Source organism: Blastococcus tunisiensis (assembly GCF_900112815.1).
Taxonomy (GTDB): Bacteria; Actinomycetota; Actinomycetes; order Mycobacteriales; family Geodermatophilaceae; genus Blastococcus_B; species Blastococcus_B tunisiensis.
This window is the reverse complement of sequence record NZ_FOND01000007.1, coordinates 1-54,620: the sequence shown is the minus strand read 5'-3', so window position 1 is coordinate 54,620 and position 54,620 is coordinate 1. Positions and strand designations below refer to the sequence as shown.

Sequence of the window (54,620 nt, the reverse complement as noted above, 5' to 3'; positions counted from 1 at the left end):
CGGGCTCACGCTCACCGCCCGGCTGGCGCCGCCGGCCACCCGGGGCGCGATGAACAGCGCCTTCTACGCCTTCGCCTACATCGGCTTCGGCACGCCGCTGCTGCTGGCCTGGCTGGGGTCCACGTTCGGCTCCGTGCCCGCGCTCGCCGCCTTCGTCGCGGTCCCGGCGGCCCTGGCCGGCTGGCTGTGGCTGGAGCTGCGCCGCGTCGTCCGGCCCCGGGAAGCCGCGGCGCGGCCCCGGCGTTCACGCCACCGTGAGGGCTGACCGGGACGTCGACGTCGTCGTCATCGGCGGCGGGCAGGCCGGGTTGTCGACGGCGTGGGCGCTGGCGCGGCAGGGATTCGACCCGGGCAGCGGCTTCGTCGTCCTCGACGCCGACGACGCCCCGGGCGGCGCGTGGCAGCACCGCTGGCCGTCGCTCACCCTGGCGACGACGCACCGCGTCCACGACCTCCCCGGCCTCCCGTTCGAGCAGCCGGAGGCGACGACCCCCGCCGTGGCGTCGGTCCCCGCCTACTTCGCCGAGTACGAGCGGCACTTCGACCTGCCCGTCCACCGCCCCGTCCGGGTGCGCGCCGTCCACCGCGCCGCCGGGGACCGCTTCCGCGTGGAGACCGATGCCGGCGACTGGACGGCGCGCGCGATCGTCAACGCCACCGGCACCTGGACCCGTCCCTTCGTGCCCCGCTACCCCGGGCAGGAGCTCTTCCGCGGCCGCCAGCTGCACACCGTGGACTACCGCGACCCCGCCGAGTTCGCCGGCCGGCACGTCGTCGTCGTCGGCGGTGGCGCCTCGGCCACCCAGCTGCTCGGCGAGATCTCCACGGTCGCGTCGACGACCTGGGTGACCCGCCGGCCGCCGGTCTGGCGGGAGGGCCCCTTCGACGAGGACGTCGGCCGCGAGGTGGTCGCGAAGGTCGAGGCGGCGGTGCGCGAGGGACGCAGCCCCGGCAGCGTCGTCGGCCTCACCGGGCTGCTGGTGTCCACCCCCTACATCCGGGAGGGGCGCGCCCGCGGGGTCTTCGCGCGGCTGCCGATGTTCGACCGCCTGACCGAGGACGGGGTGGCCTGGGACTCCGGGGACGGCGACGAGGGCCGGTTCCAGCCCGCCGACGCGATCCTCTGGGCCACCGGCTTCCGGGCCGCCGTGCAGCACCTGGCCCCGTTGCGGCTGCGCGCACCCGGCGGCGGCATCCGCATGGACGGCACGCAGGTGGCCGGCGAGCCGCGCGTCCACCTGGTCGGCTACGGCCCGTCGGCGAGCACGATCGGCGCCAACCGGGCGGGGCAGGCCGCGGCCCGGGCGCTGCGGCGGCTGCTGCGCGACCAGGGGGAACGCCCCCGCACCGCCTGAACGCCGGTCGGGGTCCGTTCAGGGTTCGTTCAGGGCGCTCCCCGATGTACCGGGACGGGCCCGGCCGACAGGGTTCCTGTCATGACTCCTCCAGCGCACGCCGACGGGCCGATCCGATGATCGTCGCCCGCGGACTGACCAAGATCTACGGCGCCAAGCCCGCCGTCGACGGGATCACGTTCACCGTCGAGCCCGGCCGGGTCACCGGCTTCCTCGGCCCCAACGGCGCCGGCAAGTCGACGACGATGCGGATGCTCCTCGGCCTCGACCGGCCCACCTCCGGCAGCGCCACCGTCAACGGCCGCCGCTACGCCGACTACCCCGCGCCGCTGCGCGAGGTCGGTGCGCTGCTCGAGGCGCGGGCCCTGCACCCGGGCCGCTCGGCCCGCGACCACCTGCGCTGGATGGCCGCCAGCAACGGCATCCCCCGGGCGCGGGTCGACGAGGTGCTCGACCTGGTGGGCCTGACCGCCGTGGCGGACAAGCGGGTCGGCAAGTTCTCCCTCGGCATGGGCCAGCGGCTCGGCATCGCCGTCGCGCTGCTGGGCGACCCGCCGGTCGTCGTCCTCGACGAGCCGGTCAACGGCCTGGACCCCGAGGGCATCCGCTGGGTCCGGAACCTGGCCCGCGAGCTGGCTGCCCAGGGGCGGACGGTGTTCATCTCGAGCCACCTGATGTCGGAGATGGCGCTGACCGCCGACCACCTCGTCGTCGTCGGCCGGGGCCGGATCCTGGCCGACTGCTCGATGACGCAGTTCATCGCCGAGCACGCCACCTCCTACGTGCGGGTGGCCAGCCCGCAGCGCGGCGAGGTCGCCGGTCTGCTGCTCCGTCAGGGGCTGGAGGTCGCCGTCCACGACGAGGAGCTCCGGGTCCAGGGGCTGGACGCCGCCGCCATCGGTGAGCTGGTGGGGAAGAGCGGCCTGCTCCTCCACGAGCTCACCCTCGTCCGGTCCTCCCTCGAGGACGCCTTCATGACCTTGACCGCCGACAGCGTGGAGTACTCCGCCCACTCCTCCGCTGCCACCACGACCGCCGGGATCCCCGCATGACCGTCACCGAGCTCTCGCAGACCGTCGACCTCGACCCGAGGCGCAACGTGCCCGGCACCCGCCGGCCCGGCTTCGGCCAGACGCTGCAGGCCGAGTGGATCAAGTTCTGGACCGTCCGCTCCACCATGTGGGCGACCGTGATGCTGTTCGTCCTCGGCGCGGGCCTGACCGTGCTGCTCTGCGCGACCAACGCCGAGTGGCTGGCCAGCAGCGGGGCCGACGAGAACCCCGGCTCGTTCATCACCTTCGGCATGACCTTCGCCCAGATCACCGCGGTCGTGCTCGGCACGCTGGCCGTCACGAGCGAGTACGGCACCGGCATGATCCGGGCGACGCTGGCCGCGACGCCGCGCCGCGGTGCGGTCCTCGCCGCCAAGGGGCTCGTGCTCGCCGGGACGCTGTTCGTCGCCGGCACCGTCACCGCGTTCGCCGGGTACTTCGGGGGCAACTGGTTCTTCGAGAACGAGGGCATCGGCATCGCCCTGAGCGACGACGGGGTGCTCCGCTCGATGATCGGCAGCGGCCTCTACATGGCGGGGCTGGGCCTGCTCGCGGCCGGCGTGGGGCTCCTCGTCCGGCACACCGCGGCAGCGCTGTCGGCCGTCCTCGCGCTGGTCTTCGTCGTCGGCAACATGGTGTTCCTGCTGCCCGACGCCTGGGGCGAGTGGGCCGGCAAGCTCATGCCGGGCAACGCCGGGTCCGCCGTCGCCGCGCCGGTGTCGTTCAACCCTAACCTGCTCGACCCGTGGGTCGGTTTCGCGGTGTTCGCCGGCGAGGTCGCGGCGGTCCTGCTGGTCGGGTACCTCACCTTCCGGCGCCGCGACGCCTGACCGGCGACCCCGCCCTTTGCCCCGGCCGCGCGGCCGGGGCACTGTGGCGCGGTCAGGGGCCAGCGACGGTCTCGCGGAAAGCCACATGCGCGAAGGTGTGGGCGGGACCGACCTGCCTGAGGATTCCGCGCGTGTGGGCGGTCCGGAGGAAGCGGAAGGTCGCAGTCGGCCAAGGCCACCGGCCCACCAGGGCCAGGACCGACCCCGCGACAAGGAACCGGCCAGCGCTGCAGACCGTCAAACCGACCACGGAGCAGAGCGCTCCCAGCCCGATGAAGATCACCAGGGCAATGACAATGCCGACCAACCATGGCGGCAAGCCGACCCCCATCTCCTCCGGCCACGCGAAGGAACGACCCGACGACCATGCTTGCGACATCGAAAAGAGGAGCGTCGGCGCGAGGAACGCGGTGCACCAAAGCAGACTGGCCACGAAGGCGAAAAGGAGATTCGACCTCACCGCTGTGGCGGGCCGATCCGACGGCGCGATCGAAACCGGCCTGCCAAAGCACGCTGCCGCCGACCCCAGGACGGTCACCAACGCGAACATTGCCAACCCCCAGCCCCAGGCGGAGGCCTCAGTCGTCAACGCGTCGAGCAACAGTCCCAGAACGGCGGGAACCACCACTTTCGGGAAGGTGAAATGCCAGCCGACACCACGAGGTGTCCCAGGCGCCCCTCTACCCGCCAGCCATCGAGCCGCGGGGCGCCAGTCATCGGAGGCGACGCTGGCAACCGAGGCGAGCAGCAGGAGCAGCAGTGCAGCCGCCAGTCCGATCCAGAAGCCCTGTACGAGCCGGTTCCAAACGGGCCCGCCACCTTCGAGGACCGACACGACGGGAACCGCGAAGGCCGTCGCCATCGCTACCCGCCACACCGGCCCCCGCCAGCGGCTGCCCCGAGGAGCACGAGAAGCGGCCGTGCTGGCCAGGATCAGCGTGGCGAGCAAGGCGAGCGTGGACGCCCCGGCATTCCAGCCGAGCCCACGTTCGAGGCAAATGTGCACGAACGCATACGTGAGCGAGCCGCCGACTGCCGCCTGAATCCCCCACGGGATCACCGCCTCGAGGTCCCACCAGACGAAGTCCTCCCGTCCCCGAGCGGCCATCGCCTTGCTGAGCGTCCGGAAGTAGCGCCGGGCCCGGAGCAGGTCACTCGCCGATCGACCGCGGAAGCCGTGGCCGTACGCCGCGATGACCATACCTTCGAGCAGGGCGCCTTCCACGGCCTCCGGCGCATAGCTGTTGTTCTCGAGGGCGAGTGGTGGAGGTAGTCCCTCCGAGCGCAAACGGACGGCCAACCAAAGGAAGAGTGGCCAGCGCAGCACGGTCCCGACCACCGACTCAGGTTCTGTCAGAACACGGTGCGCAACCGCGGGCCACAGCTCCGCACCATGAGGAGCGGTTCCCCGACTGAGTTCGTGACTCGCTGCCTGCCTGCTCAACGGGCCCAGCACGACCACGTCCGCGACTAGATCCAGTCCGGAGCCAGCGCGAAAATACGCGTCCGGCCGACTGAGAAGGATGAAGCTCTTGAGCCCCGCCGTCCTGATCCGTTCCAACGCGACGTGTCCATACGTCTCGGGGAACTCGTCGAATCCGTCGAGGACCAGGAGAATATCGCCGCGTTCGATGAGCGACCGGATCACCCGTGCACCGCCGCGCACCTCGACATCTGCCTGGCTGCAGGCGTACCGGATCTGGCGACCCGCCCAGGAGACGAGATCCTCCCGCGGATCCCAGGAGCTTATGTGGATCCGGAATGGCACCGGCTTCGGCGAAATCCCGCCCTCCGAGCGAGCGTCCGCGCGGATCAGCGCCAGATCCGCCACGGTGCTCTTACCGGCACCTCGGTCGCCCAGGATTACGAGCCCACGAGGAGGGTCGGTCGCCAACGCCTCCGCTAGGTCCTTCACGACACCCTGGGACGGCAGGTAGGCATCGTTCCCCTGTTCCTGATCCGGACTGCTAGCCAGGGACCACGGCACCGGCAGCGGTGAGCTCAGGTCGACGAGCCTTGACTGGAGCTGCACGCGCCGCGCGTGCACCACGCCAAGGACGTCGTCCCGGGCAGCGTCGCGGTCGACAGTCGTCACCGTGGCCGAACGGTGAGCGAACCAACGGCTAAGGAGCCCGAAGATTGCCACCATGACAGCGGCGGTGGCTCCGATGACGCTGGCCCAGCGGTCAGCAGCCTCGAGACCGACGGTTCGCGTCAGCAGGAACGCGACCACTCCAATGACCACTGCAGCCGCTGCCAGAGCAACATCTTTCCCCACGATCCCCCGCAGTCGAACGTCGGCGCCAGTCCGGCCCTCAGGCAGAACATCGTGCCCCGCCGGCACCTGGGGCGCCGGGTCGCCGCTCCGCCGTCGGGCACAGTGGGGCCGTGAACTCTCTCGATCCGCTGGCCGTCGGGGCCCGGCGCGCCGACCAGCTCCTAACGCTCCTCTCCGCCGACGAGCCGGCCGCCGACGCGTTGCTCGGGAGCCTTTCCGAGGTGCGCGACCTGGTGTTCCTGGGCGCCGGCCTGACCGCCGTCGCCCGTGCCGAGGCGCGGTCACTGCCCCCCGCGCAGCGCGCGCAGGCCAACACCCGCCAGCTCCGGCTGGGTGCGCTGCGCGACGCGCACCGCAGCGACCCCGAGGGCCTCCGGACCTGGCTGCGCCGGGCCGGTGAGGAGATCCTGCTGCTCCGTTCGCAGCAGGCGATCACCGAGCGCGTCTCGGCCGCGGACCAGGCCTGGACGGCCGCCCGCGCCGCGGCCGAGAACCGGGACACCGACCCGGCGGGGCACGTCCCCGGCTGACCGCCGGTCCGGCCGGCGCGGCGCGGCAGCGGAACGTCTTGTCCGCGGGCGACCCGGGTCCTAGCGTGCGCTCCGCGCGCCGACTCGCGGGGGCCGGGCCGAGGGGGACCCATGTCAGGTGCCGACGGCCGGAAGGCCGGGACAGGCGGGGCGTCGGTCCCCGGTCGCGCCGGTGCCGCCGCCGGGGCAGGACGCCACAGCCGGCTCCAGTCACGCCGGACGACGGCCTTCCTCGCCGGCCTGGCGCTCCTGCTCGTGACGGCCCGCGGAGGAGCGCCGCCCGCCCTGGTGGTCGTCGTGTTCGTGCTGTTCGCCGTCCTGGCCACGGTATGGGTGCGCGGCCAGTACGCGGACTCGCTGGACGGCGAGGCCTGGGTGCTCGGCGGCCGGTGGCTCGCCGGATTCGCCCTCCTGACGGTGGCGTGCGCGGCCACCGCCCTCATCGGCTGGGCGTGGCTGCCCGACCTGCCCTGGGGGACGTTCCTCCTCGTCGCCGTGCTGGCCTTCTACCTGTTCGTCGGGCTCATGATCGCCCGGCTGCGGGCGGAGGCCGTCACCCGCAGGTTCGTGGCTCCGCTGATGACGGCGGCGGGCCTGGTGGCCGGCATCGGGCTGTGCGTCGCTCTCGGCCGGGCGCCGCTGCCGGTCGTCGCCGTCCTCGCGCTCGTCGCCGTGGTCTACCTCCCGGCCGGCGTCGCCATCGCCTCGGAGACGGCCATCCGCCGGCTGCAGCGACCCGACCAGGCGTCGCGCCGGCGGGCCGCCGTGGTCGGGGGCGCGGCGGTCCTGGCGCTCACGGCCGGTGCCACGCTCCTCTTCGCTCGCTCGGCGTGGGCGCTGCTCGCGGTGGCCGCACTCGCCCTCCTCGTGGTCGCGCTCGCCTCCTCGACGCAGGCGGACATCGTCGTCGTGCTCGCCCTCGTCGCGCTCATGGGAGTCACGCCTCAGCAGTCCTCCGGTCCCCGGTCACCGGCCGGCGGCGACGAGGTCCTGGTCGCGCTCGGCGACTCCTACATGTCCGGGGAGGGCGCCGGGACCTTCTACGAGGGCACGGACGACGGGGGTGGCAACGCCTGCCGCCGCGCCCCCAGCGCGTGGGCGGCTCTCGCCGGACAGAGCCCGGAGTTCGACGGCGTGGCCCTGCTCGCCTGCTCGGGCGCCCGCACCTACAACGTCCGCGCTGCCGACGCCGCCCCACTGGCACCTGGGCGGGAGGAGCAGGAGGACGTCCCCGACCCCCTGGATGACGTCGGCGACGTGGACACCCAGCTCGCCCAGTACCGCGCCCACGAGGGCGACTACGAGCCCGCGCTGGTGGTCATCAGCATCGGCGGCAACGACGCGGGCTTCGGTGTCATCGGCCAGATGTGCGTGGCACCGGGCGACTGCAACGACGAGCGGGACGTCTGGATGGCGGGGCTCGACGAGGTCGAGCGGGAGCTGCGGCGGACCTATGCGGACGTGCGCGACGCCTTTCCCGGCGTCCCGGTCGTCGCGATCCCCCACCCGTCCCCCCTCGCGGCCGAGGACCGCTCCGGGCGCACGGTGCAGTGCGACGAGATCGCCCTGAGCAGCGACGAACGCACGTTCATCACCCAGTTCCTCAACGCGCTCAACGGCCGCGTCCGTGCGGCCGCGGCCGAGGCGGGCTTCTACTACCTGTCGGGGATGCGCGACTCGCTCCGGGACGCCCACCTGCAGCTGTGCGATCCACGCAACGACGGTCGCCCCGGGATCAACTTCATCGGCCTGCGATCGGTGAAGGGGACACCCGAGCAGCGGTTCAACCCGATGAACTGGTCGCACAACAGCCTGCACCCGAACGAGCGCGGGCATGCGGCGATGCTCCGCACCTTCGAGGTGTGGCTGGCCGGGAATCCCGACCTCGTGGTCCCGGCCCCCGAGGACCCCGACGCACCGTCGGTCGAGGAGGCGTCCGAGGACGTGCGCGACGCGAAGGACTGCAGCGTCTACGACGAGGGCCCGGACGGGTGCCGTGCACTCGGCAGCACGTGGGCACTGCAGCAGCTGGGTGCTTTCGGGCGCCTCTGGGGCCTGGTCGCCGCGCTCACCACGGCCGGCGCCTGGATGTTCGCGGTTGGGTTCTTCGGCTGGCGCCGGTACCGCAGCACCCGCTACCCCGATCCCGCCGACGACTGACGCGCCTGCGGGACGGACGACCCGACCCGGGCAGCGGCCGAGGCCAACGGCAGCGCCGCCGCCAGCAGCGCCGCGACCAGCACGTAGGTCCAGTCCAGCCCGATCCCGGCGGCGAGGAACCCCAGGGCCAGCGCCCCGGTGGCGGTGCCGGCGTCGAACGAGGCGTTCCACATGGCGCTGGCCGTCGTCGTCCCGCCCTCGCCGGCCCGGACGAACGCGGCCACGAGGGTGAGGTTCTGCGTCGCGCCGAAGCCCGCCCCGAACACCGCCGCCCCGACGAGCACCCAGGTGTCCCCGGTGCCGAGCCCGATCCCGGTCACCACCAGCCCGACGGCGGCCACGGCCAGCGCCAGGGGCAGCAGCAGGCGGGTGCCGAGCCGGTCGGACAGCGCGCCCGCCCGCCAGCGGGTGATCGCCCCGGTGATGCCGAAGACGAGCAGGGCCACGGTGGCGAGGACGCCGTCGGGCCGCTCGATGGGCAGGAACGTCACCACGCCGCCGCCGGCCATCGTGACCAGGAAGAGCACCGCCGACGGCGCGAGGGCGGCCAGCACGGCCGCGCGGTGGGTGCCGGCCGGCCCGGGCCCCGGCTGCGGGCCGACCGACCGCACCAGCAGCGGCACCAGCGGGATGCCGAGCACCGGCGACGCGGCCAGCCAGGACAGCCAGCCCACCTGGTCGCCGAGCACCAGGGCGACACCGGCCGGGACGGCGACCAGGTTCGGGACGGCGATCGCCAGGCCGTAGAGGCCGATCGACTCCCCGCGGCGCGCCACCGGGGCCACCTGTGCGGCCAGCGTGGCCCCGAGGACGGTGAGGACGGCGAACCCGGCTCCGCGGACCGCCGACAGCGCCGAGATCCACACGACGCCGTCGTCCAGGACGTAGAGGGGCGAGGGGACGCCCATGGCGAGCAGCCCCGCCACGAGGACCGGTCCGACGCCGAACCGGGTGGTCAGCGCCGGGATGGCGGCCTGGACGGCGATGGTCACCACCAGGAAGACGGCGGTGACGACGCCGGCGGTGCTCTCGGCCGCGCCGCCGGTGACCGCGTACACCGGGAGCGAGGCCAGCGTCAGGCAGTAGCTGGCGAAGCCCAGCACCGTGACCCCGATCAGCGCCTGCATGCCGCGTCCGCGCCACAGCGACGTCCGCGCGTCCACCGTTCCCCCGCTCACTCCGGAAGCATGTCAAAGGACCGTGCGCCGCCCGCGCCGCCGGGGCCGCTGGACGCGCCGTCCGGCGACCGGGTAGGCAGGGACGATGCCGCTGCTCACCGTCGGCCACGGCCCGCAGGACCGCGGGGCTCTCGGGGACCGGCTCACCGGGGCCGGGGTGCGCCGCCTCGTCGACGTCCGCCGCTTCCCTGCCAGCCGGAACAACCCGGACGTGGCACGCGAGTCCCTGGAGCGGTGGCTGCCCGACCGTGGGGTGGGCTACCGCTGGGAGGAACGGCTCGGCGGCCGGCGGCGGCTGCCTCGGGGCGAGCCGGTCGAGGACGGCTGGTGGACCGTCGCCCAGTTCGCCGCGTACGCCGCGCACACCCGCTCGCCGGAGTTCGCCGCCGCCCTCGACGAGGTGCTCGCCGAGGCCGCCGGGACGACCGTCGCCGTCATGTGCAGCGAGAGCGTGTGGTGGCGCTGTCACCGGCGGCTGATTGCCGACGTCGCCGTCCTGGGCCGGGGCGTGCCGGTCACGCACCTGATGCCCGACGGCCGGCTGACCCCGCACCGCCCCGCCGACGGCGCCGTGGTGGTGGACGGCGACGTCCGCTGGCCCGCGGGGACCTGACCGCCGTCCTCCCTCACCGCAGCGCGTCCTCCCCCACCGCCCACCGGGAGGGAGGACGCGCCACGATCAGGGCACCTGATCCCGGCGCGGGGTCAGGTGCCCTGGCCGGGGCGCGGGGTCAGGGCACCTGGTAGGGGCTCGGGTCAGTCCATGTGCGGGTAGCGGTGCCCGGTCGCGGGGGCGAACGTCTCCTTGATCGACCGGGTGCTCGTCCAGCGCTGCAGGTTCTGCGGGGCGCCGGCCTTGTCGTTGGTCCCCGAGGCCCGCCCGCCGCCGAAGGGCTGCTGGCCGACGACGGCGCCGGTGGGCTTGTCGTTGACGTAGAAGTTGCCGGCGGCGTGGCGGAGGAAGCGCTGCGCGTGGGCGATGGCAGCCCGGTCCTGGGCGATGACGGCGCCGGTGAGGGCGTACGGGGCCACCGACTCCATCTGGGTCAGCACCGCGTCGTACTCGGCGTCGTCGTAGACGTGCACCGCGAGCACCGGCCCGAAGTACTCGGTGCTGAACACCTCGTGCCCGGGGTCGGTGCCCTCGATGATCGTCGGCCGCACGAAGAAGCCCTCGCTGTCGTCGGCGGTGCCCCCGGCGACGACGGTGAGCGCGTCGTCGTCGGCCACCCGGTCCAGCACACCGGACAGCTTGGAGAACGACTTCCGGTCGATGACGGCGCCCATGAAGTTCGAGAAGTCGGTGACGTCGCCCTGCTCCAGCGACTCGGTGGTGGCGACCAGGTCGTCGCGCAGCCGTGACCACACGCTGCGCGGGACGTAGGCGCGGGAGGCCGCCGAGCACTTCTGCCCCTGGAACTCGAAGGCGCCGCGGACCATGGCGGTCCTCAGCACGTCGACGTCGGCGGAGGGGTGGGCGACGATGAAGTCCTTGCCGCCGGTCTCCCCCACGATGCGCGGGTAGCCGCGGTAGTTCGAGATGTTCTCCCCGACGGTCCGCCACAGGTGCTGGAACACCGGCGTGGACCCGGTGAAGTGGATGCCGGCGAGGTCGCGGTCGGCCAGGGCCACCTCCGACACCGGGATGCCGTCACCGGTCACCATGTTGATGACGCCGTCGGGCAGCCCGGCCGCCTCGAGCAGGCGCATGATCAGGTGCGCGGCGAACTGCTGGGTGGGCGAGGGCTTCCAGACGACGGTGTTGCCCATGAGCGCCGGTGCGGTGGGCAGGTTGCCGGCGATCGCGGTGAAGTTGAACGGCGTGATCGCGTAGACGAAGCCCTCGAGCGGGCGGTGGTCGGTGCGGTTCCAGACACCGGGCGAGGACTCCGGCTGCTCGGCCAGGATCTGCCGGGCGAAGTGCACGTTGAAGCGCCAGAAGTCGATCAGCTCGCAGGCCGCGTCGATCTCGGCCTGGAACGCGGTCTTGCTCTGCCCGAGCATCGTCGCGGCGTTGAGGGTCTGCCGCCACGGCCCGGACAGCAGGTCGGCGGCCTTGAGGAACACCGCGGCGCGGTCGTCGAAGGAGAGCTCCGCCCAGCCCGGCGCGGCCTCCTTCGCGCAGCGGACGGCGTCCTGCGCGTCGGCGTGGGTGGCGTGCGCCGAGGTGCCCAGGACGGCGGCGTGCCGGTGCGGCTGGACGACGTCGAACGGCTCGCCGGCGGCCATCCGCCGGCGGCCGCCGATGGTGCTGGTGAGCTCGATCGGCTCGGCGGCCAGCTCCTTCAGCCGGGCCTGCAGCTCGGCGCGCTCGGCCGAGCCGGGTGCGTAGCTGAGGACGGGCTCGTTGCGGGGGGCCGGGACTCGGGTGACGGCGTCCATGATCGGACCTCTCAGGATTGGGTGGATCAGGAGCGGGTGAGCAGGGAACGGAGGAAGAAGCCGACGTTGGCCGGGCGCTCCGCCAACCGGCGCACGAAGTACGCGTACCAGTCGACGCCGTAGGGGACGTAGGCACGCACGCGCGTGCCGGCGGCGGCCAGCCGGCGCTGCTCGTCGGGGCGGATGCCGTAGAGCATCTGCACCTCCCAGCTGTCGGCGGCCCGCGAGTGCTGGGCGGCCAGCTCGTGCGCGCGGGTCACCATCGACGGGTCGTGCGAGCCGACCATCGGGTAGCCCGGGCCGGCCATGAGGATCTCCAGGCAGCGCGCGTAGGCGGCGTCGACGTCCTTCCGCGCGCGGTGCGCGACCTCCGGCGGCTCGTTGTACGCCCCCTTGACCAGGCGCACCCGCGAGCCGGGCACGGCCAGCGCCTTGGCGTCGTCCTCGGTGCGGAAGAGCATCGCCTGCAGGACCGCCCCCGTGCCGGGGTGCTGGGTGCGCAGCTCGGCGAGGACGGCGAGCGTGGAGTCGACCGTGCGGTGGTCCTCCATGTCGAGGGTGACCGTGGTGCCGGCCGCGGTCGCCGCCTCCACCACCGGGCGGACGAGCTCCAGGGCGATGTCGTGGCCGCCGGGCAGCGCCTGGCCGAAGGCCGACAGCTTCACCGACACCTCGGCACGGTCGCCCAGGCCGAGCCGGGCCAGCCCCTCCAGGGCGGCGAGGTAGGCGTCGCGGGAGTGCTCGGCGCCGGTGCGGGTGGTGACGTCCTCACCGAGGTGGTCGAGCGTCACCCGGACGCCGTCGGCGGCCAGTGCCTCGACGGCGGAGAGCGCGTCGTCCAGCGTCTCCCCCGCGACGAACCGGTCGACCACGCGACGGGTCGCGGAGTTCCCGGTGACCATCCGGCGCAGACCGGGTCGGCGGGAGGCCGCCAGGAGAGTCTTCTGCAGGACCACGGGACCTCCTGGGGGCGGCACGTCGGACAGCCACGACGCTAGGCACCCCTGCCCCGGAGGGCCAGGGACAGATGTCCGGAACCTCGGCCCGTGCTCTCATACAGATGTACAGCGCGACGTGCGGCGTCGCCGGGGCCGGGAGGGGGGCGCATGCGGGACGACCTGCAGGAGCTCGTCGACGAGGTCTCGCGCGTCCTGGCCGCCCCGGTCACCCTCGAGGACGCCGACTTCACGCTGCTCGCGTTCTGCGCGCACGACGACACGGCCGCGGGGACGATGGACGCCGTCCGCACGCGGTCGATCCTGACCCGCGGGTCCCCGCCACCCACCCGGGCGTGGTTCGAGACGTTCGGCATCGCCGCCGCCGAGGGACCGCTGCGCACCCCGGCCGATCCGGCGGCCGGCATCCTCACCCGGCTGGTGATCCCGGTACGCCACGACGGCCGGACCCACGGCTACCTCTGGCTGCTCGACGGCGGCCGGATCGACCCGGCCGACGTCGGCGACCCGGCGCTCGCGGCGGCCGTCGGCCTCGCCGCGGAGGCCGGCCGGCTGCTCGCCGAGCGTCCCGGGTCCGAGGACGACCTCGGCCGGCCGCTGGCCGAGGCGCTCGATCCCGCCACCCGGGACCAGGGCCTGCGCACGCTCGCCGCGGCCCTCGGCGACGAGCTCCCGCTCGTGCTGGTGGCGCTGGTGCCCGGCCCCGAGGGCCTGCCCGCGCACTGGCGGCGACCGCGGGCCGGTGCCGTCACCGCGGTGCTCGACGACGCCGCAGGCCCGGTGGCCGCCGCGCTGGTCCCGCTGAACCGGGCGGGAGACCTCCGCCCCGCGGGTGCGCTCGCCGCAGGCGCGCTGGCCGGGCTCCCCCGCGGCAGCACCGCCGGGGTCTCCCAGGTGCGCGCCGGGGTCGCCGGCCTGCCCGGCCAGTGGACGCAGGCGCAGGCGGCGGCGCGGGTCGCGCGCGCGGTGCCCGCCCTCTCCCCGGTGGCCCACTGGGCGGAGCTGGGCGCCTGGCGGCCGGTCACCGAACTGGCCGGCCCCGATCCGGCCGTCGCTCCCCTGCTCGCCGACGCGGTGCTCTCCGGGACCGCCGAGGTGTTCCTCGACTGCGCCGGCAGCGCCTCCCGGGCCGCCACGGCGCTGCGGATCCACCGGCAGACGCTCTACTACCGGCTGTCCCGCATCGAGGCGCTCACCGGACTGGACCTCGCCGACGGTGGCGCCCGCCTGCTGCTGCACACCTCGCTGCGCGCCGCCCGGCTGGCCGCCGGGCGCTGATCGACCGGTCCGGACGGCCGCTCCCCCCTCACCTACGCTCGGCCGGATGGGGTCGGGGAGAAGCGCTGCGGGCGCCGGGGGCGACGTGCTGCGCAGGTTGCGGACCGGGACGGCCGAGCAGCACGAGGACGTGGAGCGGACGCTGGACCTGCTCGACCCGGACCTGCAGCGCGGTCGGCTGACCACGGTCCTGGCGCGGATGCACGGGTTCTGGGTCGCCGCCGAGGAGGGCCTGGACCGGTGGGCCGGGCGGTTCCCGGACGACGCCGCGGCCGCCGACTGGCCGCGCCGCCGGCGGGCCGGGCTCTTCGCCGCCGATCTGGTCGCCCTGGGCGGGACGCCGGCGGGCGCCGGGCCGCAGCTGCCCGACGTCGGCTCCACCGACACGGCCCTGGGCCGGCTCTACGTGCTGGAGGGCTCGACGCTCGGGGGTGTGGTCATCGACCGGCACCTGGCGTCCCTCCCCCGCCTGGCCGACGTGCGGATCCGCGCCTTCTCGCCCTACGGCGGCGACACCGGGGCCATGTGGGCGGCGTTCCGGCGGGTCACCCGTGCCCGCGTCGACGCCGGCGGGGACGAGGGGGCCGTGGTGGACTCCGCCCGCGCGACGTTCCGGGCCCTGGCCGACTGGTGCCGCCCGGCGAGCCCCTCCGCGACCACCGGGGAAGGCCCCCGACCGGTCAGTCGCCCAGCTCCGGGGCGCTGAACCGCGGCGTCAGCCCGTCGTCGGGCGGGCCGCCCCGGCCGGGCAGCGGGCCCTCGTCCTCGGCGGCCCGCAGCTGCAGCAGCGACTCCTCCACCGAGGGCTCGCGCAGCCCGCGGGCGTCGCGCTCCAGGGCGGCCAGCAGCCGCTCCTCGTCGGGTGCCAGGTCACCGGGCCCGAGGTGGCTCCCGGCGCTGCCGGCGTCCGAGCCGGAGGCCATGCCGGTGTCGGGGTCGCTCCCGTGCGGTCCGGCCATGCTCATGGCGGTCTCCTCCTCGCCCCGGCTCACCGGGGGAAGTTCGGCTCGAGCCGGGGCACGATCTGCATCTCCGGCACGAAGCTCGTCGGGTGCAGCGACACGAGGGTGCGGACCATCTCCGCGACCGCCGACGGCGGCATCATCAGGTGGGACGGGATCCCCCACTGCGCCATCATCGGGGTGTCCATCGCCGCCGGGATGACGGCCTGCACGCGGCACGGGAAGGGGCGCTCGGAACCGTCGGGCAGCCGGACCGCCTTCTCGCGCAGTTCCCGCTGGATGCAGCGGGTGGCGTTCAGGAACCCGGCCTTCGAGCCGTTGTAGGCGATCGCCCCGCTGCCCGACGTGATGGCCGACAGGGACACGACGTGCACCACGTCGGCGGTCCGGCCCTCGGGCAGGTGCTGCACCCGCTTGGTGAACTCGCTGGTGAGGAAGACGGGGCCCTCGCAGTTCACCGCCTGGACGCGGCGGTAGTCGTCGAGGTCGATGTCGGTGATGTAGCCCGGCCGGTCGATGCCGGCGACGTTCACCAGGACGTCGAACGCGTCGCCGTGCCGGTCGAAGAGGTCGCCGATCACCGCGCGCCGGTTCTCGTCGTCGGTCACGTCGAGGGGCACGACCTCGGCCGACCCACCGGCGTCGGTCACGCTCGTCCGCGTCTCGTCGCTGCCCCGGGCGTCGATGTCCGCGACGACGACGTGCGCCCCCGCCTCCGCCAGCGCCACCGCGGTCGCCCGGCCCAGCCCGCTGGCCGCGCCGGTCACCAGCGCCACCCGGCCCTTCAGGGCACCCTCGTCCGTCATCCCGCCTCCGCTCCCGGTCGCTCCCACGTCCCCCACTGCCCGTCCCCCACAGCCTGTCCGACATTGCGGCGGGCCGCAGGTCGGCGGCATCGGGTCAGGACGTGCGCGCGCGACCGGCCGCGACGCTGCCCCGCAGTCGCTGGGCGGGGGTCGCCCAGACGTCGGCGAGGGTGACGGTGCGCAGTCCGCGCTCGGCGATCAGGGCGAGCAGCTCGCCGTAGACCGTGGTGACGGTGGCGTGGTTGGCGTGGCCGACGACGATCCGCTGGGCGGTGCACCACTGCCGGGCGGCGGCCATCAGCTCCTCCGCCGTCAGGACCCGGGAATCGGCCAGCGTGCCGTCCCAGAGGACGACGGTCGGGTGCCCCTGGTCGGCGGCGATCCGGTCGATGCGCTCGTCCCGGAACCCGAACGGCGGCCGGAAGAACGGGCTGTCGCGGACGCCGAAGACCGTGCGCAGGAAGTCCCGGTTGCGGCCGATCTCGTCGGCGACCTCCCGGTCGTCCAGCGTCCGGAGGTCGGGGTGGGACCACGTGTGGTTGCCCAGTGCCACCTGACCGGACTCCACCAGGGGCCGCAGGAGTGCGGCGTTGTCCGACCAGGACCGGTAGCGGCCGTTGGGGAAGAACGTCAGCCGGGTCCCGCTCTCGGCGGCGAAGGTGGCGAACGCGGCCACGACCTCGGTGCTGGTGCCGTCGTCGATCGTGAGCGCCAGCGCGTTGCCGTGGCCGGGCAGGCCCTCCACCACCCCGGTGGGCGGCAGGGGACGCCGTGGCGCAGCCCTCGCCGGAGCGGGCGGTGGCGGCGCCGGCGCCGCCACCGGGGCGGGCGGCTCCGGAGCGGCCGGCCCCCGCGCCACCGCCGCGCCGGCCAGCCCCGCGGCGAGGGCGAGCAGGAACCGTCGTCGCTCCATGCAGCCGGACCGTAGGCGGGCCGCCCGGCGCTGTCCGGCTGCCACTCGGAGGACGCGCCGCCCCGCTGCCGAGCGCGCCCGGGACGCCGCCGCCCGTGCGGAAAGCCCTCACCGGACGTGTACGCCTCGCTGCAACACGTCACCCGAGTGAGTGGAACGGCTCCACCGACGTCCTCCGGTGGTTCAGCACCTCCGCCGTCCTGCCGAAGGGACGACGCACACACATGGAAGTGCGGAACAACCAAGGAGGTGTACGGAATGAGCAGCAGCAACCTGCATGGACACCCTCCAGAGGCGCCGAGTCACGGCGTCACCTGGGGCGGGGTACCCATGCACGCCAAGCGGGCGATGACCGTCGCCGTGGCATCGCTCGTGGCGGCAGGGCTCACCGGCCCCGCTACCGCGTCCGCGGCCACGCTGACGTCGTCGGCCGACCCGGTGTCGGTCATCGTGCGCGAGGCCGCCGGTTCGGGGGACGCCCCCGAGCGGGCGGTGTCGGCGTTCGGTGGCTCGGTCACGCGCCAGCTCGGGATCATCGGCGGGTTCACCGCCCAGGTCCCGGCTGACCGGATCGGCGCGCTCCGCGGCGTCGCCGGCGTCCGGTCGGTCAGCGAGAACGCGAGCCTCGCCCTGCAGAGCACCGACGTCCAGGGGCAGGCGGCGCAGCCCGGCTCGCTCCACACGATCGCCAACGAGGTCACCGGTGCCTCGGCGATGTGGGACGCGGGCTTCACCGGCGAGGGCGTCGACGTGGCGGTCATCGACTCGGGCGCCGTCCCGGTCGACGGCTTCACCGCGCCCGGCAAGCTGGTCTTCGGCCCGGACCTCTCCTTCGAGGTCGGGACCCCGCTGGAGAACCTGGACACGAACGGTCACGGCACCCACATGGCCGGCATCATCGCCGGCCGGGACGACGCCGCTGCCGCTCCGTACTCCGGCGACTCGAGCAACTACGTCGGCATGGCGCCGGACGCCCGCATCGTCAGCATCAAGGTCGCTGACGCGCTGGGGCACACCGACGTCTCGCAGGCCATCGCCGCCATCGACTGGGTCGTCGAGCACGGGGACGACAACGGGCTGAACGTGCGCGTGCTGAACATGTCGTTCGGCACCGACGGCGTGCAGAGCTACCAGCTCGACCCGCTGGCCTACGCGGCCGAGCAGGCGTGGCACGCGGGTGTCGTGGTCGTCGTCGCCGTCGGGAACGAGGGCCTCGGCAAGGTCAACAACCCGGCCACCGACCCCTACGTCATCGCCGTCGGCAGCAACAACGCCAACGGCACGGCCGACACCGCCGACGACGTCGTCTCCTCGTTCTCGAACAACGGCGACGGCACCCGCAACCCCGACGTGCTCGCCCCCGGCGAGCGCGTGGTCAGCCTCCGCAGCCCGAACTCGTACCTGGACCAGACGGCTCCGGGTGCGCGCCAGGGGGAGAAGCTGTTCCGGGGCAGCGGCACCTCGCAGGCGGCGGCTGTCGTCTCGGGCGCCGCGGCGCTGCTGATCGACCAGCGTCCGGAGATCACGCCGGACGAGGTCAAGGCCCTGCTCACGGGGACGGCCAAGTCCATCCCCGGCGCGACGGCTGCCCAGCAGGGTGCGGGTCTGATCGACCTGGCCACCGCGATGAACACCGCCACGCCGGAGAACGCCGTGCAGACGCACGCGCGTTCCACCGGTGCGGGCTCGCTGGACGAGGCCCGTGGGTCGGTGATCGTCGAGGTCGACGGCGAGGCCGTCACCGGTGAGGTCGACGTGACGGGCGAGTCCATCGAGGACTCCACCGCCGAGTCGATCGCCGAGGGCGTCACCGAGGTCGTCGAGGAGGGCGCCAAGGAGACCGTCGAGGTCATCGCCGAGATGCCCGTCGAGGAGCAGGTCGAGGTCATCGAGGAGCTGCCGGCCGCGCAGCAGGCCGCGGTGATCGCCGAGATGCCCGTCGAGGAGCAGGCCGCGGTCGTCGAGCAGGCCGAGCTGGCCGGCGTCACGTGGTCCGGGGTCACCTGGTCCGGCGTGACCTGGTCCGGCGTGACCTGGTCCGGCGTGACCTGGTCCGGCGTCACGTGGTCCGGCGTCACGTGGTCCGGGGTCACCTGGTCCGGCGTGACCTGGTCCGGGGTCACCTGGTCCGGCGTCACGTGGTCCGGGGTCACCTGGTCCGGCGTCACGTGGTCCGGCTCGGGCTGGGCGTGACCTGATGACGACGATGACGAACGGCGCCGACGCCGTGCAGACCAATGTCCTGGGCCGGCTCACCCCGTCCCAGCGGATCGTGCTGCTCACTGCGACCGTGGCAGTGGCCGCGGTGGCGCTGTTCGTCATCGTCGTCCGCCCGCTTCCCGGAGCCCCCACGGCCCTGAACCTGCCGTGGGTGCTCTGGGCGGCCGCCTTCGCCGTGGGCGAGGTGCTCGTCGTCCACTGGCAGTGGAAGCGGGACGCCCACAGCTTCTCGATGGGCGACCTCGTCCTCGCCGTCGGGCTCTTCCTGGCCACCCCCACCCAGCTCGTGACGGCGATGGCGCTCGGATCGGGCGCGGCCCTGGTCCTGCACCGGCGTCAGCGCGGGCTGAAGCTGGCCTTCAACGTCGCCGAGCTCGCCCTGGGCGCGGCCATGGCGCTGATCGTCTTCCACACCTTGTCCGGCGTGCTCGGCCAGCAGCTCGACTGGGTGGCCGCGCTGGCCGCGGTCCTGACCGCGACGCTCACCGCGGACCTCTGCATCTTCGGCATCATGACCATCCTCGAGAACCGCGTCGACACGCGGAAGCTCGTGGAGCTGCTCGGCCTCTCCGTCCCGTTCGCGCTGGGCTCGGCCGGCATGGGGCTGGTGGTCGCCCGCACGGTCGTCAACGACCCGGCGTCCCTGGCGCTGCTGTCCCTGCCGACCCTGCTCATCCTCGTCGCCTACCGCGCCTACACCGGCGCGAAGGAGCAGCAGGACAACCTGCGCCTGCTGCACGAGGTCACCTCGCTGCTGCACGCCGGCGACACCCAGGAGGCGCTCGGCGACTTCCTCGACTCCGTGCGGTCGGCCTTCCGGGCCGAGATGGCCGAACTGGTGCTCCTCGGCCCGACCGGCCGCGAGGGCGCCACCGTCAGCCGGAGCCGTGAAGGCACCGAGCCGGTCGTCATGGCCGCCCTCGACGACCCCGAGGACCACCACCGCCTGCTGCGTCTGGCCACGGCATCGGGTGCCCTGACCACCCGCACCGGCACCGGCCGCGGCGCGCCGCTGGACAGCTACGCCGCCGGCCACGGTCTCAAGGACGCCGTCGCCGCGGCGCTGCGCACGGAGGACCGGGTGCACGGGCTGCTGCTCGTCGGCGGCCGCATCGGCGACGTCACCACCTTCACCTCCCGCGACCTCGCCCTGCTGGAGACCTTCGCCCGGCACGTCGCCACCTCGCTCGAGCGCGGCCGGCTGGAGGAGAACCTCCGCCAGGTCACCGACCTCAAGGAGCAGCTGCGGCACCAGGCCCTGCACGACCCGCTGACCGGGCTGCCCAACCGCACCCTCTTCCTCGACCGGGCCCGGCAGGCCGTCGACGCGGCCGGTTGCAGCGACGTGTGGCCGGCCGTCCTCTACCTGGACCTCGACGGCTTCAAGCCGGTCAACGACACCTACGGCCACGAGGCCGGGGACGTCCTCCTGCGCACCGTCGCCGACCGCCTGCGCGGCTGCCTGCGCCCGGCCGACACCGCGGCCCGGCTCGGTGGCGACGAGTTCGTCGTCCTGCTCACCGGCCCGATCGACCGGTTCGGCGTGACCCGGGTGATCCAGCGGATCCGCGAGCAGCTCGAGGTCCCGGTGCTGCTGGGCGACGACGTCGTGACCACCGTGGGCGCCAGCATCGGCGTCGCCCTGGGCGAGGCCGGCCTCCCCGACGCCGACACCCTCGTCCGGCACGCCGACGTCGCGATGTACGCGGCCAAGCGCTCGGCCGGCAACGACTTCGTGCTCTACGAGCCCGGCCTGGACAGCACCACCTCCACCCGGAAGGACACCACCGCCGAACTGGCGCACGCGATCGAGGCCGGCCAGCTGCGCACCGTCTACCAGCCGCTCATCGACCTGCGCACCGGCCGCCCCGTCGGCGCCGAGGCCCTGGTCCGCTGGCAGCACCCGGTCGACGGGCTGCGCACGCCGGACCGGTTCATCGACCTCGCCGAGGAGACCGGGCTCATCATCGGCATCGGCGAGCAGGTGCTCAACGACGCCTGCCGGCAGGCCGCCCGCTGGGTGGCCGAGTCCCCGGACCGGGACGACCTCCTGGTGACGGTCAACCTGTCCGCGCGCCAGGTGGCCGACGACCGCATCGTCGACCAGGTGCGGGCAGCGCTGGCCGGCTCCGGGCTCGAGCCGCACCGCCTGATCCTGGAGATCACCGAGACGGTGCTCATGCAGGACCGCGAGACGGCGGCGGCCACCCTGTGGCTGCTGAAGGACCTCGGCGTCCGGATCGCCATCGACGACTTCGGCACCGGGTACTCGTCCCTGGCCTACCTGCGCCGTTTCCCCATCGACATGCTGAAGGTGGCCCGGGAGTTCGTCGACGGGCTGGGGCGCGACGCCCACGACGACGTCATCACCCGCGCGATCGTGGAGCTCGCCGGCACCCTGGGCCTGCTCACCGTGGCCGAGGGCGTGGAGACGGTGCAGCAGTCGGAGACCGTCGCCTCGCTCGGCTGCGACATCGCCCAGGGTTTCCTGTTCTCGCGGCCCGTCGAGGCCGATGCGGCCAGCGCGATCATCTCGGCGTCGCGGATCCGGGGGGACCTCCGCGCGCTGCCGGCGGGGATGCCCCGGTGCGATCCGGCGGACGAGCTCGCCAGCGCGTGACCGTCAGGCCGACGGCACCAGCCCGGCCTCCTCGATCAGCCGGGCCTGCTCGCGGCACCACGGTGACCAGGCGTCACCCTCCGTCTCCTGCCTGCGGCGGAAGGCGGCCCAGTCCAGCACCTCCCACTCCGCCACCTCCGACACCTCGGGCGCCGGCGAACCGGTGAAGCGGCCCAGGTAGACCGGGCAGATCTCGTTCTCCACGACGCCGCGGAACTCCGCGCGGTAGCGGTAGCCGGGCAGCGCCGGCCGGATGTCGGCCACCCCGAGGCCGAGCTCGAACCGCGCGCGCCGGGCGATCGCGCCGGCGTCGTCCTCATCCGGCCCCGGGTGCCCGCACACGGTGTTGGTCCACATCCCGGGGAACGTCGCCTTGTCCACGGCGCGGCGGGTGATGAGCAGGCGTCCGGCCTCGTCGAAGAGGTAGGCCGAGAAGGCCCGGTGCAGCGGGGTCTCGCCGTGGTGGACCAGCGGCTTCGGCATGGTGCCGATCGACCGCCCCTCGTCGTCGACCAGCACGATCAGCTCCTCGGACGCCATGGACCCATCCTCCCCGACCGAGGACCGCACCGCCCGCACGGCGGGCGACGAGCACCGCGCACCCCGATGCATGGATCGGGGCGCACGAGGGGCACAGTCGCGTGGTGGACAGCTTCCGCCGCGACGGCATGACCTTCGACGTCCTCGACGCCGGGCCTCCCGACGGCGAGCCCGTCGTCCTGCTGCACGGCTTCCCGCAGGACGCGACCGCCTGGGACCGGGTCGTCCCCGCGTTGCACCAGCACGGGCTCCGGACCCTCGCGCCGCACCAGCGCGGCTACTCCCCCATGGCCCGCCCCCGGGGCCGCAGGCGCTACCGCCTGCGGGAGACGACCGCCGACGTCCTCGCCCTGCTCGACGCCGCCGGCCTGGGGAGCGCCCACGTCGTCGGCCACGACTGGGGTGGCATCGTCGCCTGGGCCCTGGGCGCCTGGCACCCCGAGCGGGTACGCACGTTGACCGCGATCTCGGTGCCGCACCCGGCCGCGATGGCGCGGGCCGTGGTGACCAGCGACCAGGCGCTGCGCTCGACCTACATCGGGCTGTTCCAGCTGCCGGTCGTGCCCGAGCGCCTGCTGCTCGCCGGCAACGGCGCGGCGCTGCGCCGGCTGCTGCGCAGCGGCGGCCTCCCCGAGGACGTCGTCGACCGCTACGTGAGCCGCATGCGCCAACCGGGCGCCCTGTCGGCGGCGCTGGGCTGGTACCGGGCCCTGCCCTGGAGCGGGCGCGACCCGGTGGGGCGGGTACGGGTGCCGACGCTGCACCTCTGGAGCACCGGCGACGCTTTCCTCGGCCGGGCCGCCACCGAGGCCACCGCCGGGTTCGTGACCGGCCCCTACCGGCTGGAGGTGCTGGAGGACCTGCCGCACTGGATCCCCGAGCTGGCCCCCGACCGGGTCGCGGAGCTGGTCACCGCCCACGTCCGCACCGCGCAGCGACCATGACGGAGACCGGCGGCCCGCTCACCCGGGCCGAACGGCTCGACCGGCTGCCCGTCACCCGGGAGCACGGGCGCCTGGTCGTCGGCTCCGGGCTCGGCTGGGCGCTCGACGCCATGGACGTCGGGCTCATCTCCTTCGTCATGGCGGCTCTGGCGGTGCAGTGGCAGCTCACCGGCACCGAGCTGTCCTGGATCGCCTCGATCGGTTTCGCCGGGATGGCGCTGGGCGCGACCCTCGGCGGGCTGCTGGCCGACCGGTTCGGACGGCGGCAGGTCTTCGCCGTCACGCTGCTGATCTTCGGGGTGGCCACCGGTGCCGCAGCGCTGTCCTGGTCGGTCGGTGCGCTGCTGGTGTTCCGCTTCCTCATCGGCCTGGGCCTCGGGGCGGAGCTCCCGGTGGCCTCCACGCTGGTCAGCGAGTTCGCGCCGGCCCGCGTGCGCGGACGCGTGGTCGTACTGCTCGAGGCGTTCTGGGCGGTCGGCTGGACGCTGGCGGCGCTGATCGGCTTCTTCGTCGTCCCGCGCAGCGACGACGGCTGGCGCTGGGCGCTGGCCATCGGCGCCGTCCCGGCGTTGTACGCCGTCGTCGTCCGGTGGGGGCTGCCCGAGTCGGTGCGCTTCCTGGAGACCCGCGGCCGGGTGGAGGAGGCCGAGGCCGCCGTCCGCCGCTTCGAGCGGGCCGCCGGAGTGGACCCGGTCGAGTCGCCGCTGTCCCGGCCGGTGCCCACCCCGGGGCCGGGTGCGCTCTGGGCGGTGGGCACGCGGATCCGCACGGCGGCGCTGTGGGTGGTCTGGTTCAGCATCAACTTCGCCTACTACGGCGCCTTCATCTGGCTGCCGACCCTGCTGGTCGCGAACGGCTTCTCGCTGGTCCGGTCCTTCGGCTACACGCTGGTCATCACGCTCGCCCAGCTGCCGGGGTACGCCGTGGCCGCCTGGCTCATCGAGACCTGGGGACGCCGGGCCACGCTGACGACGTTCCTCGCCGGCTCGGCCGTGGGTGCCGGGCTGTTCGCCGCGGCCGCCGGCGACACCGCCGTCCTGGTCACCGGCATGGTGCTGTCCTTCTTCAACCTCGGCGCGTGGGGCGCCCTCTACGCGGTGACGCCGGAGGTCTACCCGACGGTCCTGCGGGCCACGGGAGCCGGCGCGGCGGCGGGTTTCGGCCGGCTGGCGTCCATCGCGGCACCGCTGGCCGTGCCGCCCCTCCAGGACGCCGGGGGCACCGGCCTGGTCTTCGGCGTGCTCGCCGCCTTCTTCACCCTCGGCGCCCTGGCCACCCGGTGGCTGCCCGAGCGGCGCGGCCAGGCCCTGGACGACGTCGTGGCGATCCCCGCCCGCGCGGCCTGACCCGCATCGGGGAGCCTGGTCACGGTGCGGCCCCCGGTGGACAGTGACGGCCATGAGCCTGGACCCGGTGCAGAGCAACCCCCAGCACTACGCGGTCGTCTACGAGAACGACCGCGTGCGCGTCCTGGAGTACACCGACCACCCCGGTGACGCCACGACGCCGCACCAGCATCCGGACAGCGTCATGCACACCCTGAGCGCGTTCCGGCGGCGGCTGCGGTCCGGGGACGCATCCCGAGACGTGGACATGCCGGCAGGGTTCACCGGGTGGCTGCCGGCGCAGGTGCACAGCGGGGAGAACATCGGGGACACCCCGACGCACGTGCTCTTCGTCGAGCTGAAGGAGCCCACCCCCACCCCCGGTCCGGCCGGCGCCGCTCGCCTCGGGCCGGGGTGAGCGCGGCGATGACCGCACCACGGGGACTCCCGTCCGCCATCGGCCGGCCGGCCACCGCCGCGCTCCTGGCGGCCGGCCACACCGACCTCGACCGGCTCGACGGCGTGCCGGCGGCAGAGCTGCTCCGCCTGCACGGGGTCGGACCGAAAGCGGTCGCCGTCCTCCGGACCGCGCTGGCGGAACGGGGGCTCGCGCTCGGTTGATCACATGCAAAGAAGGCTTTGCAAAGGTTCCTTTGCATTGCTAGCGTGGGCGGTATGGCGACTCCGCCGCCTCCCGGCCAGGCCATCGACGTCCACGACGTCCGCGCCCTCCGCGCCCTCGCGCACCCCCTCCGCATGAGCCTGCTGGCGGCACTGCGCAGCGACGGTCCGTCGACCGCGAGCAGGCTCGCCGACCGGCTCGGCGAGAGCAGCGGCGCGACCAGCTACCACCTGCGCCAGCTGGCGGGGTTCGGGTTCGTCGAGGAGGTGCCCGGCGAGGGCACCGGCCGGGAACGGTGGTGGCGGGCGATGCACCGCAGCACCCGCTGGAGCAGCGAGGAGCTGCTCGCCCAGCCCGGCGGACGGGAGGTCGTCGACGAGCTCAGCGACCGGATCGTGGCGCACCAGCGCCGGATGCTCGCCGCCTTCGCCACCGAGCGGGAGGACCTCGACGACGACTGGCGCGCGGCCAGCTCGCTCAACGACTGGGCCCTCCGGCTGTCCCCGGCGCGGGCCGGCGAGCTGGCCGGCGAGCTGAACGCCGTCGTCCAGCGCTGGCGGGACACCCAGGAGGAACCGGACCAGCCGCTGGTGCACGTGCTGCTGGACCTCTTCCCGCTCCGGGACTACCCGCTGTGAGGGCCGCCCTGACCCCGGACCGGGCGCGCCGGCGCTTCGTCGGGCTGACCGCGCTGCGCTGGCTGCCGGCCGGCATCGCCGTCCCCGTGTCGGTGCTGCTGGCCACCGCCCGCGGCCTCACCCCGACCGAGATCGGCGTCACCGTGGCGGTCTACGGCGCGGTCACGCTGGTGCTCGAGCTGCCCACCGGCGGGCTCGCCGACGCCATCGGCCACCGGCCGGTGCTGGCCCTCTCCGGCCTGTTCACGACGGCCGGGCTCCTGACGCTGGCGGTCGCCGACTCCGTCCTCCTCTTCTCCGCCGCGTGGGCGCTGAAGGGGGTGGCCCGCGCCCTCGACTCCGGGCCGCTCGAGGCCTGGTACGTCGACGCCACCCGGGCCGAGGACCCCACCGCCGACGTCACCCGGGGGCTGGCCCAGGCCGGTGCGGCGGACGGCGCCGGGCTGTGCGTCGGCGCGGTGCTGGGCGGCGTGCTGCCGCTGCTGCTCGACCGCAGCGGCGCGGCGGCCCTCGCCGCCCCCCTGCTGCTCGCAGCCGTCGTCGCCCTGCTGCACGTGACCGCCGTGCTGCTCCTCGTAGTGCCGGTGCGCCGGCCCGCGACGTCCGGCCTCGCCGCGCTGCGGTCCGGCGTCCGGGAGGTGCCGCTCGTCGTCTCGGCGACCGTGCGGCTGGTCCGGCACGAGCGGCTGCTCCGCCTGCTGCTGACTGTCTCCCTCCTCGTCGGTGTGGTCCTCTCCTCGCTCGAACTGCTGGGCCCCCTGCACTTCGCCGACCTCGCCGGCTCCCCCGAGCTGGGGTCGGCGACCTTCGGGATCGTCACCGCGATCTCCTTCGCCGCCGCGGCGGTCGGCTCACTGCTCGCGCCGGCGGTCGGGCGGGCCGCGGGCGGGTCGGTGGTCCTGGTCAGCGCCGTCACCTCGGTGCTCGCCGCCGCGACGATCGCCGCGGTCGCCGTGGCGCCCGGTGTCGTCGTCGCCGCCGTGGCGTACTCGGCGTTCTACCTGCTCAACGGCGCCGCCTGGCCCTCGCGGAAGCGGCTCCTGCACGACCGGACGACGTCCGCGCAGCGGTCGACGACCGTCTCGGCGTCGTCGCTCGCGCTGATGGTGGGCGGGATCCTCGGCAACCTCCTGCTCCCCCGGCTGGCGGGTTCTGCCGGGCTCCCCGCCGCCCTGCTCGCGGGCGCCGCCGGCATGCTGCTCCTGGCCGTGGTCTCCCTGGGGCTCCGGCCGCGACCCGGCGAGGCCGGACCGTCCGAGGCCGCGGCGGCGGCGCCGGCCACCGCGTCCTGATCCCGGGGAGACCGGTTCGCCGGGGGCCGAGCGGGTAGCGGCAGGCCATGCCCGATCTCTCCCCCGGCCGGCTCGACGGGCTGCGGGTCGCCGTCACCGGCGCCTCCGGCAACGTCGGCACCGCGCTGCTGCGTCGTCTCACCGACCCGGGCTCCGGCGTCGCCGAGGTGCGCGGCCTGGCCCGGCGCCGGCCCCCGGACACCGAGCCGTACTCGCGCGTCCGGTGGCACCTCGCCGACCTCGGGGAGGCCGCGAGCGAGGAGGTGCTGCCCGGCTTCCTGGACGGGGTCGACGCCGTGGTCCACCTGGCCTGGGCGTTGCAGCCCGGGCGCCGGCCGGACGACCTCCGGCGGGTCAACGTCGAGGGCACCCGCCGGGTGGTGCGCGCGGCCGGCGCGGCCGGGGTGCGCCAGGTCGTGCACATGTCCTCCATCGGCGCCTACGCCGCCGGCGCGGTCGGGCGGGAGGTCGCCGAGGACTGGCCGACGACGGGCATCCCGAGCGCCCAGTACAGCCGGGACAAGTCCGAGGCCGAGCGGGTGGTCCGCGAGGTGCTGGCGCGGTACCCGGACACCACGCTCGCCGTCGCCCGCCCCACGCTCATCCTGCAGCCCGAGGCCGCCAGCGAGATCGGCCGCTACTTCCTGGGGCCGTGGCTGCTGGGCGCGGCCCGGCTTCTCCCCGGCGCGGTGGCCAGGCGACTCCCGCTCCCGCTGCCGACCGTGGCGGTGTCGTTCATCCACGCCGACGACGTCGCCGATGCGCTGGCACGGATGCTGGACCGCCGCGCCACCGGCCCGTTCAACCTCGCCGCCGCCCCCGTGCTGGACTCCGCCGGCATCGCCCGGGCGCTCGGCACCGTGCGGGTACCGGTCCCCGCCGCCCTGCTGCGGGCCGGCCTGCACGCCGCCTTCGCTGCGCACGTCGTCCCCACCGAGCCGGGCTGGCTCGACATCGGCACCGGGGTGCCCGCGCTGGACACCACGCGGGCCCGGACGCTGCTGGACTGGACGCCGGCACACCGCAGCGACGAGGTGCTGGCCCAGTTCGTCGCGGCGCTGGGCCGCGGCGAGGGCGCACCCGGGCCGCTGCTGGACCCGGCGGGCGGGGCGTCCCTCGACCCGTCCGGCGACCCCGCGAACACGCCGGGCCGGGGGGCGGGCTGACCCCGGGTCAGCTGCGGGTCGTCCAGGCGGCGACGTCCCGCCCCGTGGGGGCGAAGACGGCCGCCGCGCGCTCGGGGCGGAGCGCGACGAACAGCCCCTCGGCCTCGGCGAGGGTGGTGCCCGGGTCGTCGGCGGCGACCAGACGGGCGCTCGCGGTGGTCCGTCGGCCCTCGGTCGTGCCGACCTCCGCGATGGCCAGCAGGGCGACGCCGAGCTGCACCGGCCGCCGGTAGGTGACCGTCAGCGTCGCGGTCAGCCCGCCCCGCCCGGCGGCCCGCACGGCCCGGGCGAGCACGTGGTCCAGGAGCGTGGCGACGACGCCGCCGTGGACCAGGCCCGGCGGACCCTCGTGCGGCTTGCCGAGGGTGACCCGGCCGGTCGCGCGGCCGTCCGGGGTGCTCTCGGCGGCCATCGGTGGAGCCACGGGATTGCCCGGCCCGTAGACCGGGCTGTACCACCGCTCACCGGTGTCCGGGTCGTCGACCGCGGCGACGTCGTGCAGGCCGCGGGTGTCGGCCCGCAGCCGCTCGGCCAGCGTCCGTGCGGTGGCGGCGACGGCGGCCAGCTCCCCGACCGGCACCTCGGTGCGGACGGCGGCGTCCACGAGCTCGCGCAGCGCCGCGCCCAGGTCACCGACGGCCGCGCGCCGCTCCTCCCGCGACGACGGTCCCTCTTCCGAGGTCGGTCGGCCCTCCGGCAGGGGCCCGCCGCCAGCGTGCGAGCGGTGGGGGGCGGCCGGGTCCTCACCCACGCTGCATGCCGGCCTCGCGCAGCAGCCCGCTGCCGATGATCACCCGCTGCACCTCACTGGTCCCCTCGTAGAGCCGGAACAGCCGGGCGTCGCGGTAGAAGCGCTCGACCGGTGTGGTGCGCAGGTAGCCCATTCCGCCGTGCACCTGGACCGCCGCGTCGGTGGCCCGGCCGACCATCTCGGTGCAGAAGAGCTTGGCCGACGACGGGCCGATCGACATGTCCTCGCCGCTGTCGTACCGGGCGGCCACCTCCCGGACGAGGCTGCGGCCGGCGAGCAGCTCGGCGTGCATGTCGGCGATCAGTGCCTGCACCAGCTGGAACCGGCCGATCGGCGCCCCGCCCTGCTGGGCCGTGGCCGCATAGGCGACCGATTCGTCGAGCACCCGCTGCGCCATGCCGACGCACAGCGCCGCGATGTGCAGGCGGCCGCGGGAGAGCACGGTCAGGGCCTTGGCGTACCCGCGCCCCTCCTCGCCGATGAGCGCCTCGGCGGGCACGCGCACGTCGTCGAAGAACACCTCGGCGGTCCAGGCCCCGGCCTGGCCCATCTTGGCGTCCTTGGGGCCGACGGTGACACCGGGCGTGGTGGTCTCGACGACGAAGCTGGAGATGCCGCGCCCGCCCCGCTCGTCGGGGTTGCTGCGGGCGAAGACGACGAACAGGTCGGCGATCGGTGCGTTGGTGATGTAGCGCTTGCTGCCGTCGATCACCCACTGGTCACCGTCGCGGCGGGCCGTCGTCCGCAGCCCGGCCGGGTCGGAGCCGGCCTCGGCCTCGGTGAGGGCGAAGGAGCCGATCAGCTCGCCCGCGGCCAGCCGGGGCAGGTACGCCGCCTGCTGCGCGTCGGTGCCGAACTTGGCGATCACCTGCCCGGCGATGCCGTTGTTCGTGCCGAACAGCGAGCGGAAGGCGGGGGTCGTGTAGCCGAACTCCATGGCCAGCGCGACGTCCTCGGTCATGCTGACCCCGAGGCCGCCGTACTCCTCCGGGAGGGCGTAGCCGAACAGGCCCATGTCCGCGGCCCGGGCCCGGAGGTCGTCGGGGATGCGGTCGGAGTCCTCGATCTCCTCCTCGCGGGGGACGACGGACCCGCGGACCAGCTGGCGCACGGCGTCCCGGATCTGGCGGAAGTCATCAGCGTCCACGCGGCCATGGTGTCGCGTCCGGGCTCGGGTCCGGCGTCCGGGGTCTCCCAGCGGTCGCGGCCCGGAAATCGGAACTTCACGCAACCGTCCGGTCGCTCTGCGTTGAGAAGCGCGGGTGGACGACCTAGTGTCGGAGCCGCCACCGGAACCGCTCGGTGGACGACGCACCTCGTACCCGGAGGCCTCGTGCCCCAGCTGAACGCCGCGCTCGTCCCGGCGCCCGACCAGGTCGTCGTGCGGTTCACCGGGGACGCCGACCTGTCGACGACGCCGTTCGTGGCCGACGTCCTCGGCCAGGCCGGGGGGCTGGGGACGCGCCAGGTCGTGGTCGACCTCGGCAGCGTGCGCTTCTGGGACTGCTCCGGCCTGCACGCCCTCGCCCGGTTCACCCGGGAGCTGGCCGCGGCGGGGCGGGCCTGCCGGCTCGTGGGTGCGCAGCCGGGTACCCGCCGGCTGATCGGCATGGCGAACCTGGCCGGTGAGCTGCAGCTGGACGGCGTGGCGGTCGCCGCGACGGCACGTCCGGCAGCTCCGGCCGGGTCACCGGCGCCCGGGGGCACGACCGTGACCGGCGACCTGGTGGCCGCCGGTCACGGTCGCTGAGCTCAGGCGAGGGCGTCCAGCCGGGTCATGTCCTCGGCCGACAGGGTCAGCCGAGCGGCCCCCAGGTTCTCGGTGAGGTGGTCGACCGACTTGGTGCCGGGGATGGGGAGCACGACCGGGGACTTCTGCAGCAGCCAGGCGAGGGCGACCTGGGACGGCGTCGCGTCCAGCTCGCGGGCGATGTCGGCCACCGGGCTGTCGGGCGCTGCCAGGTCGCCGGTCGCGATGGGGAACCACGGGATGAACGCGATGCCCTCGGCGGTCGCGTAGTCCAGCACGTCCTGGCTCTGCCGGTTGGTCAGGTTGTAGAGGTTCTGCACGCTGACCACGTCCACGATCTCGCGGGCGGCCTTCAGCTCCTCCACGGAGACCTCGGAGACGCCGATGTGGCGGACCTTGCCCTGCTCCTGCAGTTCCTTGAAGGCGCCGAGCTGGTCGGCGAGCGGGACGTCGGCGTCGATGCGGTGCAGCTGGATGAGGTCGATCCGCTCGACCTGCAGGTGGCGCAGGGACAGCTCGACCTGCTGCTGCAGGTAGGCCGGGCGGCCGACCGGGGTCCAGATGCCGGGACCCTGGCGGGTGAGGCCGGCCTTGGTGCCGATGACCAGGTTCTCCGGGTAGGGGTGCAGGGCCTCGGCGATGATCTGCTCGCTGACGAACGGTCCGTAGGAGTCGGCGGTGTCGATGAAGTCGACGCCCTGCTCCACGGCGGCCCGGACGACCCGCAGAGCGCCGTCCCGGTCGGCGGGCTCGCCCCACACACCGGGCCCGGGCAGCTGCATGGCGCCGTAGCCGAGGCGGTGGACGGGGAGGTCCCCGCCGATGGAGAAGGTGTCGGTGGCTGCGACCGTGGTCATGGGTCCTCCTGGACGTGGTCGGCCCGGGGCGGAATGCTTCCGGGGGTTCCCTCCGGCCAGCGCAGCAGCCGGGGACAGTCTTCCCGGCGCCACGCGATGTGACCGGCGCCACTGCTGACCGAGGAGGTCCCCGATGGGCGAGGTGGTGGTCGTCCGGCACGGGGCGACGGAGTGGAGCCGCAGCGGGCAGCACACGGGGGCGACCGATCTCCCCCTGCTCCCCGACGGGGAGGAGGACGGCCGGCGGCTGCGGCCGGTGCTGGCCGACCGGCAGCTGGCGCACGCCTTCGTGAGCCCGCTGGCCCGGGCGCGGCGCACCGCCGAGCTGGCCGGGCTGCTCGACGGATCCGTCGACACCCGCATCGAGCCGGACCTGGTCGAGGTCGACTACGGCGGGCACGAGGGCCGGACGACGAAGGAGATCAGCGCCGATCTCGGCCGGGCCTGGTCGCTGTGGGCCGACGGCACCGTGCCGGGGGACACGCCGGGCGAGTCACTGGCCCAGGTCGCCGCGCGCGTGGACCGGGTGCTGGACCGGGTCCGACCGCTGCTCGACGACGGCGACGTCGCGCTGGTCGCGCACGGCCACGTGCTGCGGATCCTGACCGCCCGCTGGCTGGGGCTCGGCCCGGAGGCCGGCGCGCTGTTCCCCCTGGCCACCGGCCGGTACGGGGTCCTCGGCACCGAGCACAGCTGGCCCGCCCTGACCGGCTGGAACACCGGCTGCACCTGAGCGTCCCGGGCAGCCGGCGCCAGGGGCGTCAGCGCCGCGCGGGGACGACCGGCTGCCAGCGCCCCTCGAGCTCCTCGACCGGCGGGTCGGGGCGGACCGGCCGGCCGAAGAGCCAGCCCTGACCGAGGTCGGCGCCGAGGTCGGCCACCTCGTCGGCCAGCTGCTCGGTCTCGACGCCCTCGGCGACGACCACCGCGCCCAGCTGGTGGGCCAGGTCGACCAGGGCGCGCAGCACGGTGCGGGCGCCCGCGTCCGGGAGCTCCTGCACCAGCCCCTTGTCCAGCTTGACCACCTCCGGCCGGACGGCGGCCAGCAGCGACAGGCTCGACCAGCCGGCGGCGACGTGGTCCAGAGCGACCCGCCAGCCGAGCGAGCGGTAGTGCTCCAGCACCGACACCAGGTGCCCGCGGTCGGCGATGGCGTGCGACTCGACGACCTCGACCACCAGCTGTCCCGGTGCGATCCCCGCGTCGTGCGCGGCCCGCTCCGTGCTGGCCAGGCAGACCTGCGGCCGGTAGATCGACGTCGGGTGGACGTTGATGAACAGGTCGCTGCGGCCCAGCCACCCGGCCGCGCCGGTGATCGCCGACTCGCGGCCGATCCGGTCGAGGCGGTCCAGCCAGCCGGCCTGCTCGGCGACGAAGAACAGGTCCCCACCACCGACCTCGCGGCCGTCGACGTACCCGCGCAGCAGCGCCTCGTGGGCGACCTCCGAGCGGTCGGCCAAAGAGACGATGGGCTGGTAGACCGACCAGAGCTCCGCCTCGGCCAGCACCCCGACCTCGACGGTCACCCCGCGGCGGGCGAGCTCCACGGCGAGCGTGGGGGCGGTCAGAAGCCGGACGGTCAGCGCGGCGCCGCCCGCCGGCGGGTCGGTGACCACGCGCACGGCCTCGGTCTCGGCGGCGGTGAGCTCACGGGCCAGCCGGTGGAAGAGCGTCTCCAGGCGACGCCCCCCGCGCTCGTCGGCGATGTCGACCAGCTGCGGCGCCGAGGAGACGGCCAGCCCCATCCCCTTGGCCAGGCGCGAGACGGTGGGCAGCACGTGGCCGACGGAGGTGGCCAGCAGGGCGCGGGTGGCGGGCCCCGGCAGCGGCCAGTTCTGGCGGCATCCACAGACACCGCCGCAGATGGTTCCCACGCCCGCAGGATGACTCACCGCGTGGGCCCGGACGGGCAGGCGCGCAGGGCCCGTGCGGGTGATCGCCAGGAAAGCGACACTCAAGTTCTGGAACGTTGCCAGGTTTATTGTCTAAGGTCAGCTTCATGATCGCCGCCCCCTCCGCCGACGTCGTCCGCCCGAGCCGGGGTGGCCGCCCCCGCGACCCCAGCCGCGACGGCGTCATCCGCGCCGCCATCCTGCGGTTGCTGGCCGATGTCGGCTACGGCTCGCTCACCATGGACGCCGTCGCGTCGGAGGCCGGCGTCGGCAAGGCCACCATCTACCGGCGCTGGCGGACCAAGCAGGACCTGGTGGTGGACACCATCTCCTACCTCAACCGGGCCGAGGCCACGCCGCCCGACACCGGCTCCCTCGAGGGCGACCTGCGGGCGATGATGCACTCGCTGGTCTCGGTCATCACCGGCCCCACCGGTGCGGCCACGCTGTCGCTGCTGTCGACCGTGCCGCACCAGCCGGCCCTGGCCACCGCGTTCCAGGAGGGCCCGCTGGCCGTCTGGCGTCAGGCGTTCGACGAGCTGTGGGCGCGGGCGGAGCAGCGCGGGGAGGTCCCCGCCGGGGTCGGCACCTCGGTCGTCGCGGAGGTGCCGAGCGCGGTGCTCGTGCAGCGCTGGCTGCTCACCGGGCGCGAGGTGGACGATGCCTTCGCCGACGAGGTGCTCGACACCGTCGTCCTGCCGCTCGTCCGCAGCATCGCCGCCGGCTGACCGCCGCGCCGGCGGGTCGTCACCAGCCCCGTGTGCCCGGGTCGCCCTTGAACGGCCCGACGATCTCGTCGGTGATCCAGCCGCCGTAGAAGCCACCGGTCTGCGGGCGGACCTGCTCGCCGTCGACGGTCGCCCGATCGATGCGGTCCGGGTAGAACGCCACCGCGCCGCGCAGGTGCGCGAAGCCGGGGGTCGGGTCCTCGTAGGACCAGCCCACCGCGGGGACACGACGGCCGTCGACCACGGCGTCCCAGTAGGTCGCCGCACCCTTCCACTCGCACCAGGAGCTGCCCGTCGACCGCTCCAGCACGCCGTCGGCGACGTCCTCGCGCGGGACGTAGTAGACCGGCGGGTGACTGGTCTCGCAGACGCGGACCGCGCGCACGGTGTCGGCCAGCACGCGGCCGCCCAGCTCCACGACGACCCGCTTCGGGCTCACCTCGGCCGACGGTGGCCGCGGGTAGTCCCAGACGGACTCCTGCCCTGGTCCCACCGGGTCGGGACGCGGGCGCACCGGATCAGTCGTTGCGGTGCCGGATCTTCTGGACGACCACGACGGTCACCAGCAGCCCGACGGCGGCGACCGTGGCCTGCCCGGCGGGCGTCTGCAGGAACTGCTGGACCGCGAGCCTGCCCTTGGCCTTGAGGCGCGTCGGGCTGCTCCGGTACGTCAGCTGGTCGAGGGTCGCAGCCAGCGACTCGCGGGCGGCGTCGATCTCCAGCTGGATCTGTCGTGGGTCGCGAGGCACGGCGTCAGCCTGCCAGACGCCGCCCGGTCCAGCTCGCCCGGGAAGGGCGGCGACACCCGGTCGGGCGGCTCCTAGACTGCTGCGCGGAGCGGGAGTGGTGTAACGGCAGCCACGCCAGACTTAGGATCTGGTGCCTTCGGGCGTGCGGGTTCGACTCCCGCCTCCCGCACGTGACCGAAGCACCTGGTCAGAGCCCGAGGCTGGAGCGTCGCCCTCCGATGCGGCCATGTCGGACAGGTGTCGACCCCTGGAACGTTGTGCGCGGACAAGCACTTCTCGGGGGAGGAACTGCCGGTCAGCGCACACTGTTCGACCGGTGGAGAAGGCGAGCCCGCTTCCGCAGGTCAGCCGCTCGATCGCCGGGTCCATCTCGAGGTGGTCAGGTCACCTGAGCACCCCATGGACCCGGCGCCTTGGTGCGTGCCGGTTCGACTCCGGCACGCAGCGTCGTGCCGTCCGGCACGCCGCACGGGGTCGCCACGGGCGGCGACCTAGGCTCGGCGCGCCATGATCACCGACGTCCCGCTGGACCACTCGGCGCTCGTCCCGGTGGCCTTCGGCCTGGTCGCGCTCGCCTGCGTCGGCATCGGCCACGCCGGTCTGCGCGGCGGGGTCGTCGGGTGCCGGCTGCTGTGGGCGCTCACCGGGCTGTCGGCGCTCGTGGTCCTGGCGCTCACCCTCTCCCCCGGCGGGCAGAGCGGCCGGGACGCCGCGTGCACCGTCCAGTTCGCCCTCCCCACGCTGACGAGGGTGGAACTGCTGGCCAACGTGGCGCTCTTCGTCCCGCCGGTGCTGTTCGCCACGCTGGCCGCCCGCCGGCCGCTGCTCGTGATGGCTGCGGCGGTCGGCGCCTCCGCCGCGATCGAGGGGCTGCAGGCGGCAGTGCCCGCCATCGGCCGGGCCTGCGACACCAACGACTGGCTCATGAACGCGCTCGGCGTCCTCGTCGGGGCCCTGCTGGCCCAGGGCACCCTCGCGACGGCGGGAGGAGCCCGCACCGGCCCGGCGCGGCTGCCGTCCGACGGTTCCCGGTGAGACCTCGGAGAGGCGTCCTCGGCCGATCGGAACCCGGCGGCACCCGCGCGGGCCGGGTCAGGCCGGGGCGTCTGCTCGGGCCACCGGGGCGATCCGGCCGACGACATCGGTGGCCCTCTCGTAGGCCGTCCCGAGGTTGAGCAGGGTCGCCTCGTCGAAGGGACGACCGGTCACCTGCATCCCGAGAGGCAGCCCGTCGACGTCGAACCCGGTCGGCAGCGCGAGGGTGGGCAGGCCGGTCAGGTTGGCCGGGGACGTGAGCCGCACCATGGCGAGGTCCACCGGCTCGACGGTCCCGTCGGGCCAGGTCACCTCCATGTCGTCGACCAGCGGGGCGGGGAACGGCTGCACAGGGGCCACCACGACGTCGACGTCGTCGAACAGCTTCCTCCAGGCCCGCTGCATGAGCGTGCGGATCCGCAGTGCCTTGATGTAGTCGGTGGCCAGGATCAGGGCGCCCACTTCGAGCTTGATCCGGGTGTCGGGCCGGAAGAGCTCGGCCTTCGTCCGGAGCGACTCCTCGTGGTAAGCCGCTGCCTCGGGCATGACGATGCCCCACTCCGCCGCCAGCACCTGGTCGGCGTACGGGATCGTCACCTCGCGCACCTCGGCGCCCAGTCCGACCAGCACCTCGATCCCCGCCCGAACCGAGGCCTCCACGTCCTCCTGGACGTGGTCGAAGAAGAAGTTGGTGGGAACCCCGATCCGCAGGCCGCGCACATCGCCGGTCAGCCCGGCCGCGTAGTCGGGGACCGCGACGTCGACGGAGGCCGGGTCCAGCGGATCGTGGCCGGCGAGCACCCGGAGGACGTGCGCGCAGTCGACCACGTTGCGCGTGAGCGGCCCGACGTGGTCGAGGGACCACGACAGGGAGGCCACGCCACGACGAGAGGTCCGGCCGTAGGTGGGCTTGAGACCGACCGTGCCGCACAGGTTCGCCGGGATCCGGATCGACCCGGCGGTGTCGGTGCCCATCCCGACCATGCAGGAGCCGGCCGCCAGGGCCGCCCCGGAGCCGCCGCTGGACCCGCCGGGGATCCGGTCGGTGTCCCACGGGTTGCGCGTGGTGTGGGTCCGGCCGCCGTAGGCGAACTCGTGGGTGTGGGTCTTGCCGACCATCACCATCCCGGCGTCCACCAGCCGCTGCACGGCCACCGCGTCGGCATCCGGTACGTGCTCGGCACGCACCTCGGAGCTGGAGGTCGAGGGGATCCCGGCGGTGTCGTAGAGGTCCTTCACACCGAGCGGGATCCCGTGCAGTGGTCCGCGGTACCGGCCCGCGGCGATCTCCTTCTCGGCCACCGCGGCCTGCTCGCGTGCCCGGTCCCCGCAGACGTGGGCGAAGGCGTTGATCTCGGGCTCTGTGTTCTCGATGCGCCGCAGCACGGAGTCGATGAGCTCCACCGGAGAGAGCCGGCGGGCCGAGATCTCCGCTGCCGCCGTCGCGAGGGGCAGCTCGAAGGCCTCCACGGTCAGGCCTCCCAGCGGGCGTCGAAGGCGGTGGCCGGCGGAGTCTCCCCCAGCGGCACGTCGTCGATCAGGTCGATGAGGGCGTACGTGTCCGTGAGCAGCTGGCCGACCTCCTCGAGCCGGTCGTCGGTCAGTTCGAGCCGGGCACCCGCGGCGGCGTGCCGGAGGGATTCAGGCGGGAACGGTCGTGGGCCTGCGGGCATGGGTGGCGTCTCTCCCTGGGTCGGTGGATGGGGTCGGCCGAGAAGCGCCGGGCGGCTCAACCGACCACGAGCAGATCGGTCAGCCGGGACGGATCGGCCCGGAGGTCGGCAGCGGAGGCGTCGAGGACGATGCCGCCCTTGACCATGACGAGGATCCGGTCGCAGAACCGGAGGGGGATCTCGGGCCCCTGCTCCACGACGAGGACGGCCACCCCGGAGGCGGCCAGCGCCTGCAGAGCGGTGAGGGACTCGTCCACCACCGAGGGCTGGAGCCCCTGCGAGAACTCGTCGACGGCGATCAGCCGCGAGCCGGCCAGCATCGCCCGCGCCAGGCCGAGCTGCTGCTTCTGGCCACCGCTCAGCGTGCCGGCGAGCTGGTCGGCCCGATCGGCGAGCAAGGGGTAGACCGACCGGACGTCGACGGGTGGGTCGTAGTCCCGGCGCGCGGCCAGGCGGAGGTTCTGCTCCACGGTGAGGCTGGGGAACACGCCCCGGTCGTCGGGCATCAGGCTGAAGCCGGCGCGGGCCAGCAGCTCCGGGCGGCCGGGCCGTACCGCCCGGCCGTCCACCCGGACCTCTCCGGAGAAGAGGCGGCACAGACCGAACACGGTCTTCAGCAGGGTGGTCTTGCCGACGCCGTTGCGCCCGAGCAGGCCCACCACCTCACCGGGTCGTATCCGCAGATCGAGGTCGTTGACCACCCGGGCGTCCCGGTAGCCGCCACTCAGGCCGGCGAGCTCGAGCATCACGCCACTCCCAGGTAGGCACGGCGCACCTCGTCGTGGGCGGAGACCTCGTCCATCGAGCCCTCCACCAGGATCCGGCCGTCGGCCAGGACCACCACCCGGTCCGCCAGTTCCCGGACGATCTCCATGTCGTGCTCGACCGCCACGAGGGTGCAGCCGGTGCGCTCGGCCACCTCGCGAAGGGTCCGCGCCAGGGCGACGGAGTCCTCGTGGGACAGCCCGGCCGCGGGCTCGTCGAGCAGGAGGATCTCCGGCCCCCAGCTCAGCGCCATCGCCAGTTCCAGCGCCCTGCGGTCGGCCAGCGGCAGGTCCTTGGCCAGCATGTCGTCGGTCGAGGTGAAGCGGTCGTAGAGGGCGAGCGGCGCCGGAGGGTGGACGCCCTCCGCGCGGGCGAGGGCCAGGTTCTGGGCCGGGGTCAGCTCCAGGAAGACGCTGGGGATCTGGAACATCCGCCCCAGGCCCATCCGGGCCCGCTCGTGGGCGGGCCGGGCGGTGACGTCCCGTCCGGCGATCCAGACCCTTCCCCGCTCGGGGACGTGCTCCCCCGCCAGGACGGCGAGGAAGGTCGTCTTGCCGGCTCCGTTGGGCCCGATGAGGCAGACGACCTCCCCGGCGGCGACGTCCAGGTCGATGCCCTGGATGACCGGAACCGGCCCGAAGTCCTTCTCCACATCGCGAGCGCGGAGCACCGGTCCCCCTGCGGTCGCGGTGGAGCGGTCGGGTGGGGGTGCTCCCGTCCCGGCCAGCACCGCGCCGCCCGCGGCCTTCTCCCGCAGCGGCCGCCGGATCACCGAGCGGACCACCCCGACCAGACCCTCGGGCGCGAACCGGACGACGAGCAGGAAGAGCACGCCCATCATCAGCAGGTACCAGCTGCCGATGACGTCGCCGAGCAACTGGTTCCCGATGGTCACCAGGCCGGCACCCAGGAACGCGCCGGTGATGGTGCCCAGACCACCCACGGCCAGCCAGACCAGGACCTCCGTGGACATCACGATCCCGCTGATCGAGGGCGAGATCAGGCCGATCACCGGCGCGGCGACGGCGCCGGCCAGCGCGCTGATCCCCGCGCTGATCAGCAGCGCGATCAGCTTGGTGCGCCAGGGGTCGATGCCCAGGTGCTCGGCCCGCTGCTGGTTCAGCCGGATCGCGACGAACCGCCGCCCCAGGCTGCCGCGCAGGACGATCAGCCAGACCACGACCACCGTGCCCAGCACGATCCCGGCCGTCCGGTAGTAGGTGCCGACGACGCCGCTGTCGGAGAGCACCACGAGGCCGTTGCTCCCGTTGGTCAGCCCCGTCCACGACCGGGCGCCCTGGCTCACGGCCAGGGTGAGCGCCAGGGTCAGGACCGCCATCGTGGACGCCAGCGCCCTGCGCCCGAGCCCCGCCAGCCCGATGACCAGCGCCAGCACCAGTGCGGCGACGACACCGCCCGCGACGCCGAGCAGCACCGGGATGTCCCGTGCCGAGGCGATGGCTGCCCCGTAGGCGCCCAGGCCGAAGAAGGCGGCGTGCCCGATGCTCACGACACCGGCGCGTCCCCACGCGATGTCGAGCCCGAACGCGAAGAGCCCGTACACCAGCGCCAGCGTCAGCAGGGTCAGCGGATAGGGCAGCAGCAGGAAGGGAGCGGCGGCCAGGGCGAGGGCTGCACCGACCAGAGCCAGTGCGTGCCCCCGCCCCACCCGCCGTCGGAGCGCTGCGATCACCCGCAGTCCTTGACCTGGTCGTCGGAGATCACGCCGAGCTCCTCCTCGATGGCGTAGGCGCCGCCGTCGATGCGGGTCAGGTACATCGGCGCCAGGGCGACGTGGTTGTCCGGGTCGAACGTCATCTCCCCGCCCAGGCCCTCGAACTCCAGCTCCGCGATCTCCGCGCTCACGGCGTCGGCGTCCGTGGACCCGGCCTGCTCGAAGGCCTCGGCGATGAACCGCATGCCGTCGTAGGCGTTGCCCGCGACGCCGGGGATGGGGTCCTCGGTGCCGTAGGCGGCGCGGTAGTCCGCGACGAACTGCTCGTTCACGTCGCCGGGCAGCTGGTCGGAGTACCGCACGACCTGGTTACGGCCGTCGAGGAGCGCGCCGAGGGCCGGGTAGAACTGCTGGTCCACCGACACCCCGGTCAGACCGCGATTCTCGAGCAGCCCGAACTGGTCGGCCTGCTGGACGAACGACACCGCGTCCCCGCCGACGACCGCCGACAGGATCCAGTCCGGAGCGGCGCTGCCCAGCCGGTTGATGACCGGCTGCCAGTCGGAGGTACCCAGCGGCGCGTACTCCTCGGCCACGACCGTGCCACCGGCCTCCTCGATCAGCTGCCGGGACACCTCGTGGTACGTGCGGGGAAAGACGTAGTCGTTCCCGACGAGCGCGACGTTGGGGCCGAACTCCTCCACCATCCGCGGCACGAGGTCGGTGAGCAGCTGAGTCGGCGTCTCGCCGAACGGCCAGAAGTGCGGGCTGCAGAAGTCGAGTGCGGTGGCGATCGCCTGGGACATCGGGACGCCGGCCTGCTCGGCCACGTTGGCGGCGGCGATCGTGGTGTCATCGGTGATCGTCCCGAAGATGTAGTCGACGTCCTCCTGCTGGACGAGCCGCTGCGCCGCCTGCGTCGCCGTGGCCGGATCCGCCTGGTCGTCGATGAACACGACCTCCACCGGCTGGCCGAAGACCCCGCCGGCGTCGTTGATGTGCTCGATGGCCAGGTCGAACCCGCGCTGGAGCGCGATCCCCTCCGGAGCTGCGGGCCCGGTGATCGGCGCCAGCATGCCGATCTTCACGGGACCCTGCTCGTCGCCCCCCTCGGCCGAGTCACCGCCGCCGACCGAGCCACCGCAGGCGGACAGCGCCAGCAGCAGCGCACTCGCGCCGGCGACGGCCAGCCGTCGGCGGCGGATCACGCCGGCTGCTTCGAACGTGTGGACGACCATCGGGGCAACCTCCATGACAGGCCCGCGGGGCGGACGGCGATCAGAACGACGAGGGCGGCGAAGAAGAACAGGTCGGCGACGGTCTCGGTCAAGTAGCGCCGCAGGAGCGAGGAGAGCAGGGCGACCACCAGCGCGCCCATGACCGGACCGGCGAGCGATCCCGGGCGGACGACGAGGACCGCGAAGAAGGCCGGGGCGAGGAAGGCGACCCCGAGCCCCGGCGTCAGGCCGAGCACGGGGCTCTGGAGGGCGCCGGCCAGGACTGCCAGCGTCGTTCCGACGGCGAACGTCCCCGCGATCATGAGCCGCGGGGGGATGCCCAGGACGGCGGCCATGTCGCGGTTGTCGATCGACGCGCGCAGCTTCAGCCCCAGGGAGGTGCGGTAGACGACGATCAGCGCGACCGCGACGACGGCGAGGGAGACGAGGGCCACCACCAGCCGGTAGGCCGGGTACTGGACGCCCAGGACCTCGACGCTGCCCTGGACCGGCGACGCGACCGACCGCGGGGTGGCACCGAACACCGCCTCGGCCAGCTGGCGCAGGACGATGGCCAGTCCCCACATCGCCAGCAGGGTGGCGAGCATCCCGCGGACGTACAGCTTGCGCAGGATGGCCCGCTCGGTGAGCAGCGAGAGCGCGACGCCGAGCACGACCGCGACCAGCACCCGCAGCGGGAAGGGAACGGCGTCGAAGGCGTACATGGCGTACGCGCCGACCATCACGAACTCGCCGTGCGCCACGTTGACGACGCCGAGCTGACCGAAGACCAGGCCCATTCCCAGAGCCAGGAGGGCGTAGAACCCGAACAGGCTGAGGGTCGACAGCCCCAGGGTGACGAGGGACTCCACTAGCGGCCACCCCTCTCGCGGTCGAGGGCGGGCCGGCACGGCGCAGGCACCCATCCAGGAACTCGCGCACCGACGCGCCGCAGGCTCCTCGCGGGCGTGCCGGATCGCCTCGACGTCACGGTCCGGCCCGTCGTCCGACGGTCACCGGCCGGCACGGAGGTGTCGTCGGTCACGGTCACAGCGGTGAGTGTTGGACCGGAGACGGGCGGGTGCAGCCAAGCGGGAACAAGTCGCGCTTAACATCCCAGTTTCCTGGGACGTCGGTCGATGGAACGGAGCGGGACGCATGACGCGGAGTGACGCTGCGGAGAACGTGTCGCGCCTGCTGCGGGCGGCACGCGATGCGGTGGCGGCGGAGGGGACCGGGGTGGGCGTCCGGAGCATCGCGGACCGCGCGGGGGTGGGCGTGAGCACGCTGTACCGCCACTTCCCCGACAAGGGAACCCTGATCGATGCGGTGTCGGTGCACCGCTGGGTCACCATGCACGGGCTCGCTCGCTGCCCGGCCACGGACGACGCCGTGCTCTCCCGGATCGTGCTGCTGGTGGACACGTTCTCTCGGATGGTGACGGCGGACGACGCGTTCATCGAGTCGGCAGGCATCCGCGTCGGGCGACTGCCGGACGTGGCCATCAAGGGACCCAAGGCCGCCTTCGACCGCACGTTCGTGGACCTGTGGGTGCGGGCGCAGCGACAGGGCCAGGTGCACCAGACGGCAGATCCTCGCGATCTCGTCGAACTCACCGGGGCGATCCGTGACCGGCGCCGGCGCCCCAGCCAGCTCCGGCTCCTCGTTCAAGGAGTCTGCGTCCGGCCCGACGACGGGACCGAGCTCCTCGCCCGTCACCTGGCGGCCCGGGACCCCAGATACCTCTGACCTGGATGGGCGGCCTCGTGGCCACCCCGCCCCCGCCGGCGGCGCGACCATTCCATCTGGGAGCACGGCGGTGGATCCTCGGCCGATGAGCTTCTACGGCCGCCACCTCCGGCCCCGGCTGCACACCTGGGCGCTCAACGACCGGATCACCGGTGCGACGCGGGAGCGGGTCTGCGCCGGGCTGACCGGTGACGTGCTCGAGATCGGGTACGGGTCCGGCCTCAACCAGCCGCACCTCCCGGCGGCGGTCACGGGCGTGTGGGCCGTCGAGCCGTCGGCCACGGCGCTGCGCCTGTCGCAGGAGCGCCGGGACGCCTCCCCCGTGCCGGTCGTCGTCGCCGGGGACGACGCCCAGGCGCTCGACCTGCCCGACGACCGCTTCGACGCCGCGCTCTGCACCTGGGTGCTCTGCGGCATCCCGGACGTCCGCGCGGCGCTGGCCGAGGTGGCCCGGGTGCTGAAGCCGGGTGCGGCCCTGCACTTCGTCGAGCACGGCCTGGCCCCCGATCCCGGCGTCGCCCGCTGGCAGCGCCGGGGCAACCGGCTCAACCGGGTGGTGTCCGGGTGCGTCCTGGACAACGACGTGGACGGGTCGCTCGCCGCCTCGCCGTTGACGGTCACCGAGCGCACCACCTGGTACGAGCCGGCGGCACCGAAGGCGGCCGGCTACATGTACGAGGGACGGGCGGCCGCCTGGCGGTCGTCGTCTCCCCCGTAAGGGGTGGGTCCGGGGGCCGACCACTCCGGCCCGGGGGCGGCCGCTCCGACGTTGTCGGTATGACCTACCGCGCCTCCTCCGCCCGCCGGCTGCCCGCCGGGATCGCCCGCGCCGCCGTGGTGTCGGCGCCCCCGGCGCAGCGCGTGCCCGGCACCGGACGCCACAGCGCCACCGAGGCCCCCGGCATCGTCCGGATCGCCACGCCCGAGGACCTGCTGCGCGTCGGCCGGCACGCCGAGCCCGAGTGGGACGGCCGGCTGCCCGTCCACGACCGCCTCCGCGACGAGCTCGCCGCGGTGGACTGGTTCAGCCTCGGCACCGGCGAGGCCTGACCCGCCCGAGCTCAGCGGGCGAGGACCTCGGCCAGCACCGGCACCATGGCCGCGAACGCCTGGCCGCGGTGGCTGCGCGCATCCTTGTCGGCCGGGCTCAGCTCGGCCGAGGTGAGGTCGAGCCCCTCGGGGACGAAGACCGGGTCGTAGCCGAAGCCGTTGCTCCCGCGCTTCGCGCGGACGATCCGACCCCGCCACTGCCGTTCGATCACGCGCTCCGTGCCGTCCGGCGTCACCAGCGCGGCGGCACAGACGAACGCCCCGCCGCGACGCTCGTCGGGCACGTCGGCGATCTGGCCCAGGAGGAGCGCGGTGTTCGCCTCGTCGTCGCCGTGCCGGCCCGACCAGCGCGCCGACAGCACCCCCGGCATCCCGCCCAGCGCATCGACGGCCAGCCCCGAGTCGTCGGCGACGGCGGGCAGCCCGGTGTGCCGGACCGCCTCACGTGCCTTGAGCAGCGCGTTGTCGGCGAACGTCGCGCCGGTCTCGGGCGCCTCCGGGTAGTCCGGCACGTCCCGCAGGCCGATCACCTCCACGCCGGGGACCGCCGTCTCCAGCAACCGCTGCAGCTCGGCGAGCTTGCCCGCGTTGCGGGTGGCCAGGAGCAGCCGCGTCATCGGGCGAGTGCGTCGGCCTGCAGCCGGGTCAGCTCCGCGCATCCGGCGACGGCGAGGTCCAGCAGCGCGTCGAGCGTCTTGCGGTCGAAGACCGCGCCCTCGGCGGTGCCCTGCACCTCGACGAAGTTCCCGTCCCCGGTGCAGACGACGTTCATGTCGGTCCCGGCCGTCACGTCCTCCTCGTAGGCGAGGTCGAGGCGCGGCTCGCCGTCGATGACGCCGACGCTCACCGCGGCGACCGACTGCCCGATCGCCGTCGGGCGGGCCAGCTTCTTGCGCTCGCCCAGCCAGGAGACGGCGTCGGCCAGGGCGACGTAGGCGCCGGTGATCGCCGCCGTCCGGGTGCCGCCGTCGGCCTGCAGGACGTCGCAGTCGATGGCGATGCTGTTCTCCCCAAGGGCCGCCAGGTCGATCGAGGCGCGCAGCGATCGGCCGATGAGCCGGCTGATCTCGTGGGTGCGCCCGCCGATGCGCCCCTTGACGGACTCGCGGTCGCTGCGGGTGTGGGTGGCACGCGGCAGCATCGAGTACTCGGCGGTCACCCACCCCAGTCCCGAGCCCTTGCGCCAGCGGGGCACGCCCTCGGTGACGCTGGCCGCGCACAGCACGCGGGTCCGGCCGAACTCGACGAGCACGGAGCCTTCCGCGTGGTCGAGCCAGTTGCGGGTGATGGTCACCGGGCGGAGCTGGTCGGCGCTGCGGCCGTCGGGGCGGGTCACATGTTCTCCTCGCTGGCGCTCGTCGGGCAGGTGCCCTGGGTGCTCTGCTCATGCGTGACCTTGCGCGCTCGGTCACGGGCACCGAGGGTAGTGGTCCGCCTCTCCCGGTCCGTCGCCGTGCATGCCCGCCCCCGGCCCGCCAGGATCGCTGCCATGCGATCGGAACTGCGCGCCGTCCGGACCGGCGGCGTCCCCGTGGTGGTCGACCTCACCGAGGAGTGCGCCGACTTCGTCAAGGAGGAGGCCGACGGGCTGCTCCAGGTCTTCGTGCCGCACGCCACCGCCGGCATCGCCATCCTGGAGACCGGCTCGGGCAGCGACGACGACCTGCTGTCCCAGCTCGACGAGCTCCTGCCGCGCGACGACCGCTGGCGGCACCGGCACGGCAGCGCCGGCCACGGCCGCGACCACGTGCTGCCGGCGTTCGTACCGCCACACGCCACCGTCCCGGTGCTCGAGGGCCTGATGCAGCTGGGCACCTGGCAGCGCATCTGCCTGGTGGACACGAACGTGGACAACCACACCCGGCACGTCCGGTTCTCGTTCCTGGCCGGTTGAGCCGTGCGCGCCGCCCCCGGTACCCGTCCGGGAGGTGGACACGGCAGGATGCCGGGCATGAGCGAGACCGACAGCGCGACGGGTACGGCCCCCGCCCGCCTCTCCCCCGGTGACCCGGCGCCGGAGTTCACCCTTCCCGACGCCGACGGCAGGCCGGTGTCGCTCGCCGGCTACCGCGGCCGCCGAGTGATCGTCTACTGCTACCCGGCCGCGCTGACGCCGGGCTGCACCACGCAGGCGGTCGACTTCACCGCCGCGGCCGGCGATCTCGCCGAGGCCGGCCTGGAGATCGTCGGGATCTCCCCCGACGAGCCGGAGAAGCTGCTGCGCTTCCGGGAGAAGGAGGACCTCGGCATCACGCTGGTCTCCGACCCGGACAAGGCCGTCCTGCGGGCCTACGGCGCCTACGGGCCGAAGAAGCTCTACGGCAAGGAGGTCGTGGGCGTGATCCGCTCGACCTTCATCATCGACGCCGAGGGCCGGATCGAGCAGGCCTCCTACAACGTCAAGGCGACCGGCCACGTCGCCAAGCTGATGCGGGACCTCGGCATCGACTAGGAGTCACGCCCGCCACGTCCCCGGCCGGGGCTGGCAGTCGGGCCCGCAGGGGTAGTCCTCGTCCCAGGGGAACGTGCCGTCGGCGTGGCTCCAGGTGAGCTGGTAGGCCGGCACCGAGTACTCGGCCGGGCGCTCGTAGAAGCGGTTGGCGGCCAGCACCACGACCCCCGGGTCGGGCAGCGTCTCGACGACGATCCGCCCGCCCCAGTCCGGCAAGGTCAGCAGCTCCCCCACGAGCAGGTCGCGCCCCTCGGCGACCATGCCGGCGACCCGGTCGAGGATGCCGTGCGCGTTGTCGTGCCCGAGCCCGACCAGGACGAGCTCCGGGTGCCCGAGCCCGTAGAGGCCGATCGTGTAGGCGAAGGCCGGCTCGCCGGGCTCCTCCCCCGCCCCGACGTACTGCACGGCCCAGCGGTGCGCGCGGATGGTCCGCGCGAGGTGGGCGTCCTCCTGGTCGAGCCAGGCGATGGTCTGCGGATCGCTCGTCATGCGGGCCACGATCCGCCGGAGGTCCGACAGGACGACCGTGCGGCCGGCCACCTGTGGATCCCGCGCCCGGGTGTGGATCGCCGCGGGCCGGCCGGCCCGCGGTGGTCTACGCGTCCCGCTCCGCTCCACCTGCCGCCTGTTCCGCGGTGGCCGCCCGCTTGCGCCGCTTCCCCTCGTGCATCGCCTGCACCCGCGCGATCGGGATGGTGTGCCCCTCGGCGACCAGGTCGGCCGGCAGCTCCTGCGGTCCGGGCAGCGACTCCGCCCACGGGTCGCCGTCCCCGAGCAGCGCGGGCGCCGTCGCGACCGTGAAGTCGCCGGGACGCACGCCGTCCAGCTCCGACCACCGCACCGGGAACGACACCGGGAGGCCCGGACGGATGCGCGGGCTGTACGCGGCGACGATCGTGCCCTGACCCGAGCGCGTCGAGTCGACGAAGACTCGGCCGCCGCGGTCCTCCCGGAGGTAGGCGGTGGTGGCGAGCTCCGGGTCCAGCGCGGCGGTGCGGGCGGCCAGGGCCCGGGTCGCGGCGGCGACGTCCTCGAAGGACGACCCGTCCACGGGGACGACGACGTGCACGCCCTTGGAGCCACTGGTCTTGACCGCGCCCGCCAGCCCGCAGTCGTCGAGGGCCTGCCGGACCAGGCGCGCGGCGGCCACGACCACCGGGAAGTCCGCGCCCTCGGGCGGGTCGAGGTCGAGGACCAGCCCGGTCGGCCCCGGTCCGCCGACGCGGAAGAAGGGGACGTGCAGCTCGACGGCCCGCTGGTTCGCCAGCCACAGCAGGGTGCGCCGGTCGTCGCAGAGCACCTGGTGGATCTCCCGGTGGGAACCCTCCGACCACACCGGCGCCGTCCGCACCCAGTCGGGCGCGCCCTTGCTCACGTTGCGCTGCATGAACGGCGCCTGACCCGGCCGCACGCGTTTCACCGACAGCGGCCGCCCGGCCAGCACGGGTACCAGCCGGGCGGCGACGGCGTCGGCGTAGTCGACCAGCGCCCGCTTCGTCACCCCCAGCCCGTCGCCCAGCGGGGCGTCCAGGCTGCTCAGCGGGACGCCGTCGCGCTCCTCGTCCACCACGTGGCCCACCGTGCCGGTTGCTCGCCCGGGCGGCAAGCGGCCCTCAGATGTCGTAGGTGGCGCCGGGCCGCGCCAGCTCCGTCTCGGAGAAGACGGCGCTGGCGGCGAAGAGCTGCCCGATCTCGTCCACCCAGGCGGGGATGTGGGTGAGCAGCAGCCGGCCGACCCCGGCGGCCGCGGCGTGCTCACCGGCCTCGCGGCCGGTGAGGTGCAGGCCCGCCGGCAGGTCCGGGCCCGGCGGGTGCGCCGCCTCGGCGAGCAGCACGTCGGCTCCACGGGCCAGCTCGACGACCGGCTCGCACGGACCCGTGTCACCGGTGTAGACCAACGACCTCCCGCCCACGTCGAGCCGGATCGCGTAGCACTCGATGGGGTGCGCGGTGCGGACCAGCGTGACCTCGAACGGGCCGAGCGGGAACGAGCCCGGCCCCACCGGGACGAAGTCGAAGACGTCGGTGACGCCTTCGCCGTCGGCGTCGTAGGCCAGGGCGAGCCGCCGCTCGGCGGCGACCGGTGCGTACAGCGGCACCGTGCTCCGCGTCGCCCGCCCCGAGTACCGGTGCCACACGACGAAGGGGGCGATGTCGAGGCAGTGGTCGGCGTGCAGGTGGGACAGGAAGACGGCGTCGACCGAATCGGGGTCGGCAAGGCCCTGCAGGGCACCGAAGGCGCCGTTGCCGAGATCGAGCAGCAGCCGGAACCCGTCGTGCTCGACGAGGTAGCAGGACGCGGGCGACTTCGGCCCCGGAGCGCTGCCCGAGCAGCCGACGACGGTGAGCCTCACGCGGCGCCTCCCGGCCGGCCGGCACCGCTGCGCTCTCCCACCCGCACGATCCTCATCGGGCCCGAGGCTAGCGGCCGGTGCTGACGCTCCGTCGTCCAGGCGGCATCCCGGAGCGGCCCCCTCCCAGGGCCCCGCCGCGAGCCTGGTGACGTGATGGAGCGGCCATCCTTCAGGGGCCCGCGCCGAGCCTGCAAGGCGTGGGGGTCAGGCCCCGTCCGGAGGCTCGCCACGAGCCTGCGAGTGGTGAGAGGGACGGGGTCCTTCGACTTTCTCAGGCCCAGAGCTGGCCCTCGAGGGAGGCGGTGGCGTCCTCCAGCGATCCGGCGTAGGCGCCGGTGGAGAGGTACTTCCAGCCGCCGTCGCAGACGATGAACACGATGTCGGCGTGCCGGCCGGCCGCGACCTCCTTGTCGGCGATGCCGAGCGCGGCGTGCAGGATCGCCCCGGTCGAGATGCCGGCGAAGATGCCCTCCCGCTCCACCAGCTGACGGGTGCGGTGGATGGCGTCCTCCGGCCCGACCGAGAAACGGGAGTCCAGCAGGGAGGGGTCGTAGAGCTCCGGGATGAACCCCTCGTCGATGTTGCGCAGGCCGTAGACGAGCTCCCCGTAGCGCGGCTCGGCGGCGATCACCTGGACGTCGGGCTTGGTCTCCCGCAGGAACCGGGAGACGCCCATGAGCGTGCCCGTCGTCCCCAGTCCGGCCACGAAGTGGGTGATCGACGGCAGGTCCGCCAGGATCTCGGGGCCGGTGCCGTCGTAGTGCGCCTGCGCGTTGGCCGGGTTGCCGTACTGGTACAGCATCACCCAGTCCTCGTGCTCGGCCGCGAGCCCCTTCGCGACGGCGACGGCCTGGTTCGAGCCACCGGCGGCCGGCGAGAAGATGATCCGGGCACCGAACATCTCCAGCAGCTGGCGCCGCTCGACCGACGTGTTCTCCGGCATGACGCAGACCAGCTTGTAGCCACGCTGCTTGGCGACCATGGCCAGGGAGATCCCGGTGTTGCCGCTGGTCGGCTCCAGGATCGTCGCGCCGGGCTGCAGCGAGCCGTCCTTCTCCGCCGCCTCGATCATCGCGATGGCGGCGCGGTCCTTGATGGAGCCCGTCGGGTTGTGGTCCTCGAGCTTGGCCCACAGCCGGACGTCAGGGGTCGGCGACAGGTTCGGCAGCCCCACGAGCGGGGTGCCGCCGAGGGAGTCGACGAGGGAGGCGAAGCGGGCCATCAGAGCTCTTCCGGGACGGGGACGGGATCGGGGGCGGCGGGCTCAGCAGCCGCCGGCGACCGCCGGGAGGATGGTGACCGAGTCGCCGTCCTTGACCTGGGTGTCCAGGGCGCCGGTGAATCGCACGTCCTCGTCGTTCACGTAGACGTTGACGAAGCGGTGCAGCTTGCCCTCCTCGGTGACGAGGCGGTTCTTGATGCCCGGGTGCTGGCTGTCGAGGTCGTCGACGAGCGCGCCGAGCGTGGCACCGCTGCCCTCGACGGTCTTGTTGCCGCCGGTGTGGGTGCGCAGGATCGTGGGGATGCGGACCTCGATGGCCATGGGGGTGGTTCTCCTCGCGAGCTCGGGATGTCTGGGCGCCGCGCTACGGCAGCGTTCGTGCGTCTGATCGGGCCAACGCCCGGTCGCCGCCGGGGATTCCGCGCGGCGGTGGGCCCTCCTGCCGCGGTGCGGGCAGGAGGGTCGTCGTTCAGTCGTAGACGACGGTCGTCGGGGTGTGCCCGAAGAGGTAGGACTCGACGATCTCCACCTCTTCCTCGCGCACCTCGCCGTCGAGGATCCGGAAGCTGCGGAACTCGACCTCGTCGTCGACCAGGCCGGTCTGCTGCTCGTGGTGCCGCGTCGAGACCAGCACGTAGTGCGCCTCGGGCTCGGAGGCGTAGCTGATGTCCGTGCGCGAGGGATAGGCCTCGGTGGCCGTGTGCGAGTGGTAGATGACGACCGGGACCTCGTCGCGGTCGTCCATGTCGCGGTAGAGCTTCAGCAGGTCGCCGGAGTCGAACTCGTAGAAGGTGGGCGACCGGGCGGCGTTCAGCATCGGGATGAAGCGCTCGGGGCGGTCGCTGCCCTCGGGGCCCGCGACGACGCCACAGGCCTCGTCCGGGTGGTCCTCCCGGGCGTGGGCCACGATGGCGTCGTAGGTCGCGCGGTCGATGCGCAGCACGCCCGGCAGTCTAGTGGACGGGCCCTGCCGCCCTCCGACCGTGGACCGACCCCGTCCTCTTCACCCCTCGCCGGCCCGAGCCGAACCTCGGGACGGGGCGCCCGGTCGGCCCCTGGAGCAGGGCCGCATGACGGCAGCCGATACGTTGCGTGACGTGCTGGTGAAGATCCTGGTGGCCCTCGGGGTGCTCGTGTTCCCCGTGCCCGCGCTGGCGCTGGGCGCCCGGGGCCTGCCGAGACGCCCCGGCTACAGCGTCGACGAACCGGCCGACCGGCTCTCCTACGCCCTGCTGCTCGGCCTGCGCGCGCTGGTGCTGCTGGTGGTGCTGGCCCTCTCCGCGGTGATCCTGGTGTCGGCGATCGGCGCGGCCGTCGTCGACGTCCAGCTGCACGGCATGGTCTACGTCTTCTTCGGCCTCGACGTGCTCCTGAGCCTGCTCGTCGTGCTCAGCTTCGGCCGCCGCGTCCGGCGACCAGCGCGTCGACGAGCGAGCCCTGCAGCGCGGTGAGCCAGTAGTAGACAGCCAGCTGCTGGTCCTCCTCGCCGTCGATCTCCTCCGGCGGCTCGGTGTCCTCGGAGATGTCGAGGCGGGTGCCCAGTGCCAGCCGCAGGTCGTTGGACGTGCGCAGCCAGGCCGCGGCCTGGTCGGCGTCCAGCCGGACCTCCCCGCCGGCTTCCGGCAGCGTGGCGCGCACCATCGCCAGGTCGTCGGACTTGTCGCTGCGCAGCGAGGCCTCGGTGAGCTCCCGGTAGTCGGCCGCGAGCTCGGGTTCGCCGCGATGGCCCTCGGGGAACAGCCGGGCGATGACGGGGTCGCCGCCCACGTCGTCCGCGTCGGCCGCCAGCAGCTGCTCCAGCTGGTCGAGCAGCAGGGCCACGATGCCCGCCTCCGCCGGCTCCAGGCGTGCCACGACGTCGCCCCCGCGGGCGGTCCGGAACGGTTTCACGACTCCCTCTGGAAACTGGCCCACAGCCCGTAGGCGTGCAGCCGGCTGGTGTCGTGCTCCATCCGCTCCCGGGGGCCGGAGCTGACGACGGCCCTGCCCTCGTGGTGCACCTGCAGCATCAGCGTCGTCGCCGTCGGCTCGTCGTAGCCGAACAGCTCCTGCAGCACGAAGGTCACGTAGGTCATGAGGTTGACCGGGTCGTTCCACACGATCGTCACCCACGGACGGTCGAGGTCGCCCAGTTCCTCGTCCGTGGTCTCCGGCGTCCACGAGGGAGCGAGAGGTCCGGCCACGGGACCACCTTAGGACGCCGATCTGCCCGGGTCCCCCCGCCCGCCTACGCTCCCCGATCATGGTTGTGGACACCGGACTCACTCCCCCGCCGGCACCCGCGCTCTTCACCGACCGCTACGAGCTGACGATGGTCGCCGCGGCGCTCGCCGACGGCACCGCCGACCGGGACTGCGTGTTCGAGGTCTTCGCCCGCCGGCTGCCGCACGGCCGCCGCTACGGCGTGCTGGCCGGCACCGGCCGGCTCCTGGAGGCGCTGCCGCACTTCCGGTTCGGGGACGACGAGCTCGCCGCCGTGCGCGCGCAGGGGCTCACCGACGAGCGGCTGCTCGACTGGCTGGCCGCCTACCGGTTCTCCGGGGACGTCGACGGCTACGCGGAGGGCGAGCTCTTCTTCCCCGGCTCCCCGGTCCTCACCGTCCGCGCCCCGTTCGCCGAGGGGGTGCTGCTGGAGACCCTGGCGCTGTCGGTGCTCAACCACGACAGCGCGATCGCCTCGGCCGCCGCCCGCATGGTGGCCGCCGCCTGCGAGCGGCCGTGCATCGAGATGGGCTCGCGGCGCACGCACGAGGAGGCCGCGGTCGCCGCGGCCCGCGCCGCCCACCTGGTCGGCTTCGCCTCCACCTCCAACCTGGAGGCCGGCCGGCGCTACGGCGTCCCGACGTCGGGCACCAGCGCGCACGCCTTCACCCTGCTGCACGACGACGAGCGGTCGGCCTTCCAGGCCCAGGTGGACGCCCTCGGGCCGGGGACGACGCTGCTCGTGGACACCTACGACGTGGACCAGGGCATCCGGACGGCGGTCGAGGTGGCGGGCCCCGGGCTCGGTGGGATCCGGCTGGACTCCGGGGACCTGCCGACGCTGGCCACCCACGCCCGGGAGCTGCTGGACTCCCTCGACGCCACGGGCACCCGCATCGTGGTGACCAGCGACCTGGACGAGTACGCGATCTCCGGGCTCATGGCCGCGCCGGTGGACCGCTACGGCATCGGCACCTCGCTGGTGACCGGCTCGGGCGCCCCCACCGCGGGCATGGTCTACAAGCTCGTCGAGCGGGACGGCGTGCAGGTGGTCAAGCGATCCGAGGGCAAGCGCTCGGTGGGCGGCCGCAAGCACGCCGTCCGCCGGCACGGCGCCGACGGGATCGCCACCGCCGAGGTGGTCAGCAGCGCTCCGGTGTCCCCGCGGGCCGGTGACCGCGACCTCGTCGTCCCCCTGGTCCGGGGCGGCCGGCTCTGCGAGGAGCTCAGCCCCGCGGACGCCCTCGCCCGCGCGCGGGCCCACCACGAGCGGGTCCGCCAGGCGCTGCCCCAGGAGGCCTGGGCGCTGTCGCGGGGGGAGCCGGCGCTGGAGACGGTCCCGTCCTGAGCGTCCCGGTCCGGGGCCGCGGAGGAGACTGTTCCCCATGACCCGTGCACTGATCGTCGTGGACGTGCAGAACGACTTCTGCGAGGGCGGCAGCCTGGCCGTGGCCGGCGGCGCCGCCGTGGCGGGGGCGGTCTCCGAGCTGCTGGCCGGCGCCCACGGCTACGACCACGTCGTCGCCACGCGGGACCACCACATCGATCCCGGGCACCACTTCGCCGAGCAGCCGGACTTCCTGGAGACCTGGCCGCCGCACTGCGTCGTGGGCACCGGCGGCGTCGAGCTGCACCCGGCGCTGGACCGCGGCCCGCTCGAGGCGGTCTTCGACAAGGGCGAGTACGCCGCGGCCTACTCCGGCTTCGAGGGGCGGGCCGGGGACGTCGCCCTCGCCGACTGGCTGCGCGAGCGCGGGGTCGACGCCGTCGACGTCGTCGGGATCGCCACCGACCACTGCGTGCGGGCCACGGCGCTGGACGCCGTCGGGAACGGTTTCACGACCCGCGTGCTGCTGCCGCTGACCGCCGGGGTCGCCGAGGCGAGCACCGAGGCGGCGCTGGAGCAGCTCCGCACCGCCGGCGTGCAGCTCGAGGGCTCCGTCCACCGCCCCTGACGCCGGCGGCTCCGTCCCACCCGGCCCGGACGCCGGCCGCTCCGTCCTACCCGCCCCTGACCGGGTTGGGCGCCCGGGACCCCGTCCTCCCCCACCGGAGCGCGTCCTCCCCCACCGCAGGCCGTGAGGGTGGACGCGCCACGATCAGGTTCGGCGGATTCAAGGGGCGGACGCAGCACCCGCGGTTTGATCGCCTGACAGTAGTGGGCCGATGACCTCGTCGGGCTTGAGCCAGCCGAGGGTCTTGCGTGGTCGATCGTTGAGCTCGGCGGCGATGGCGGCGAGGTCTTCGGCGCTGTGCACCGAGAGGTCGGTGCCTTTGGGCAGGTACTGGCGGAGCAGTCCGTTGGTGTTCTCGTTGGTGCCGCGCTGCCAGGGGCTGTGCGGGTCGCAGAAGTAGATCGGCAAGTCCGCGGCGATGCTGATCTTCTTGTGGTTGCGCATCTCCAGGCCCTGGTCCCAGGCCAGGGAGCGGCGCAGCTGGGCCGGCAGTGCGG

The 54,620-nt window shown here is 74.1% G+C and carries 61 protein-coding genes and 1 tRNA gene (1 of these 62 running past the window's edge); 31 read left to right on the top strand and 31 right to left on the bottom strand.

From position 1 onward, the window contains the following. The 4 genes from BM142_RS10595 to BM142_RS10580 form a co-directional block, all read left to right on the top strand. Positions 1-265: the final stretch of an MFS transporter gene (locus BM142_RS10595; RefSeq protein ID WP_175527218.1), read on the top strand. Its footprint begins 956 nt before the window's first position; 265 of the gene's 1,221 nt are visible here — the last part of the coding sequence; its start codon lies beyond the left edge, outside the window; its stop codon occupies positions 263-265. Further along, positions 255-1,355 carry an FAD-dependent oxidoreductase gene (locus BM142_RS10590; RefSeq protein WP_092197885.1) on the top strand — a complete coding sequence of 367 codons (1,101 nt, stop codon included), beginning with the start codon at positions 255-257 and terminating at the stop codon, positions 1,353-1,355. Before BM142_RS10595 ends, BM142_RS10590 begins: the two co-directional genes overlap by 11 nt. A gap of 116 nt (positions 1,356-1,471) precedes the next feature. After that, complete coding sequence (locus BM142_RS10585; RefSeq protein WP_092197309.1) at positions 1,472-2,407, top strand: ABC transporter ATP-binding protein; 936 nt, start codon at positions 1,472-1,474, stop codon at positions 2,405-2,407. Next, the gene (locus BM142_RS10580; RefSeq protein WP_092197306.1) at positions 2,404-3,237 is read left to right on the top strand and encodes an ABC-2 transporter permease; all 834 of its coding nucleotides are present in this window, start codon (positions 2,404-2,406) and stop codon (positions 3,235-3,237) included. Before BM142_RS10585 ends, BM142_RS10580 begins: the two co-directional genes overlap by 4 nt. 52 nt (positions 3,238-3,289) lie before the next feature. On the opposite strand, the gene BM142_RS10575 is transcribed toward BM142_RS10580, so the two are convergent. Beyond that, the gene (locus BM142_RS10575; RefSeq protein ID WP_092197303.1) at positions 3,290-5,470 is read right to left on the bottom strand and encodes an NACHT domain-containing protein; all 2,181 of its coding nucleotides are present in this window, start codon (positions 5,468-5,470) and stop codon (positions 3,290-3,292) included. A gap of 155 nt (positions 5,471-5,625) precedes the next feature. Here BM142_RS10575 and BM142_RS10570 point away from each other — a divergent pair, with 155 nt between their 5' ends. Continuing rightward, positions 5,626-6,045: a hypothetical protein gene (locus tag BM142_RS10570; RefSeq protein WP_175527217.1), complete on the top strand. Its 420-nt coding sequence runs from the start codon at positions 5,626-5,628 to the stop codon at positions 6,043-6,045. A gap of 111 nt (positions 6,046-6,156) precedes the next feature. Next, positions 6,157-8,205 (top strand): GDSL-type esterase/lipase family protein, encoded by a 2,049-nt coding sequence (locus BM142_RS10565; protein ID WP_092197300.1) that lies wholly within the window; start codon positions 6,157-6,159, stop codon positions 8,203-8,205. Here the strand turns inward: BM142_RS10565 and BM142_RS10560 are convergent. After that, a complete protein-coding gene (locus tag BM142_RS10560) occupies positions 8,181-9,383 on the bottom strand; it encodes an MFS transporter (RefSeq protein ID WP_092197297.1) in 1,203 nt (400 codons plus the stop codon). The two genes, BM142_RS10565 and BM142_RS10560, sit on opposite strands and share 25 nt — an antisense overlap. An 85-nt stretch (positions 9,384-9,468) precedes the next feature. Here BM142_RS10560 and BM142_RS10555 point away from each other — a divergent pair, with 85 nt between their 5' ends. Then, a complete protein-coding gene (locus tag BM142_RS10555) occupies positions 9,469-9,996 on the top strand; it encodes a DUF488 domain-containing protein (RefSeq protein WP_092197293.1) in 528 nt (175 codons plus the stop codon). 143 nt (positions 9,997-10,139) lie between these two features. Here BM142_RS10555 and pruA read toward each other — a convergent pair whose 3' ends face one another. Both pruA and BM142_RS10545 read right to left on the bottom strand, forming a co-directional pair. Then, the gene (gene pruA, locus BM142_RS10550) at positions 10,140-11,765 is read right to left on the bottom strand and encodes an L-glutamate gamma-semialdehyde dehydrogenase (RefSeq protein ID WP_092197290.1); all 1,626 of its coding nucleotides are present in this window, start codon (positions 11,763-11,765) and stop codon (positions 10,140-10,142) included. Positions 11,766-11,791: 26 nt separating this feature from the next. Beyond that, entirely contained in the window at positions 11,792-12,721 is a 930-nt protein-coding gene (locus BM142_RS10545) for a proline dehydrogenase family protein (RefSeq protein ID WP_217640671.1), read from the bottom strand. Positions 12,722-12,871: 150 nt separating this feature from the next. Between BM142_RS10545 and BM142_RS10540 the strand changes: the two genes are divergently transcribed. Both BM142_RS10540 and BM142_RS10535 read left to right on the top strand, forming a co-directional pair. After that, positions 12,872-13,999, top strand: a complete 1,128-nt coding sequence (locus BM142_RS10540; RefSeq protein WP_092197287.1) for a helix-turn-helix domain-containing protein — start codon at positions 12,872-12,874, stop codon at positions 13,997-13,999. 46 nt (positions 14,000-14,045) lie between these two features. Further along, positions 14,046-14,705: a biliverdin-producing heme oxygenase gene (locus BM142_RS10535; RefSeq protein ID WP_092197284.1), complete on the top strand. Its 660-nt coding sequence runs from the start codon at positions 14,046-14,048 to the stop codon at positions 14,703-14,705. Here BM142_RS10535 and BM142_RS10530 read toward each other — a convergent pair. The 3 genes from BM142_RS10530 to BM142_RS10520 form a co-directional block, all read right to left on the bottom strand. After that, entirely contained in the window at positions 14,680-14,964 is a 285-nt protein-coding gene (locus tag BM142_RS10530; protein WP_254790758.1) for a hypothetical protein, read from the bottom strand. The genes BM142_RS10535 and BM142_RS10530 overlap by 26 nt on opposite strands. Positions 14,965-14,987: 23 nt before the next feature. Further along, positions 14,988-15,767: an SDR family NAD(P)-dependent oxidoreductase gene (locus tag BM142_RS10525; protein WP_092197281.1), complete on the bottom strand. Its 780-nt coding sequence runs from the start codon at positions 15,765-15,767 to the stop codon at positions 14,988-14,990. A gap of 94 nt (positions 15,768-15,861) precedes the next feature. Beyond that, positions 15,862-16,680: a polysaccharide deacetylase family protein gene (locus BM142_RS10520; RefSeq protein WP_092197278.1), complete on the bottom strand. Its 819-nt coding sequence runs from the start codon at positions 16,678-16,680 to the stop codon at positions 15,862-15,864. Between the two features lie 258 nt (positions 16,681-16,938). Between BM142_RS10520 and BM142_RS10515 the strand changes: the two genes are divergently transcribed. Together BM142_RS10515 and BM142_RS10510 are read left to right on the top strand one after the other, a co-directional pair. Next, positions 16,939-18,873: a S8 family serine peptidase gene (locus tag BM142_RS10515; RefSeq protein ID WP_139228841.1), complete on the top strand. Its 1,935-nt coding sequence runs from the start codon at positions 16,939-16,941 to the stop codon at positions 18,871-18,873. A gap of 4 nt (positions 18,874-18,877) precedes the next feature. Then, a complete protein-coding gene (locus BM142_RS10510) occupies positions 18,878-21,520 on the top strand; it encodes a putative bifunctional diguanylate cyclase/phosphodiesterase (protein WP_092197272.1) in 2,643 nt (880 codons plus the stop codon). A gap of 3 nt (positions 21,521-21,523) precedes the next feature. Here BM142_RS10510 and idi read toward each other — a convergent pair whose 3' ends face one another. Continuing rightward, on the bottom strand, positions 21,524-22,060 hold the full coding sequence (gene idi / locus BM142_RS10505; RefSeq protein WP_092197269.1) for an isopentenyl-diphosphate Delta-isomerase: 537 nt from the start codon (positions 22,058-22,060) through the stop codon (positions 21,524-21,526). A gap of 104 nt (positions 22,061-22,164) precedes the next feature. Here idi and BM142_RS10500 point away from each other — a divergent pair, with 104 nt between their 5' ends. The 7 genes from BM142_RS10500 to BM142_RS10470 are packed head-to-tail and all read left to right on the top strand — an operon-like array spanning position 22,165 to position 28,047. Next, complete coding sequence (locus BM142_RS10500) at positions 22,165-23,004, top strand: alpha/beta fold hydrolase (RefSeq protein WP_175527216.1); 840 nt, start codon at positions 22,165-22,167, stop codon at positions 23,002-23,004. Beyond that, positions 23,001-24,350 (top strand): MFS transporter, encoded by a 1,350-nt coding sequence (locus tag BM142_RS10495; RefSeq protein WP_092197266.1) that lies wholly within the window; start codon positions 23,001-23,003, stop codon positions 24,348-24,350. The genes BM142_RS10500 and BM142_RS10495 overlap by 4 nt, the downstream gene beginning before the upstream one ends. 52 nt (positions 24,351-24,402) lie before the next feature. After that, the gene (locus tag BM142_RS10490) at positions 24,403-24,747 is read left to right on the top strand and encodes a cupin domain-containing protein (RefSeq protein ID WP_092197263.1); all 345 of its coding nucleotides are present in this window, start codon (positions 24,403-24,405) and stop codon (positions 24,745-24,747) included. 8 nt (positions 24,748-24,755) lie between these two features. Beyond that, positions 24,756-24,950 carry a helix-hairpin-helix domain-containing protein gene (locus tag BM142_RS10485; RefSeq protein WP_092198233.1) on the top strand — a complete coding sequence of 65 codons (195 nt, stop codon included), beginning with the start codon at positions 24,756-24,758 and terminating at the stop codon, positions 24,948-24,950. A gap of 54 nt (positions 24,951-25,004) precedes the next feature. After that, on the top strand, positions 25,005-25,589 hold the full coding sequence (locus BM142_RS10480) for a helix-turn-helix domain-containing protein (RefSeq protein ID WP_092197260.1): 585 nt from the start codon (positions 25,005-25,007) through the stop codon (positions 25,587-25,589). Then, positions 25,586-26,881: an MFS transporter gene (locus BM142_RS10475; RefSeq protein ID WP_175527215.1), complete on the top strand. Its 1,296-nt coding sequence runs from the start codon at positions 25,586-25,588 to the stop codon at positions 26,879-26,881. The genes BM142_RS10480 and BM142_RS10475 overlap by 4 nt, the downstream gene beginning before the upstream one ends. A 47-nt stretch (positions 26,882-26,928) precedes the next feature. Then, on the top strand, positions 26,929-28,047 hold the full coding sequence (locus BM142_RS10470; RefSeq protein ID WP_092197254.1) for an NAD-dependent epimerase/dehydratase family protein: 1,119 nt from the start codon (positions 26,929-26,931) through the stop codon (positions 28,045-28,047). Positions 28,048-28,054: 7 nt separating this feature from the next. Here the strand turns inward: BM142_RS10470 and BM142_RS10465 are convergent, their stop codons facing one another. Both BM142_RS10465 and BM142_RS10460 read right to left on the bottom strand, forming a co-directional pair. Next, positions 28,055-28,798 (bottom strand): PaaI family thioesterase, encoded by a 744-nt coding sequence (locus tag BM142_RS10465; protein WP_092197251.1) that lies wholly within the window; start codon positions 28,796-28,798, stop codon positions 28,055-28,057. Continuing rightward, on the bottom strand, positions 28,791-29,945 hold the full coding sequence (locus BM142_RS10460; RefSeq protein ID WP_092197248.1) for an acyl-CoA dehydrogenase family protein: 1,155 nt from the start codon (positions 29,943-29,945) through the stop codon (positions 28,791-28,793). Before BM142_RS10460 ends, BM142_RS10465 begins: the two co-directional genes overlap by 8 nt. Positions 29,946-30,131: 186 nt before the next feature. Here BM142_RS10460 and BM142_RS10455 point away from each other — a divergent pair, with 186 nt between their 5' ends. After that, entirely contained in the window at positions 30,132-30,548 is a 417-nt protein-coding gene (locus BM142_RS10455) for an STAS domain-containing protein (protein ID WP_175527214.1), read from the top strand. A 2-nt stretch (positions 30,549-30,550) separates the two neighbouring features. Here BM142_RS10455 and BM142_RS10450 read toward each other — a convergent pair whose 3' ends face one another. After that, the gene (locus tag BM142_RS10450; protein WP_092197241.1) at positions 30,551-31,405 is read right to left on the bottom strand and encodes an aldo/keto reductase; all 855 of its coding nucleotides are present in this window, start codon (positions 31,403-31,405) and stop codon (positions 30,551-30,553) included. A 133-nt stretch (positions 31,406-31,538) separates the two neighbouring features. Here BM142_RS10450 and BM142_RS10445 point away from each other — a divergent pair, with 133 nt between their 5' ends. Further along, the gene (locus tag BM142_RS10445) at positions 31,539-32,138 is read left to right on the top strand and encodes a histidine phosphatase family protein (RefSeq protein WP_092197238.1); all 600 of its coding nucleotides are present in this window, start codon (positions 31,539-31,541) and stop codon (positions 32,136-32,138) included. Positions 32,139-32,166: 28 nt separating this feature from the next. Here the strand turns inward: BM142_RS10445 and BM142_RS10440 are convergent, their stop codons facing one another. After that, positions 32,167-33,279: an EAL domain-containing protein gene (locus BM142_RS10440; protein WP_092197235.1), complete on the bottom strand. Its 1,113-nt coding sequence runs from the start codon at positions 33,277-33,279 to the stop codon at positions 32,167-32,169. 125 nt (positions 33,280-33,404) lie between these two features. Here BM142_RS10440 and BM142_RS10435 point away from each other — a divergent pair, with 125 nt between their 5' ends. After that, positions 33,405-34,025, top strand: coding sequence for a TetR/AcrR family transcriptional regulator (locus BM142_RS10435; protein ID WP_254790756.1), 621 nt, complete (start codon positions 33,405-33,407; stop codon positions 34,023-34,025). A gap of 19 nt (positions 34,026-34,044) precedes the next feature. Here the strand turns inward: BM142_RS10435 and BM142_RS10430 are convergent, their stop codons facing one another. After that, on the bottom strand, positions 34,045-34,464 hold the full coding sequence (locus tag BM142_RS10430) for a DUF427 domain-containing protein (RefSeq protein ID WP_254790754.1): 420 nt from the start codon (positions 34,462-34,464) through the stop codon (positions 34,045-34,047). Positions 34,465-34,543: 79 nt separating this feature from the next. Next, positions 34,544-34,774 carry a DUF3618 domain-containing protein gene (locus tag BM142_RS10425; RefSeq protein ID WP_092197229.1) on the bottom strand — a complete coding sequence of 77 codons (231 nt, stop codon included), beginning with the start codon at positions 34,772-34,774 and terminating at the stop codon, positions 34,544-34,546. An 88-nt stretch (positions 34,775-34,862) separates the two neighbouring features. Between BM142_RS10425 and BM142_RS10420 the strand changes: the two genes are divergently transcribed. After that, positions 34,863-34,943 (top strand) — tRNA-Leu (locus tag BM142_RS10420). Between the two features lie 338 nt (positions 34,944-35,281). After that, positions 35,282-35,809 (top strand): VanZ family protein, encoded by a 528-nt coding sequence (locus BM142_RS10415; RefSeq protein ID WP_092197226.1) that lies wholly within the window; start codon positions 35,282-35,284, stop codon positions 35,807-35,809. 57 nt (positions 35,810-35,866) lie between these two features. Here BM142_RS10415 and BM142_RS10410 read toward each other — a convergent pair whose 3' ends face one another. Genes BM142_RS10410 through BM142_RS10385 form a run of 6 tightly spaced genes read right to left on the bottom strand, consistent with a single transcriptional unit; the run spans position 35,867 to position 42,011 of the window. After that, positions 35,867-37,279 (bottom strand): amidase, encoded by a 1,413-nt coding sequence (locus tag BM142_RS10410; protein WP_092197223.1) that lies wholly within the window; start codon positions 37,277-37,279, stop codon positions 35,867-35,869. 2 nt (positions 37,280-37,281) lie between these two features. Then, positions 37,282-37,482 (bottom strand): hypothetical protein, encoded by a 201-nt coding sequence (locus tag BM142_RS10405; RefSeq protein WP_092197219.1) that lies wholly within the window; start codon positions 37,480-37,482, stop codon positions 37,282-37,284. Between the two features lie 56 nt (positions 37,483-37,538). Further along, positions 37,539-38,228, bottom strand: coding sequence for an ABC transporter ATP-binding protein (locus BM142_RS10400; RefSeq protein WP_139228840.1), 690 nt, complete (start codon positions 38,226-38,228; stop codon positions 37,539-37,541). Then, positions 38,228-39,940 (bottom strand): branched-chain amino acid ABC transporter ATP-binding protein/permease, encoded by a 1,713-nt coding sequence (locus tag BM142_RS10395; protein WP_092197213.1) that lies wholly within the window; start codon positions 39,938-39,940, stop codon positions 38,228-38,230. The genes BM142_RS10400 and BM142_RS10395 overlap by 1 nt, the downstream gene beginning before the upstream one ends. Then, the gene (locus BM142_RS10390) at positions 39,937-41,130 is read right to left on the bottom strand and encodes a substrate-binding protein (protein ID WP_175527213.1); all 1,194 of its coding nucleotides are present in this window, start codon (positions 41,128-41,130) and stop codon (positions 39,937-39,939) included. Before BM142_RS10390 ends, BM142_RS10395 begins: the two co-directional genes overlap by 4 nt. Then, positions 41,127-42,011, bottom strand: a complete 885-nt coding sequence (locus BM142_RS10385; protein WP_175527212.1) for a branched-chain amino acid ABC transporter permease — start codon at positions 42,009-42,011, stop codon at positions 41,127-41,129. Before BM142_RS10385 ends, BM142_RS10390 begins: the two co-directional genes overlap by 4 nt. 286 nt (positions 42,012-42,297) lie before the next feature. Here BM142_RS10385 and BM142_RS24870 point away from each other — a divergent pair, with 286 nt between their 5' ends. The 3 genes from BM142_RS24870 to BM142_RS10370 all read left to right on the top strand — a co-directional run bounded on the left by BM142_RS24870 (position 42,298) and on the right by BM142_RS10370 (position 43,938). After that, positions 42,298-42,888, top strand: coding sequence for a TetR/AcrR family transcriptional regulator (locus BM142_RS24870; RefSeq protein ID WP_092197204.1), 591 nt, complete (start codon positions 42,298-42,300; stop codon positions 42,886-42,888). 85 nt (positions 42,889-42,973) lie between these two features. Beyond that, entirely contained in the window at positions 42,974-43,606 is a 633-nt protein-coding gene (locus BM142_RS10375) for a class I SAM-dependent methyltransferase (RefSeq protein ID WP_092197201.1), read from the top strand. Positions 43,607-43,665: 59 nt separating this feature from the next. After that, positions 43,666-43,938: a hypothetical protein gene (locus BM142_RS10370; RefSeq protein ID WP_092197197.1), complete on the top strand. Its 273-nt coding sequence runs from the start codon at positions 43,666-43,668 to the stop codon at positions 43,936-43,938. An 11-nt stretch (positions 43,939-43,949) separates the two neighbouring features. Here the strand turns inward: BM142_RS10370 and rdgB are convergent, their stop codons facing one another. Continuing rightward, positions 43,950-44,555, bottom strand: coding sequence for an RdgB/HAM1 family non-canonical purine NTP pyrophosphatase (gene rdgB, locus BM142_RS10365; protein ID WP_092197194.1), 606 nt, complete (start codon positions 44,553-44,555; stop codon positions 43,950-43,952). After that, the gene (gene rph, locus BM142_RS10360) at positions 44,552-45,274 is read right to left on the bottom strand and encodes a ribonuclease PH (protein ID WP_092197191.1); all 723 of its coding nucleotides are present in this window, start codon (positions 45,272-45,274) and stop codon (positions 44,552-44,554) included. Before rph ends, rdgB begins: the two co-directional genes overlap by 4 nt. Before the next feature lie 153 nt (positions 45,275-45,427). Between rph and BM142_RS10355 the strand changes: the two genes are divergently transcribed. Next, a complete protein-coding gene (locus tag BM142_RS10355) occupies positions 45,428-45,832 on the top strand; it encodes a YjbQ family protein (protein ID WP_092197189.1) in 405 nt (134 codons plus the stop codon). Between the two features lie 57 nt (positions 45,833-45,889). Further along, positions 45,890-46,390 (top strand): thioredoxin-dependent thiol peroxidase, encoded by a 501-nt coding sequence (bcp, locus tag BM142_RS10350; RefSeq protein WP_092197186.1) that lies wholly within the window; start codon positions 45,890-45,892, stop codon positions 46,388-46,390. A 3-nt stretch (positions 46,391-46,393) separates the two neighbouring features. Here the strand turns inward: bcp and BM142_RS10345 are convergent, their stop codons facing one another. The 6 genes from BM142_RS10345 to BM142_RS10320 form a co-directional block, all read right to left on the bottom strand. Continuing rightward, positions 46,394-46,930: a DUF4262 domain-containing protein gene (locus tag BM142_RS10345; RefSeq protein WP_254790753.1), complete on the bottom strand. Its 537-nt coding sequence runs from the start codon at positions 46,928-46,930 to the stop codon at positions 46,394-46,396. A gap of 55 nt (positions 46,931-46,985) precedes the next feature. Next, positions 46,986-47,960, bottom strand: a complete 975-nt coding sequence (locus BM142_RS10340; RefSeq protein ID WP_092197183.1) for a DNA polymerase domain-containing protein — start codon at positions 47,958-47,960, stop codon at positions 46,986-46,988. A 43-nt stretch (positions 47,961-48,003) separates the two neighbouring features. Further along, positions 48,004-48,744, bottom strand: coding sequence for an MBL fold metallo-hydrolase (locus tag BM142_RS10335; protein WP_092197181.1), 741 nt, complete (start codon positions 48,742-48,744; stop codon positions 48,004-48,006). Between the two features lie 271 nt (positions 48,745-49,015). Further along, complete coding sequence (locus BM142_RS10330) at positions 49,016-49,966, bottom strand: PLP-dependent cysteine synthase family protein (RefSeq protein WP_092197178.1); 951 nt, start codon at positions 49,964-49,966, stop codon at positions 49,016-49,018. Between the two features lie 42 nt (positions 49,967-50,008). Continuing rightward, complete coding sequence (locus BM142_RS10325; RefSeq protein WP_092197175.1) at positions 50,009-50,287, bottom strand: MoaD/ThiS family protein; 279 nt, start codon at positions 50,285-50,287, stop codon at positions 50,009-50,011. Positions 50,288-50,435: 148 nt separating this feature from the next. Continuing rightward, positions 50,436-50,909, bottom strand: a complete 474-nt coding sequence (locus BM142_RS10320; RefSeq protein WP_092197172.1) for a M67 family metallopeptidase — start codon at positions 50,907-50,909, stop codon at positions 50,436-50,438. A 127-nt stretch (positions 50,910-51,036) separates the two neighbouring features. On the opposite strand from BM142_RS10320, the gene BM142_RS10315 reads away from it, so the two are divergent. Then, positions 51,037-51,417 (top strand): hypothetical protein, encoded by a 381-nt coding sequence (locus BM142_RS10315; RefSeq protein WP_139228839.1) that lies wholly within the window; start codon positions 51,037-51,039, stop codon positions 51,415-51,417. Here the strand turns inward: BM142_RS10315 and BM142_RS10310 are convergent. After that, positions 51,356-51,856: a DUF2017 family protein gene (locus BM142_RS10310; protein ID WP_092197167.1), complete on the bottom strand. Its 501-nt coding sequence runs from the start codon at positions 51,854-51,856 to the stop codon at positions 51,356-51,358. The genes BM142_RS10315 and BM142_RS10310 overlap by 62 nt on opposite strands. Next, complete coding sequence (gene clpS, locus BM142_RS10305; protein WP_092197164.1) at positions 51,853-52,149, bottom strand: ATP-dependent Clp protease adapter ClpS; 297 nt, start codon at positions 52,147-52,149, stop codon at positions 51,853-51,855. The genes BM142_RS10310 and clpS overlap by 4 nt, the downstream gene beginning before the upstream one ends. A 59-nt stretch (positions 52,150-52,208) precedes the next feature. Here clpS and BM142_RS10300 point away from each other — a divergent pair, with 59 nt between their 5' ends. Together BM142_RS10300 and BM142_RS10295 are read left to right on the top strand one after the other, a co-directional pair. After that, positions 52,209-53,516 (top strand): nicotinate phosphoribosyltransferase, encoded by a 1,308-nt coding sequence (locus BM142_RS10300; protein ID WP_092197161.1) that lies wholly within the window; start codon positions 52,209-52,211, stop codon positions 53,514-53,516. A 37-nt stretch (positions 53,517-53,553) separates the two neighbouring features. Continuing rightward, entirely contained in the window at positions 53,554-54,123 is a 570-nt protein-coding gene (locus tag BM142_RS10295; protein WP_092197158.1) for an isochorismatase family protein, read from the top strand. A 159-nt stretch (positions 54,124-54,282) separates the two neighbouring features. On the opposite strand, the gene BM142_RS10290 is transcribed toward BM142_RS10295, so the two are convergent. Then, on the bottom strand, positions 54,283-54,620 hold a 338-nt coding region (locus tag BM142_RS10290; protein ID WP_139228838.1), incomplete at its 5' end, for an IS30 family transposase.

Excerpts from the sequence above, each read along its gene's own strand:
- BM142_RS10585 (WP_092197309.1), top strand. The coding sequence starts at position 1,472 with ATGATCGTCGCCCGCGGACTGACCAAGATCTACGGCGCCAAGCCCGCC.
- BM142_RS10580 (WP_092197306.1), top strand. The coding sequence starts at position 2,404 with ATGACCGTCACCGAGCTCTCGCAGACCGTCGACCTCGACCCGAGGCGC.
- BM142_RS10565 (WP_092197300.1), top strand. The coding sequence starts at position 6,157 with ATGTCAGGTGCCGACGGCCGGAAGGCCGGGACAGGCGGGGCGTCGGTC.
- BM142_RS10555 (WP_092197293.1), top strand. The coding sequence starts at position 9,469 with ATGCCGCTGCTCACCGTCGGCCACGGCCCGCAGGACCGCGGGGCTCTC.
- pruA (WP_092197290.1), bottom strand. The coding sequence starts at position 11,765 with ATGGACGCCGTCACCCGAGTCCCGGCCCCCCGCAACGAGCCCGTCCTC.
- BM142_RS10540 (WP_092197287.1), top strand. The coding sequence starts at position 12,872 with ATGCGGGACGACCTGCAGGAGCTCGTCGACGAGGTCTCGCGCGTCCTG.
- BM142_RS10535 (WP_092197284.1), top strand. The coding sequence starts at position 14,046 with ATGGGGTCGGGGAGAAGCGCTGCGGGCGCCGGGGGCGACGTGCTGCGC.
- BM142_RS10530 (WP_254790758.1), bottom strand. The coding sequence starts at position 14,964 with ATGAGCATGGCCGGACCGCACGGGAGCGACCCCGACACCGGCATGGCC.
- BM142_RS10525 (WP_092197281.1), bottom strand. The coding sequence starts at position 15,767 with ATGACGGACGAGGGTGCCCTGAAGGGCCGGGTGGCGCTGGTGACCGGC.
- BM142_RS10520 (WP_092197278.1), bottom strand. The coding sequence starts at position 16,680 with ATGGAGCGACGACGGTTCCTGCTCGCCCTCGCCGCGGGGCTGGCCGGC.
- BM142_RS10515 (WP_139228841.1), top strand. The coding sequence starts at position 16,939 with ATGAGCAGCAGCAACCTGCATGGACACCCTCCAGAGGCGCCGAGTCAC.
- BM142_RS10510 (WP_092197272.1), top strand. The coding sequence starts at position 18,878 with ATGACGACGATGACGAACGGCGCCGACGCCGTGCAGACCAATGTCCTG.
- idi (WP_092197269.1), bottom strand. The coding sequence starts at position 22,060 with ATGGCGTCCGAGGAGCTGATCGTGCTGGTCGACGACGAGGGGCGGTCG.
- BM142_RS10495 (WP_092197266.1), top strand. The coding sequence starts at position 23,001 with ATGACGGAGACCGGCGGCCCGCTCACCCGGGCCGAACGGCTCGACCGG.
- BM142_RS10490 (WP_092197263.1), top strand. The coding sequence starts at position 24,403 with ATGAGCCTGGACCCGGTGCAGAGCAACCCCCAGCACTACGCGGTCGTC.
- BM142_RS10485 (WP_092198233.1), top strand. The coding sequence starts at position 24,756 with ATGACCGCACCACGGGGACTCCCGTCCGCCATCGGCCGGCCGGCCACC.
- BM142_RS10480 (WP_092197260.1), top strand. The coding sequence starts at position 25,005 with ATGGCGACTCCGCCGCCTCCCGGCCAGGCCATCGACGTCCACGACGTC.
- BM142_RS10470 (WP_092197254.1), top strand. The coding sequence starts at position 26,929 with ATGCCCGATCTCTCCCCCGGCCGGCTCGACGGGCTGCGGGTCGCCGTC.
- BM142_RS10450 (WP_092197241.1), bottom strand. The coding sequence starts at position 31,405 with ATGACCACGGTCGCAGCCACCGACACCTTCTCCATCGGCGGGGACCTC.
- BM142_RS10445 (WP_092197238.1), top strand. The coding sequence starts at position 31,539 with ATGGGCGAGGTGGTGGTCGTCCGGCACGGGGCGACGGAGTGGAGCCGC.
- BM142_RS10435 (WP_254790756.1), top strand. The coding sequence starts at position 33,405 with ATGATCGCCGCCCCCTCCGCCGACGTCGTCCGCCCGAGCCGGGGTGGC.
- BM142_RS10415 (WP_092197226.1), top strand. The coding sequence starts at position 35,282 with ATGATCACCGACGTCCCGCTGGACCACTCGGCGCTCGTCCCGGTGGCC.
- BM142_RS10405 (WP_092197219.1), bottom strand. The coding sequence starts at position 37,482 with ATGCCCGCAGGCCCACGACCGTTCCCGCCTGAATCCCTCCGGCACGCC.
- BM142_RS10400 (WP_139228840.1), bottom strand. The coding sequence starts at position 38,228 with ATGCTCGAGCTCGCCGGCCTGAGTGGCGGCTACCGGGACGCCCGGGTG.
- BM142_RS24870 (WP_092197204.1), top strand. The coding sequence starts at position 42,298 with ATGACGCGGAGTGACGCTGCGGAGAACGTGTCGCGCCTGCTGCGGGCG.
- BM142_RS10375 (WP_092197201.1), top strand. The coding sequence starts at position 42,974 with ATGAGCTTCTACGGCCGCCACCTCCGGCCCCGGCTGCACACCTGGGCG.
- BM142_RS10370 (WP_092197197.1), top strand. The coding sequence starts at position 43,666 with ATGACCTACCGCGCCTCCTCCGCCCGCCGGCTGCCCGCCGGGATCGCC.
- rdgB (WP_092197194.1), bottom strand. The coding sequence starts at position 44,555 with ATGACGCGGCTGCTCCTGGCCACCCGCAACGCGGGCAAGCTCGCCGAG.
- BM142_RS10355 (WP_092197189.1), top strand. The coding sequence starts at position 45,428 with ATGCGATCGGAACTGCGCGCCGTCCGGACCGGCGGCGTCCCCGTGGTG.
- bcp (WP_092197186.1), top strand. The coding sequence starts at position 45,890 with ATGAGCGAGACCGACAGCGCGACGGGTACGGCCCCCGCCCGCCTCTCC.
- BM142_RS10330 (WP_092197178.1), bottom strand. The coding sequence starts at position 49,966 with ATGGCCCGCTTCGCCTCCCTCGTCGACTCCCTCGGCGGCACCCCGCTC.
- BM142_RS10325 (WP_092197175.1), bottom strand. The coding sequence starts at position 50,287 with ATGGCCATCGAGGTCCGCATCCCCACGATCCTGCGCACCCACACCGGC.
- BM142_RS10315 (WP_139228839.1), top strand. The coding sequence starts at position 51,037 with ATGACGGCAGCCGATACGTTGCGTGACGTGCTGGTGAAGATCCTGGTG.
- BM142_RS10300 (WP_092197161.1), top strand. The coding sequence starts at position 52,209 with ATGGTTGTGGACACCGGACTCACTCCCCCGCCGGCACCCGCGCTCTTC.
- BM142_RS10295 (WP_092197158.1), top strand. The coding sequence starts at position 53,554 with ATGACCCGTGCACTGATCGTCGTGGACGTGCAGAACGACTTCTGCGAG.